At 71.1% G+C, this 57,671-nt stretch carries 47 protein-coding genes (2 of these 47 only partly in view); 31 read left to right on the top strand and 16 right to left on the bottom strand.

Annotation, left to right across the window (positions count from 1 at the left end):
• The 4 genes in view from fdh to ACGFIQ_RS07905 are tightly spaced (at most 50 nt apart) and all read left to right on the top strand, a layout consistent with a single transcriptional unit that may run on beyond the window.
• A protein-coding gene (fdh, locus tag ACGFIQ_RS07920) for a formate dehydrogenase (RefSeq protein ID WP_393240939.1) crosses the window boundary here: on the top strand, window positions 1-409 show its 3' end. 2,867 nt of this gene lie to the left of the window's left edge; only the last 409 of its 3,276 coding nucleotides appear in the window; its start codon lies off the left edge, out of view; its stop codon occupies window positions 407-409.
• A gap of 3 nt (window positions 410-412) precedes the next feature.
• Window positions 413-1,462 carry a 4Fe-4S dicluster domain-containing protein gene (locus tag ACGFIQ_RS07915; protein WP_393240936.1) on the top strand — a complete coding sequence of 350 codons (1,050 nt, stop codon included), beginning with the start codon at window positions 413-415 and terminating at the stop codon, window positions 1,460-1,462.
• Window positions 1,459-2,535, top strand: coding sequence for an NrfD/PsrC family molybdoenzyme membrane anchor subunit (gene nrfD / locus ACGFIQ_RS07910; RefSeq protein WP_393240933.1), 1,077 nt, complete (start codon window positions 1,459-1,461; stop codon window positions 2,533-2,535). Before ACGFIQ_RS07915 ends, nrfD begins: the two co-directional genes overlap by 4 nt.
• A gap of 50 nt (window positions 2,536-2,585) precedes the next feature.
• Window positions 2,586-3,854, top strand: coding sequence for an OFA family MFS transporter (locus tag ACGFIQ_RS07905; RefSeq protein ID WP_393240930.1), 1,269 nt, complete (start codon window positions 2,586-2,588; stop codon window positions 3,852-3,854).
• A 109-nt stretch (window positions 3,855-3,963) separates the two neighbouring features.
• Here ACGFIQ_RS07905 and ACGFIQ_RS07900 read toward each other — a convergent pair whose 3' ends face one another.
• Both ACGFIQ_RS07900 and ACGFIQ_RS07895 read right to left on the bottom strand, forming a co-directional pair.
• On the bottom strand, window positions 3,964-4,071 hold the full coding sequence (locus ACGFIQ_RS07900) for a VOC family protein (RefSeq protein ID WP_393240927.1): 108 nt from the start codon (window positions 4,069-4,071) through the stop codon (window positions 3,964-3,966).
• 68 nt (window positions 4,072-4,139) lie between these two features.
• Window positions 4,140-4,781, bottom strand: a complete 642-nt coding sequence (locus tag ACGFIQ_RS07895) for a winged helix-turn-helix domain-containing protein (RefSeq protein WP_393240924.1) — start codon at window positions 4,779-4,781, stop codon at window positions 4,140-4,142.
• Between the two features lie 282 nt (window positions 4,782-5,063).
• Between ACGFIQ_RS07895 and ACGFIQ_RS07890 the strand changes: the two genes are divergently transcribed.
• On the top strand, window positions 5,064-9,422 hold the full coding sequence (locus ACGFIQ_RS07890; RefSeq protein ID WP_393240921.1) for a S8 family serine peptidase: 4,359 nt from the start codon (window positions 5,064-5,066) through the stop codon (window positions 9,420-9,422).
• 71 nt (window positions 9,423-9,493) lie between these two features.
• Here the strand turns inward: ACGFIQ_RS07890 and ACGFIQ_RS07885 are convergent, their stop codons facing one another.
• The gene (locus tag ACGFIQ_RS07885; protein ID WP_393240918.1) at window positions 9,494-10,000 is read right to left on the bottom strand and encodes a winged helix-turn-helix domain-containing protein; all 507 of its coding nucleotides are present in this window, start codon (window positions 9,998-10,000) and stop codon (window positions 9,494-9,496) included.
• Window positions 10,001-10,253: 253 nt separating this feature from the next.
• On the opposite strand from ACGFIQ_RS07885, the gene ACGFIQ_RS07880 reads away from it, so the two are divergent.
• The 4 genes from ACGFIQ_RS07880 to ACGFIQ_RS07865 are packed head-to-tail and all read left to right on the top strand — an operon-like array spanning window position 10,254 to window position 13,885.
• Window positions 10,254-11,234 (top strand): phosphatase PAP2 family protein, encoded by a 981-nt coding sequence (locus ACGFIQ_RS07880; protein ID WP_393240916.1) that lies wholly within the window; start codon window positions 10,254-10,256, stop codon window positions 11,232-11,234.
• Between the two features lie 16 nt (window positions 11,235-11,250).
• A complete protein-coding gene (locus tag ACGFIQ_RS07875) occupies window positions 11,251-11,946 on the top strand; it encodes a response regulator (RefSeq protein WP_393240914.1) in 696 nt (231 codons plus the stop codon).
• The gene (locus ACGFIQ_RS07870) at window positions 11,943-13,397 is read left to right on the top strand and encodes an ATP-binding protein (RefSeq protein ID WP_393240911.1); all 1,455 of its coding nucleotides are present in this window, start codon (window positions 11,943-11,945) and stop codon (window positions 13,395-13,397) included. Before ACGFIQ_RS07875 ends, ACGFIQ_RS07870 begins: the two co-directional genes overlap by 4 nt.
• Window positions 13,394-13,885 carry a hypothetical protein gene (locus tag ACGFIQ_RS07865; protein WP_393240908.1) on the top strand — a complete coding sequence of 164 codons (492 nt, stop codon included), beginning with the start codon at window positions 13,394-13,396 and terminating at the stop codon, window positions 13,883-13,885. The genes ACGFIQ_RS07870 and ACGFIQ_RS07865 overlap by 4 nt, the downstream gene beginning before the upstream one ends.
• On the opposite strand, the gene ACGFIQ_RS07860 is transcribed toward ACGFIQ_RS07865, so the two are convergent.
• The 5 genes from ACGFIQ_RS07860 to ACGFIQ_RS07840 all read right to left on the bottom strand — a co-directional run bounded on the left by ACGFIQ_RS07860 (window position 13,878) and on the right by ACGFIQ_RS07840 (window position 21,660).
• Window positions 13,878-14,927, bottom strand: a complete 1,050-nt coding sequence (locus tag ACGFIQ_RS07860; protein WP_393240905.1) for a D-alanine--D-alanine ligase family protein — start codon at window positions 14,925-14,927, stop codon at window positions 13,878-13,880. The two genes, ACGFIQ_RS07865 and ACGFIQ_RS07860, sit on opposite strands and share 8 nt — an antisense overlap.
• A complete protein-coding gene (alr, locus tag ACGFIQ_RS07855) occupies window positions 14,924-16,066 on the bottom strand; it encodes an alanine racemase (RefSeq protein ID WP_393240903.1) in 1,143 nt (380 codons plus the stop codon). The genes ACGFIQ_RS07860 and alr overlap by 4 nt, the downstream gene beginning before the upstream one ends.
• Window positions 16,063-17,211, bottom strand: a complete 1,149-nt coding sequence (locus ACGFIQ_RS07850; protein ID WP_393240900.1) for an acyltransferase family protein — start codon at window positions 17,209-17,211, stop codon at window positions 16,063-16,065. Before ACGFIQ_RS07850 ends, alr begins: the two co-directional genes overlap by 4 nt.
• Window positions 17,212-17,624: 413 nt before the next feature.
• Window positions 17,625-18,701: a trypsin-like serine peptidase gene (locus ACGFIQ_RS07845; RefSeq protein WP_393240897.1), complete on the bottom strand. Its 1,077-nt coding sequence runs from the start codon at window positions 18,699-18,701 to the stop codon at window positions 17,625-17,627.
• Between the two features lie 271 nt (window positions 18,702-18,972).
• Window positions 18,973-21,660: a CHAT domain-containing protein gene (locus tag ACGFIQ_RS07840; RefSeq protein ID WP_393240894.1), complete on the bottom strand. Its 2,688-nt coding sequence runs from the start codon at window positions 21,658-21,660 to the stop codon at window positions 18,973-18,975.
• A 63-nt stretch (window positions 21,661-21,723) separates the two neighbouring features.
• Here ACGFIQ_RS07840 and ACGFIQ_RS07835 point away from each other — a divergent pair, with 63 nt between their 5' ends.
• The 4 genes from ACGFIQ_RS07835 to ACGFIQ_RS07820 all read left to right on the top strand — a co-directional run bounded on the left by ACGFIQ_RS07835 (window position 21,724) and on the right by ACGFIQ_RS07820 (window position 25,343).
• Window positions 21,724-23,001, top strand: a complete 1,278-nt coding sequence (locus ACGFIQ_RS07835) for a S8 family serine peptidase (protein WP_393240891.1) — start codon at window positions 21,724-21,726, stop codon at window positions 22,999-23,001.
• Window positions 23,002-23,012: 11 nt separating this feature from the next.
• A complete protein-coding gene (locus tag ACGFIQ_RS07830) occupies window positions 23,013-23,597 on the top strand; it encodes an RNA polymerase sigma factor (RefSeq protein WP_393240888.1) in 585 nt (194 codons plus the stop codon).
• The gene (locus ACGFIQ_RS07825) at window positions 23,594-24,097 is read left to right on the top strand and encodes a hypothetical protein (RefSeq protein ID WP_393240885.1); all 504 of its coding nucleotides are present in this window, start codon (window positions 23,594-23,596) and stop codon (window positions 24,095-24,097) included. Before ACGFIQ_RS07830 ends, ACGFIQ_RS07825 begins: the two co-directional genes overlap by 4 nt.
• 373 nt (window positions 24,098-24,470) lie before the next feature.
• On the top strand, window positions 24,471-25,343 hold the full coding sequence (locus tag ACGFIQ_RS07820; protein WP_393240882.1) for an LLM class F420-dependent oxidoreductase: 873 nt from the start codon (window positions 24,471-24,473) through the stop codon (window positions 25,341-25,343).
• A gap of 379 nt (window positions 25,344-25,722) precedes the next feature.
• Here ACGFIQ_RS07820 and ACGFIQ_RS07815 read toward each other — a convergent pair whose 3' ends face one another.
• Entirely contained in the window at window positions 25,723-26,115 is a 393-nt protein-coding gene (locus ACGFIQ_RS07815; protein WP_393240879.1) for a hypothetical protein, read from the bottom strand.
• Between the two features lie 382 nt (window positions 26,116-26,497).
• Window positions 26,498-28,759, bottom strand: a complete 2,262-nt coding sequence (locus ACGFIQ_RS07810) for a catalase (protein WP_393240876.1) — start codon at window positions 28,757-28,759, stop codon at window positions 26,498-26,500.
• Window positions 28,760-28,942: 183 nt separating this feature from the next.
• On the opposite strand from ACGFIQ_RS07810, the gene ACGFIQ_RS07805 reads away from it, so the two are divergent.
• From ACGFIQ_RS07805 to ACGFIQ_RS07755, 11 genes are all read left to right on the top strand, one after another.
• On the top strand, window positions 28,943-29,833 hold the full coding sequence (locus tag ACGFIQ_RS07805; RefSeq protein ID WP_393240873.1) for an alpha/beta hydrolase family protein: 891 nt from the start codon (window positions 28,943-28,945) through the stop codon (window positions 29,831-29,833).
• A 136-nt stretch (window positions 29,834-29,969) separates the two neighbouring features.
• The gene (locus ACGFIQ_RS07800; protein ID WP_393240871.1) at window positions 29,970-30,755 is read left to right on the top strand and encodes an ABC transporter ATP-binding protein; all 786 of its coding nucleotides are present in this window, start codon (window positions 29,970-29,972) and stop codon (window positions 30,753-30,755) included.
• A gap of 116 nt (window positions 30,756-30,871) precedes the next feature.
• Window positions 30,872-31,594, top strand: a complete 723-nt coding sequence (locus ACGFIQ_RS07795; protein WP_393240869.1) for an ABC transporter ATP-binding protein — start codon at window positions 30,872-30,874, stop codon at window positions 31,592-31,594.
• A 30-nt stretch (window positions 31,595-31,624) separates the two neighbouring features.
• Window positions 31,625-32,503 (top strand): branched-chain amino acid ABC transporter permease, encoded by an 879-nt coding sequence (locus ACGFIQ_RS07790; RefSeq protein WP_393240866.1) that lies wholly within the window; start codon window positions 31,625-31,627, stop codon window positions 32,501-32,503.
• Window positions 32,500-33,597 carry a branched-chain amino acid ABC transporter permease gene (locus ACGFIQ_RS07785; protein WP_393240863.1) on the top strand — a complete coding sequence of 366 codons (1,098 nt, stop codon included), beginning with the start codon at window positions 32,500-32,502 and terminating at the stop codon, window positions 33,595-33,597. Before ACGFIQ_RS07790 ends, ACGFIQ_RS07785 begins: the two co-directional genes overlap by 4 nt.
• A gap of 84 nt (window positions 33,598-33,681) precedes the next feature.
• The gene (locus ACGFIQ_RS07780; protein WP_393240861.1) at window positions 33,682-34,968 is read left to right on the top strand and encodes an ABC transporter substrate-binding protein; all 1,287 of its coding nucleotides are present in this window, start codon (window positions 33,682-33,684) and stop codon (window positions 34,966-34,968) included.
• Window positions 34,969-35,238: 270 nt separating this feature from the next.
• Window positions 35,239-35,850 carry a TetR/AcrR family transcriptional regulator gene (locus tag ACGFIQ_RS07775; protein WP_393240859.1) on the top strand — a complete coding sequence of 204 codons (612 nt, stop codon included), beginning with the start codon at window positions 35,239-35,241 and terminating at the stop codon, window positions 35,848-35,850.
• Between the two features lie 64 nt (window positions 35,851-35,914).
• Window positions 35,915-38,701: an AAA family ATPase gene (locus ACGFIQ_RS07770; RefSeq protein WP_393240856.1), complete on the top strand. Its 2,787-nt coding sequence runs from the start codon at window positions 35,915-35,917 to the stop codon at window positions 38,699-38,701.
• Window positions 38,702-38,751: 50 nt separating this feature from the next.
• Complete coding sequence (locus ACGFIQ_RS07765; protein ID WP_393240853.1) at window positions 38,752-39,900, top strand: acyl-CoA dehydrogenase family protein; 1,149 nt, start codon at window positions 38,752-38,754, stop codon at window positions 39,898-39,900.
• A gap of 17 nt (window positions 39,901-39,917) precedes the next feature.
• Window positions 39,918-40,379, top strand: coding sequence for a MaoC family dehydratase (locus ACGFIQ_RS07760; protein ID WP_393240850.1), 462 nt, complete (start codon window positions 39,918-39,920; stop codon window positions 40,377-40,379).
• A gap of 355 nt (window positions 40,380-40,734) precedes the next feature.
• The gene (locus ACGFIQ_RS07755; protein WP_393240847.1) at window positions 40,735-42,147 is read left to right on the top strand and encodes an endo-1,4-beta-xylanase; all 1,413 of its coding nucleotides are present in this window, start codon (window positions 40,735-40,737) and stop codon (window positions 42,145-42,147) included.
• Window positions 42,148-42,232: 85 nt separating this feature from the next.
• Here ACGFIQ_RS07755 and ACGFIQ_RS07750 read toward each other — a convergent pair whose 3' ends face one another.
• From ACGFIQ_RS07750 to ACGFIQ_RS07730, 5 genes are all read right to left on the bottom strand, one after another.
• On the bottom strand, window positions 42,233-43,459 hold the full coding sequence (locus ACGFIQ_RS07750; RefSeq protein WP_393240844.1) for an RNA polymerase sigma factor: 1,227 nt from the start codon (window positions 43,457-43,459) through the stop codon (window positions 42,233-42,235).
• Window positions 43,459-43,845: a YciI family protein gene (locus ACGFIQ_RS07745; RefSeq protein WP_393240841.1), complete on the bottom strand. Its 387-nt coding sequence runs from the start codon at window positions 43,843-43,845 to the stop codon at window positions 43,459-43,461. Before ACGFIQ_RS07745 ends, ACGFIQ_RS07750 begins: the two co-directional genes overlap by 1 nt.
• A gap of 196 nt (window positions 43,846-44,041) precedes the next feature.
• Window positions 44,042-45,205: a cellulose binding domain-containing protein gene (locus tag ACGFIQ_RS07740; protein ID WP_393240838.1), complete on the bottom strand. Its 1,164-nt coding sequence runs from the start codon at window positions 45,203-45,205 to the stop codon at window positions 44,042-44,044.
• A gap of 282 nt (window positions 45,206-45,487) precedes the next feature.
• Window positions 45,488-46,495: an acetylxylan esterase gene (locus ACGFIQ_RS07735; RefSeq protein WP_393240835.1), complete on the bottom strand. Its 1,008-nt coding sequence runs from the start codon at window positions 46,493-46,495 to the stop codon at window positions 45,488-45,490.
• Between the two features lie 21 nt (window positions 46,496-46,516).
• Window positions 46,517-47,572 carry a LacI family DNA-binding transcriptional regulator gene (locus ACGFIQ_RS07730; protein WP_393240832.1) on the bottom strand — a complete coding sequence of 352 codons (1,056 nt, stop codon included), beginning with the start codon at window positions 47,570-47,572 and terminating at the stop codon, window positions 46,517-46,519.
• 318 nt (window positions 47,573-47,890) lie between these two features.
• On the opposite strand from ACGFIQ_RS07730, the gene ACGFIQ_RS07725 reads away from it, so the two are divergent.
• The 7 genes from ACGFIQ_RS07725 to ACGFIQ_RS07695 all read left to right on the top strand — a co-directional run bounded on the left by ACGFIQ_RS07725 (window position 47,891) and on the right by ACGFIQ_RS07695 (window position 57,017).
• The gene (locus ACGFIQ_RS07725; RefSeq protein WP_393240829.1) at window positions 47,891-50,266 is read left to right on the top strand and encodes a glycoside hydrolase family 3 N-terminal domain-containing protein; all 2,376 of its coding nucleotides are present in this window, start codon (window positions 47,891-47,893) and stop codon (window positions 50,264-50,266) included.
• Window positions 50,267-50,276: 10 nt separating this feature from the next.
• Entirely contained in the window at window positions 50,277-51,266 is a 990-nt protein-coding gene (locus ACGFIQ_RS07720) for an ABC transporter permease (protein ID WP_393240826.1), read from the top strand.
• Window positions 51,263-52,171: a carbohydrate ABC transporter permease gene (locus ACGFIQ_RS07715; RefSeq protein WP_393240823.1), complete on the top strand. Its 909-nt coding sequence runs from the start codon at window positions 51,263-51,265 to the stop codon at window positions 52,169-52,171. Before ACGFIQ_RS07720 ends, ACGFIQ_RS07715 begins: the two co-directional genes overlap by 4 nt.
• A 53-nt stretch (window positions 52,172-52,224) precedes the next feature.
• A complete protein-coding gene (locus tag ACGFIQ_RS07710) occupies window positions 52,225-53,862 on the top strand; it encodes an extracellular solute-binding protein (RefSeq protein WP_393240820.1) in 1,638 nt (545 codons plus the stop codon).
• Window positions 53,863-53,977: 115 nt separating this feature from the next.
• Window positions 53,978-54,664 (top strand): DUF624 domain-containing protein, encoded by a 687-nt coding sequence (locus tag ACGFIQ_RS07705; protein ID WP_393240817.1) that lies wholly within the window; start codon window positions 53,978-53,980, stop codon window positions 54,662-54,664.
• A complete protein-coding gene (locus ACGFIQ_RS07700) occupies window positions 54,661-54,882 on the top strand; it encodes a hypothetical protein (RefSeq protein ID WP_393240814.1) in 222 nt (73 codons plus the stop codon). The genes ACGFIQ_RS07705 and ACGFIQ_RS07700 overlap by 4 nt, the downstream gene beginning before the upstream one ends.
• On the top strand, window positions 54,879-57,017 hold the full coding sequence (locus tag ACGFIQ_RS07695; RefSeq protein WP_393240811.1) for an alpha-glucuronidase: 2,139 nt from the start codon (window positions 54,879-54,881) through the stop codon (window positions 57,015-57,017). Before ACGFIQ_RS07700 ends, ACGFIQ_RS07695 begins: the two co-directional genes overlap by 4 nt.
• Before the next feature lie 40 nt (window positions 57,018-57,057).
• Here the strand turns inward: ACGFIQ_RS07695 and manD are convergent, their stop codons facing one another.
• Window positions 57,058-57,671 carry the 3' portion of a D-mannonate dehydratase ManD gene (gene manD, locus ACGFIQ_RS07690; RefSeq protein WP_357063864.1) on the bottom strand. Its footprint extends 595 nt past the window's final position, so 614 of the gene's 1,209 nt are visible here — the last part of the coding sequence; its start codon lies off the right edge, out of view; it ends in the stop codon at window positions 57,058-57,060.

The following is a 57,671-nucleotide window of genomic DNA, read 5'->3' as shown; positions in this document are numbered from 1 at the left end:
GTCGCCGGAGTTGGCGGTCGAACGCGGGCTCACCCACCTGGGTTGGGCGCACCTGGTGACCGCCCGTGCGGCCATCGAGGCGAAGGTGCTGGTGACCGACCGGCTGACCCCGTTGCGGGTGGACGGTCGGATCATCCACCAGGTGTGGTTGCCGTACCACTTCGGTTTCGAGGGTCTGGTGACCGGCGACTCGGCCAACGACCTGTTCGGCATCAGCCTGGACCCGAACGTCCTGATCCAGGAGAGCAAGGTCGGCACCTGCGACGTCCAGCCGGGACGCCGTCCCCGCGGGCTGAAGCTGCAGGAACTCGTCATCGACTACCGCCGGCGGTCCGGGGATCTCAGCCCGCACTACCCACCGCAGGTCACGACCGACTCCGCCGACGGCGGCCCGGACCAGGAGGTCTGACCCATGCCCCACGCCAACGCCCTGTACGGGCCGCTGGACCCGGCGCCGGACGCCGGTTACGAGGACGCGCCGCCGCGGATGGGGTTCTTCACCGACACCAGCGTGTGCATCGGCTGCAAGGCCTGCGAGGTCGCCTGCAAGGAGTGGAACCTCGTCCCGGAGAGCGGCCTGGACCTGCTCGGCATGTCCTACGACAACACCGGCGCGTTGACCGCGAACTCGTGGCGGCACGTCGCGTTCGTCGAGCAGCCCCGCCGGGCCGGCCTGGCGACCCCGGCGTTCGCGCACACCCCGGACGGGCCGGCGGTCAGCCCGGCGACGGCGACGCTCGGTGCGCTGACGAGCGTCGACACCGGAACCAACCCGGGTCTGCCCACCGGCACGCCCGCGGCGGCGGCCCGCATGTCGGCCGGCGCCGCACCGGAGTTCCTGGGGATGCCGGGTGCGCAGCCGCCGGGTCGGGGCACCGGTGTGGAGGAGCGCACGGATTTCCGGTGGTTGATGATGTCGGATGTCTGTAAGCACTGCACGCATGCGGCGTGTCTGGATGTGTGTCCGACGGGTTCGTTGTTCCGGACCGAGTTCGGTTCGGTGGTGGTGCAGGAGGACATCTGCAACGGTTGTGGCTACTGCATTTCGGCGTGTCCGTACGGGGTGATCGACCAGCGTAGGGACGACGGTCGGGCGTGGAAGTGCACGTTGTGCTACGACCGGTTGGGTGCGGGGATGACGCCGGCGTGTGCGCAGGCGTGTCCGACGGAGTCGATCCAGTACGGGCCCCTGGACGAGTTGCGGGAGCGGGCCGCTGCCCGGGTGGCGACGCTGCACGACCGGGGCGTGCCGGAGGCCCGCCTGTACGGGCACGACGAGAACGACGGTGTGGGTGGTGACGGGGCGTTCTTCCTGCTGTTGGACGAGCCCGAGGTGTACGGGTTGCCACCGGACCCGGTGGTGACGACCCGGGACCTGCCGGCCATGTGGAAACGCGCCGGCCTCGCCGCGCTCGCCATGACAGCCGCCACCGTGTTCGCATTCGTCAGTGGTCGGCCATGACCGACAGGCCCCCGAACGAGCCGGCCGGCGCACGGTTCCGCGAGTTCCAGGACCGTCTCGACCAGGCCGTCGGGCAGCGCCCGCGCGGCCCGGGGCGCGGCCACGACGGTGAGCAACTGACCGTTCCGGTGGCCGACTTCGCCTCCTACTACGGCCGACCGATCCTCAAAGCGCCGGTGTGGAAGCACGACATCGCCGGTTACCTGTTCACCGGGGGCCTGGCCGCCGGCGGCGCGCTGATCGGCGCGGGCGCCCAACTGACCGGGCGCCCCGCCCTGCGTCGGGTGGGACGGTGGACGGCCCTCGGCGGCGTCACCGCCAGCGCGTACCTGCTGGTGCACGACCTCGGCCGGCCGGAGCGGTTCCACCACATGCTTCGGGTCGCCAAGCTGACCTCGCCGATGTCCGTCGGCACCTGGATCCTCACCGCGTTCGGCCCGGCCGCCGGTGTGGCCGCGATCGCCGAGCTGGCGCCCCGGCTCCCCGAGCATGGTCTTCTCGGACTCGCCCGCCGGCTGGCGCCCACCGTCGGCGACGTCGCCGGACTGGCCTCGGCGGTCACCGCCCCGGCGCTCGCCACGTACACCGGGGTGCTGCTGTCCGACACCGCCGTACCGGCCTGGCACGAGGCGTACCCCTCCATGCCGTTCGTCTTCGGTGGCAGCGCGCTCGCCGCCGCCACCGGGGTCGCACTGATCGCGGCACCCACGGCCCAGACCGCTCCGCTGCGACGACTCGCCGTCGTGGCGGCGACCATCAAGTATCTCGGCGGTCGCCGGATGGAGCGGATGGGCCTGGTCGGTGAGCCCTACCGGCAGGGTCGCAGCGGCCGGCTGGTCCGGGCGGGAGACGTGCTGCTGGGCGTGGGCACCGTCGCCGCGTTGTGCAGCCGGCGGAGCCGGATCCTGTCCGCGCTCTCCGGCGCCGCACTTGTCGCGTCGTCGGTCGCCACCCGGTTCGGCGTCTTCGAGGCGGGAATGGCGTCGGCGCGCGACCCGAAGTACACGGTCGTGCCGCAACGGGATCGACGCGACCGCAGGGAGGGCCGGTCGCCGGCCGAGAAGGGGACGTAACTCGACCAGCAGGCGCCAGCCAATGAGCCAGCAGACGGGGGACTCAGCTCATGGCACACACCGCAACCGACAGAGGAAGATCCGCGCCGACGCGGGGCCGCTGGGGCCTCGTCGTCGCCGCGGTGCTCGTCCAGCTCGCGCTCGGCGCGGTGTACGCGTGGAGCGTGTTCAACAAGCCGTTGCAGGACGAGTTCGGCTGGGCCAAGTGGGAGGCCGTGCTGCCGTTCGAGGTGGCGATCGGCACGATCTTCATCGGCAGCCTGATCGGCGGGCGCATCCAGGACCGGCGCGGCCCGCGACCTGTCGCGCTCGGCGGTGGCGTGCTCTACGCGGTCGGCAACATGCTTGCCTCGCTCACGTCGTCCGAGGACGACCTGTGGTTGCTGGTGCTCACCTACGGTGTGCTGGGCGGCATCGGCCTGGGGGCCGCGTACATCACCCCGATCGCGATGCTCGCCAAGTGGTTCCCGGACCGGCGTGGCCTGATCACCGGCATCGCGGTCGCCGGGTTCGGCTTCGGCGCGGTGATCGTCGCACCGGTGGCGAAGGGGCTGCTCAACGGCACCGACGACCCCACCCACGTGTTCTTCCCACTGGGCGTCGCGTACCTGATCGCGATCCTGCTCGGGGCGTCGTTCTTCCGTAACCCGCCGGCGGGCTACCAGGTGCCCGGGTTCACGCCGAAGACCGCTGGTCGCGCCCTCGCCGGCACCCGGGTCTACACCCTGCGCGAGGCCCTGCGCACCCGGCAGTGGTACCTGCTCACCGGCATCCTCGCGCTCAACGTCACCTGTGGCATCGCGCTGATCTCGCAGGCGTCCGATGCCGCCCAGGTGATCACCGGGGCCAGTGCGGCGGCCGCTGCCACCCTGGTCGGCGTGCTCGGTCTGTTCAACGGGGCTGGGCGGGTGGCCTGGGCGTGGTTGTCCGACCGCACCGGGCGGATGCCGGCGTTCCTCGGGATGCTCCTGCTCCAGGCGATCTGCTTCTTCATCCTGCCGCACGCCGCGTCGCTGGCGCTCTTCGCGGTCCTGGCCGCACTCGTCTACCTGGCGTACGGCGGCGGTTTCGGCACGATGCCCGCCACCGCGGCCGACTACTTCGGCACCCCCAACGGCGGCGCCATCTACGGCGCGATGATCGTGGCCTGGAGCATCGGAGGGGTGGTCGGCCCGCTCGTCACGTCGCTGCTCTACGAGGCGAGCGGCAAGAGCTACACCCTGCCGTTCACGGTCATCGCGATCGTCGCCCTGATCGCCCTGATCCTGCCACCGATCACCCGGATGCCCTCGGACCCAGAACCGTCCCGGTCGCGCTGACGCGGCGCGCCCGCCCGACCTCGTCGATCATGGAGTTGTGGTGGGGGACAAACTCCTCGTTGTCCGCCAAGTCAGGCACCACAACTCCATGATCGACCCCGCTGGGGGGTCAGCTGTTGCGGGCGAAGCCTCCCTTGGGGGCGATGATCTCCAGGTTGGTGCCGTCGGGGTCGTTGAAGTACGCGACCTCGGTGCCGACGGCGGCCGGCGGGTTCACCTCGCCCGCCGCGAAGGTGTACGGCTGCCCGAGGAACTCGCGCGGCGACTGCCCACATCAGGCAGGTGTCAGGCTCTTTCGACGCGCGGATGCCGACGATCGGTCAACCGCAGCCCGACGCCGCGGACCGCTTCGATGCTGGCTCCGGTGTCGAGCTCGTGCAGCTTGCGCCGCAGCCGTTTCACCAGGGACTGCACGTCCGCCCTGCGCTCTCGCCCCTCGTCGCGCCAGACCGACCGGTGCAGGTCGGCGTAGCTCCAGACCCGCACCGGCTCGGTGGTCAGGCAGATGAGCAGGTCGTGTTCCAGCCGGGTGAGGTCGACCTCGCGATCCCGGTGGCGGGCGACGGATCGGGTCGAGTCGATCACCAGGGCGGAGCTGGTCGTGGCGGGCGTCGGCGCGGACGCGGTGCCGGGCTGCCGCGGCACGGACGACGCGCTGCCCGGCTGTCGCGGTGCGGTCGACGTGCTGCCCGGCTGCCGCGGCGCGGCGATCAGTCGGCGTAGCTCGTCGAGGTCGGCCACCAGCAGCAGCGGCGCGATGCCGGCGAGGCGTTCGGCGAGCCGGATCCGCTCGGTCGGCGACGAGGTCACCGCGATCAGCAGCGGGAACGGCTCGTCGGCCGAATCGCCACTGCTCCACGTCGCCTCGTCGTCCTCGGCCACCGCACCGCCCGGGATCGAAGGGCATCCCTGCCCAGCTCTCGTCATGCTCGTGACAATGATTGGCAAGCGCGCCGCCAGCAGGGAAACTCTTAGCGACAAGTTGCTCACGGCAAGTTCTTGATCGTCCGTTCTTCTCGATCATAGTGTCCAGTCGGGCAACCAGCGTGACCCGCGCGGTGCATGGGGGGGCATGGAGGGTTCGATCGCTCGGTCCGCCGAGATGATGCTCCCGCACCCTCACCATGGCCCATTGACACCCTGGGTCGTTCTGAGGAGGCAGCACCGATGTTCAGACGTCCACAATGGCGGCGCACAGCCAGATCACTGGTGAGCGCCGGGGCGGCGACGATCCTCGCCGCGACCTGCTTGGCCACCATCGGTTCCGGCGCACAGGCCGCGCCGGGCACGACGGCGGCAGGGGACAAGATCCGACCGGAGCTCGCCAAGCAACTACAGGCCAAGAGTGAAGGGGACTTCTGGATCCGGTTCAAGGACCGGGCGGACCTGAGCAAGGCCAGCGCCATCAAGGACTGGTCCAAGCGCGGCACGGCGGTCGCGGACGCGTTGCGGCAGACCGCCGCGGCGAGCCAGGGCAAGATCCGGGCCGACCTCGACAGCTCCGGTGCGAAGTACCAGACCTTCTGGGCCACCAACGCGATCAAGGTGAGCAGCGGCTCGCTGGCGATGGCGCAGAAGTTCGCCGGTCACGCGGAGGTCGAGGGCCTCTACCCACCGGTTGCCTACAAGCTGCCTGAGACGATCAAGGGCACCGACGAGAAGACCGCGAACGCCCTGGAGTGGGGCGTCGCCAACATCAACGCCGACGACGTCTGGTCCGGGTACGGCGTCAAGGGCGAGGGCATCACCGTCGCGAGCATCGACAGTGGGGTGCAGTTCGACCACCCGGCCCTGGTGAACTCCTACCGGGGCAACAACGGCGACGGGACGTTCGACCACAACTACAACTGGTTCGACGCCGCCGGCACCTGCACGACCGGGCCCTGCGACGACGACGGCCACGGTACGCACACGATGGGCACGATGGCCGGCTCCGACGGCGCGAACCAGATCGGTGTCGCCCCCGGGGTCACCTGGATCGCGGCGAACGGTTGCTGCCCCACCGACGCCGCCCTGATCGAGTCCGGTCAGTGGATGCTCGAGCCGCTGGACCTCAACGGCCAGAACGCGGACGCGAGCAAGCGACCGAACATCATCAACAACTCGTGGGGCACCCGCACCCCGTCCAACGAGCCGTTCATGGAGGACGTGACGGACGCGTGGGCCGCGTCCGGGATCTTCGGCGTCTGGTCCAACGGCAACAGTGGGCCGGCCTGCCAGACCAGCGGCTCGCCGGGCAGCCTCGCCAGCAACTACTCGACCGGCGCGTACGACGTCAACAACAACATCGCCGGCTTCTCCGCCCGGGGCGCCGGGCAGAACGGCGAGATCAAGCCCAACATCTCCGCGCCGGGCGTGAACGTCCGGTCGAGCATCCCGGGCAACGGCTACGCCAGCAGCAGTGGCACCTCGATGGCCGCGCCGCACCTCGCCGGCGCGATCGCCCTGCTGTACTCGGCGGCCCCGTCGCTCGTCGGTGACGTCGAGGCGACACGTGCGCTGCTCAACGGTGCCGCGATCGACAAGGCCGACAGCCAGTGCGGTGGCACCGCCGCCGACAACAACGTCTACGGCGAAGGCCGGCTGGATGCCCTCGCGTTGCTCGACGCCGCCCCGACCGGCGACATCGGCACCCTGGCCGGCACGGTCACCGACGCGGCCACCGGCGCCCCGATCGCCGGGGCGACCCTGACGCTCACCGGCCCGACCGACCGTGCGGTGACCACCGGCGCCGACGGGACATACTCGACGCAGCTCCCCACCGGTGACTACCAGGTCGCCGTGGCGGCGTTCGGTTACGCCAGCACCACCAAGCCGGCGACTGTCACCAAGGCCGCGACCACGACGCTCGACGTCGCGTTGGCGCCGGTGGCGAGCGTGAACGTCACCGGAGCGGTCACCGACGGCTCCGGCCACGGCTGGCCGTTGTACGCGAAGGTGACAGTGACGGGCGTGTCCGGCGTCTACGACTACACCACGCCGTCGAACGGCCGCTACAGCCTGAAGCTGCCGGCCGGGCAGACATACACCCTGAAGTACGAGGTGCAGTACCCCGGTTACCAGACCGTCACCAAGCAGGTCGTGGTCGGCTCGGGCAACGCCACCGCCAACGTCGCCGTGCCGGTGGACACCACCACCTGCACCACCGCGCCCGGCTACACGTTCGGCTCCGACGGTGAGTACGAGTCCTTCGACGGCACGACCACGCCGGCCGGCTGGACGGTCGTGGACAACGCGGGCAGCGGTCAGGTCTGGAAGTTCACCGACGACGGCGCCCGGGGCAACCTGACCGGCGGCAGCGGCAACTTCGCGATGATCGACAGCGACGACTACGGCGCGGGCAACAGCCAGGACACCTCCCTGGTCAGCCCGGTGGTCGACCTGGCCGACGTCACCGCCCCGGTCATCCGGTTCAACCAGGACTTCAACCAGCTCAACGACGACACCGCCGACGTCGATCTGAGCATCGACGGCGGCGCCACCTGGACCAACGTGCTCCGCCAGGAGACCGACGTCCGGGGCCCGAAGGTCACCGAGATCCCGATCCCGCAGGCGGCCGGCCAGGCGCAGGTGCAGGTCCGGTTCCACTACTACGACGCCTCGTACGAGTGGTGGTGGGAGGTCGACAACGTCCTGATCGGCAGCCAGATCACCTGCGTGCCGCTCGACGGCGCTCTGGTCGTCGGCAACGTCCGCGACAAGAACGACAACAGCTACGTCAACGGCGCGACAGTCACCAGCAAGGACCGGCCCGCCGAGAAGGCCGTCACCGTGGCGACCCCGGACGACCCGGAGTTGGCCGACGGCTTCTACTGGATCTACTCGACGCTGACCGGCACGCACCCGTTCACCGCGACCGCCGGCAGCTACGTCAGCCAGACCAAGTCTGTCGACGTCGAGGCCGACTGGGCGACAGTCGCGAACTTCCAGCTCGCGGCCGGCCGGCTGTCGGTGACGCCCACGCAGCTGAGCGCCACGCTCCAGATGCCCGCCGGCAAGGCCAGCAAGACGTTCACGGTGACCAACACCGGTGGCGCGCCGGTCGAGGTCAAGTTCAGTGAGCGGGACAACGGATTCGAACTCCTCCGGGCGGACGGGTCCACGGTCACCAGGCAACAGGTGCTCGGTGGCGCCGGAGCGCCGGCGCAGCGGATCACCGCCGCGACGTCCTTCGCCGCGAAGGCGTCCGGCAAGGAGGCCAAGGCGACCACCGGCGCGGTCGCCCCGCAGGCGGCGCCGTGGACCGACATCGCCGACTTCCCGTCCAACATCATGGACAACCGGGTGGTGACCCTGGACGGCAAGGTCTACTCGCTCGGCGGTGGCGACGGCACCACCTCCACCGCGAAGAACTACGCCTACGACCCGGTCGCCCAGACCTGGACGGCGATCGCCGACCTCCCCGGTGCCCGCAACGCCGTGACGGCGGGCGTCGTGGAAGGCAAGATCATCGTCAGTGGTGGCTGGGGTGACGCCGGTCCGGACTCCGCCACCTGGTCGTACGACCCGGGGGCCAACACCTGGACCGAGCTGGCCGACAACCCGGCGCCGCGGTCGGCGGCCGGTCAGGCCGTCGTCGACGGCAAGCTGTACGCCATCGGCGGCTGCACCACCGCCGGCTGCACGCCGATGTCGAACAGTGTCGTCCGGTACGACCCGGCCAGCGGCACCTGGGCGACGCTCGCCAACTACCCGAAGTCGGTGGCCTTCGCCTCCTGTGGCGGAATCGACGGCACCGTCTACTGCACCGGCGGCAACGACGGGGCAGCCGCGCAGAAGTCCAGCTACGCCTACGACCCGGGTGCCAACACCTGGACGGCCGTCGCCGACGCGCCGGCCGACAGTTGGGCCAGCTCGTACGCCGTCGCCAACGGCAAGCTCCTCGTCGTCGGTGGCGCCCAGGGTGGGGCCATCAGCAACGCGGGCTTCGCCTTCGACCCGGCCACCGCTTCCTGGTCCAACCTGCCGAACGCCAACACGCCGCGTTACCGCGGCGGGGCGGCGTGCGGCTTCTACAAGATCGGCGGCTCGTCCGGCAACTTCAACGCGGCCCCGGACAGCGAGGTGCTGCCGGGCTTCGAGGGCTGCGCCGAGTCGGCGGCCGACGTCAGCTGGCTGGGCATCGACAAGTCGGCGGTCACCCTCGCACCTGGTGCGAAGGTCACGGTCACCGTCACGATGACGGCGAACGTGGACCAGCCGGGCACCTACTCCGGCTCGGTCGCGATCGCGGAGAACACGCCGTACTCGGTCGCGCCGGTCGCGGTGACCATGACCGCGAACCCCCCGAAGACGTGGGGCAAGCTCATGGGTACGGTCACCGGCACCAGTTGCCAGGGTGCGACCTCGCCGCTCACCGGCGCGGTCGTCCAGGTCGACTCGTGGGCGTCGTCGTTGACCTTCGCCACCGACGCCGAGGGCAAGTACGCCTACTGGGTGGACCGCCGCAACAACCCGCTCACGTTGATCGTCGCGAAGGACGGCTGGAAGCCGCAGACCCGTCAGACGAAGATCAACTCCACCACTCCCACCGTGGAGAACTTCGCGTTGACGCCGATCCGGTGCTGACACCTGAGCGGTAGCGAAAACGTCCGGCCCGTCTGGTCACCGACCAGGCGGGCCGGACCGTGTCCGCCGGATCAGACCGGGACGAGCCGGAAGCCGACCCCGCGGACCGAGTGGATCGTCGCCGCGGCGTTCAACCGGGCCAGCTTGCCGCGCACCCGGCGGACCACCGAGTGCATGTCGGAGTTGCGGCCGAGGTGCCGGTTGCCCCAGACCTCGAGGTGCAGGCGCTCGTAGGTCCAGATCTGGCCGGGTGCGTGCACCAGGCAGAGCAGGACGTCGTGTTCCAGACGGGTCAGGTCGATCTCCTGGTCGCGCCACCGCAGCACCCGGCGGTCGGAGTCGACGGCCAGGTCCGGTGGCGGCGGCTGTGGGCTCGGCGCGACCTCGGCGCGGATGGCCGTGGCCGGGGGAGTCGCCCCGGGAGGCGTGTCGACCACCCCGAGAAACTCCCGCGCCTGGTCGACGGTCGAGACGATCAGGAAGGCGTCGCTTCCGCCGAGCAGTCGGGCCAGCTGTCGGCGCTCGGCCGGTGACGACGCGATGCCGATGACCAGGCTGGCGACTGGAATTCCCTGCATTCCCCCCACCCCTTCCGGTTCCCCAACTCACTCCGGATGGATTTGTCGCACCGTCGAGGACAAACATCGATCGGCGTCCTGACCCTAGTGGTGGCTCATCTCGACCGGGTAAAACATTCCCGCATGCAAGCAGATGAATTTGACCACGTCGCGGGTCCCGCGGGGCCGGGCTGCGGCGGCGCGGGAGCGGTTGTGACAGAACCAAGACAATCCGTGTACGTCGTACGGACCTGGCGGGGCGAGCATGGGCGCCATGTCCATCGGATCGTCGTACCCCGTCGGGCGGTCGACGCCCGGCCCGCACCCGGCGCGACCGCTGCCGCACGCCCGCGCGGTCGTGCCGCTGAGCCTCCGGCTGCTCGCGGCGTCGCTGTGCGGCCTGCTCGCCCTGACGCTCACCGCCGTCGTCTTCGTGTGGACGTACCCCGGTCAGTGGTTGGACGGCGCGCTCCTGCCGCGCGCCGAGCGGGGCGGGGGGTACGAGCAGCGGACCGTTCTGGTGGGCCCGGCCAAGACCGTGCTGGCCGCGTTCGGCAGCCCGAGACTCCTCGCGGCCCTGCTCGGCGTGGTGCTGCTGGTGGGTGTGCTCCGTCGGCGGCTGGTGGCGGGCGTCGTCGGCGTGGGCCTGGTCCTGTGCGCGGTGGTGGTGGCCGGCGTGGTGAAGTCCGCGCTGCCCCGCCCGGATCTCCAGATCGAGAGTTCGACCACCCACAACAGTTTCCCCAGCGGCCACGTCGCGGCGGCGACGGCGCTGCTGCTGGCGTTCATGCTGGTCCTGCCCGGCTGGGCCCGGCGGTGGCTGGTGGTGCCGGGCGCGGCGGGTGTCTCGGTCATCGCCGCGGCCACGATGATCGCGGGCTGGCACCGGTTCAGTGACGCGCTCGGTGGCGTACTGCTGGGGGTGACGGTGTTCTGCCTGGCCGCGGCGGCGCTGGCGGCCTGGGGCGACCGGGACACGGACGGCCGGCCGGACGGCGGCAGCCGGTGGCGCGGCCTGGCCGGGGCGGCACTCGGCCTGGCCGTGCCGGCCTGGGCGCTGGTGGTGGCCGTGCCCGATCTGGCCACCTCGGTGCGGCGCGGGGCGCTCGTCGCCATCGTGGTGGCCGGCGCGTCGACGGTGTTCCTGGTGGGTTCGGTGGTGTTCCTGGTGCGGTCGACGGATTTCGCTGGTCCGCTTCCCGCTGGTCGCCGCACGTGGCCACGGTCATCGACCGGACCACAAAAGATCTCATGATGGGATACTTGACGACATGTCGCAGGTGCTGCTGATCGAAGACCACCAGACGGTGCGCGACGGGCTGCAGTTGGCGCTCACCCGACAGGGGCACACCGTGCACGCGGTGGAGACGGGTGAGCAGGGGCTGGAGCGGCTGCGCACGACCTCGTCCGACGTGGTGGTCCTCGACCTCATGCTGCCCGGGATGGACGGGTTCGAGGTCTGCCGCCGGATTCGGCAACTCGGCGACCTGCCGATCATCATGCTCACCGCCCGCAACGACGACATGGACGTGGTGGCGGGCCTGGAGGCCGGCGCCGACGACTACGTGGTCAAGCCCGTGCAGGCCCGGGTGCTCGAGGCGCGAATCCGCGCGGTGCTCCGACGCGCCGGTGGCGAGTCGCGGCGTCCCGCCGGCGAGCGGGCCGGTGTGGAACAGCACGGCCCGCTGACCATCGACCGGGCCGCGCTCGTGGTCAGCAGGGACGGGACGCCGGTCAGCCTGGCACCGACGGAGCTGCGCCTGCTGCTCGAACTCTCGCACACCCCGGGCCAGGTGCTCAGCCGCCAGCAACTGCTGGAGGCGGTGTGGGAGCACGGATATCTCGGTGACTCGCGACTCGTGGACGCGTGCGTCCAGCGGCTGCGCGCCAAGATCGAGGCTGACTCGGCGGCGCCGGTCCTCATCCAGACCGTGCGCGGTTTCGGCTACCGGTTCGGGCCGCTGTGACCCGCTGGGCCAGTGCCCGGGTCCTGGGCCTGCGGGTCCGGCTGCTCCTGACCTTCGGGTTGCTGGGGGTGACCACGACGGCGGTCGTGGCCAGCGGCAGCTACTTCCAGGCCCGGACCGTCATCCTGCAACAGGCGCAGGACGCCGCCGTGATGTCGCTGACCGAGCAACTCACCAAGGTCTACCCGATCGTCCAGCTTCCGCCGACGCAGGATGACCTCACTCTGCTGGCCCAGCGACTCTCCGACCGGGAGGGCTACGCGGTGGTCGTCTACCGGGACATGTGGGCACAGGGCGGCACGGAGATCGTCGATCCGCTCACCCCCGAGCTGCGCCGGGAGGTCGGCGACGGCCGGATCGCCTGGCAACGTGTCTCCCGCGACGGGCAGCCGTGGCTGCTCATCGGCACCCAGTTGCAGCTTGACCAGCCCGACGGCGCGTCCCGGTCCTCCGGGCTGGAGGTCTACGCGGTGCGCAGCCTCGTGCCCGAACAACAGAGCGTCGACCGGCTCGCCACCCGGGCGTGGCTGACCGGCGGGCTGTCCCTGATCCTCGCCGTCCTGCTGGCCCTGTTGGCCGCGCGGGGTGTGCTGCGACCCGTCCGCGACCTGGGCCGGGCGGCACGTCGCCTCGGCGAGGGCGACCTGAGCACCCGGCTGACGGTCCGGGGCACCGACGAGCTGGCCGATGTGGCGCGGACCTTCAACGACACCGCCGGGACGCTGGAACGACAGGTCGGTGAGCTGCGGCGGATGGAGTCCGACGCCCGGCGCTTCGTGGCCGACGTCTCGCACGAACTCCGGACGCCACTGGCGGCGATGACGGCGGTCACCGACGTCCTGGACGAGGAGGCGGAGCACCTGCCCGGTGACGCCGGCCGAGCCGCCCGGCTGGTCAGCAGGGAGACGCAGAACCTCACCCAACTGGTCAACGACCTCATCGAGGTCAGCAGGTTCGACTCCGGCACCGCGCGGCTCGCCCTGGACGACGTGGACGTGGCCGCGGCGGTGACCGCGAGCCTGCGGATCCGGGGTTGGGTCGACCGGGTACGCGCGGAGCTGCCGCCCGCAGTCGTGGCCCGGCTCGACCCCCGTCGCCTGGACGTCATCGTCGCCAACCTGGTTGCCAACGCCTTCCGGCACGGCGCCGAGCCGGTGTCCGTACGCCTGAGCGCCGACCCGGACTGGGTCACCATCGAGGTGGCCGACCAGGGGCCGGGACTGGACCCGCAGGTGCTGCCGCACGTCTTCGACCGCTTCTACAAGGCCGACACCGCGCGCACCCGCTCCGAGGGCAGTGGCCTCGGCCTGGCCATCTCCTGGGAGAACGCACGCCTGCACCGCCACGGCGACCGGCGGGGGAGTCTCGTCGCGGACAACGCACCAGGTGGCGGCGCGGTGTTCACGCTCCGCCTGCCGCGCGACACGGCGGACACCGGAGGTGCCCGGTGACCAGACGTGCCCTCCTCGCCGGTGGCCTCCTGCTCACCCTGCTCGCGACCGGCTGCGGGGTACGACCCAGCGAGGTCATCAGGGGCCGGCAGGCGGTCAGCGGCCCGTACCAGGGCACCGGGCTCTACCTGCTCGCGCAGGGCGACCTCGTGCTGGTCCTGCGCCCGGCCAGTGCGGACGCGTCGCCCGCCGACGCGCTCGCCCTGCTCGCGGCCGGTCCACAGGAGAACGAACGCGAGCAGGGCCTCACAAGTGCGGTGCCGACCGGGTTCGACCCGGTCACGGTGACCGCGGAGGCCGACCGCTCCGCCGGCCTCCGGGTGCGCACGACAATCGCGGCGCGGTCGTTGTCGTCGACAGCGGCCGACCAGATCATCTGCACGGCGGCCGACGCCGCGGCCCGGTTCGGCCTGGCGGAGAATTCCGCCCCGGTCACCATCGTCGGGTCCGACGGTGCCCGGCCGCCCCGGCGGTGTCCGCTCAGGTGATCGAGCGCCGACCACCGCTGCCCGCCAGGTCGGCCGTCGGTGCCGGCCGGGGCAGCCCGCCGTGGCGGACGCCGTCCTGGTCCACGAGCGCGCCGGCGATCAGGATGTCGATCAGCTCGGCGAACCCGAGACCGGCCTTCGCCCAGATCTGCGGGAACTGCGACGCGGCGGTGAAACCGGGGAACGTGTTGACCTCGTTCACGATGGGCTCGGGAGACCCCTCGGCGGGCAGGAAGAAGTCGACCCGGAGCAGCCCACGGCAGTCGAGGGCGCGGAAGGCGCGGATCGCCCGGTCCTGGAGCACCTCGGTGGTCGCCGCGTCGAGCGGGGCGGGGATCTGGAAGGCGGCTCCGCCGTCGTACTTCGCGTCGTAGTCGAAGAAGCCGGCACCGGTCACCCGGATCTCCAGCGGCGGGCCGGCCTGCACCCGCCCGTCCGGGTGCTGCAGGACGGCCACGTCGATCTCCCGCCCGCGCGCCCCCTGCTCAACGAGCACCTTCGGATCGACCTGGCGGGCCTGCTCCAGCGCGGCGGGCACCCCCGCCCAGTCGTCCACCTTGACCACGCCCAGGCTGGACCCGGCCCGAGCCGGCTTGACGAAGATCGGCAGGTCCAACCGTTGCCGGTCGGTGGGCGACAACTCCTCGCCGGGACGCAGGGTCACCCCCGGGCTGACCCGCAGGCCCTCCGCGGCGAGAAGCCGCTTGGTGACACCCTTGTCCATGCCGGCGGCGCTGGCGAAGACACCGTTGCCGACGTACGGCACGCCGAGCCACTCCAGCAGCGACGACACGGTGCCGTCCTCGCCGTACGGGCCGTGCAGGGCCGGGAAGACCACGTCCTGGGCGCGCAGGACACGCAGCGCCTGGGGCAGCGTCGTCGGGCGACCGCCGACGTGCCACCCGCCGTCGCGGTCGATGAGCACCTCGGTGACCTGGTACCGCTCCCGGTCCAGGTTGGCGAGGATGCTCGCCGCCGAGCGGCGGGACACCTCGTGTTCGCCGCTCTGTCCGCCATACAGCACTGCCAGTCGGGTCGTCATGAAGTCCGTGCCCTTTCGTGGAGGTGGTCGCGGGCCACCCGGGGCCCGATCCCGGTGAGGATCTCGTGCGGGTTGGTGCCGGCCCAGCGGGCCCACTCGACGACAGTCGGTGGGCTCTGGTCACCCTCGGCCGGTCCGAACACCACGACCGGGTCGCCGATCGCCACCGGAAGGTCCCCGGCGTCGACCACGCACTGGTCCATGGCAACGCGCCCGACGATCGGGCACCGCCGACCGCCGAGCCACACCTCGGCGCGACCGCCGGTGGCACGGGGCAGCCCGTCGGCGTAGCCGAGCGGCAACAGCGCCAGCGTGGTCGGCGCGGCGGTGACGTGTTCGGGGCCGTAGGAGACGCTCGTACCGGCGGGCACCCGCTTGACGTTGACCACACTCGTGCGCAACGTCATCGCGGCCCGCAGCCCGAACTCGCCCGGACCGCGCGCCCCGAACGGGTCCACGCCGTACAGCGCGATCCCGATCCGGCAGAGGTCGAAGCGTGTCCGGGGTGCGGCCAGCGCGGCCGCCGAGTTGGCCAGGTGAACCAGCTCCGGGTCGAGGCCGGCGCTGCGGGCGACCCGCAACGCCTCCTCGAAGGTCGCCACCTGCCGGTGCAGTTCGGGGGCGCCCGGCAGGTCCGCGTCGATGAGGTGGGACCACACCCCGCGCACCCGGATCGCGTCCTCCCGCTCGTACTTGCGGGCCCAACCGACCAACTCCGGCCAGTCGTCCCCGGCCGCCCCGTTGCGGGACAGACCGGTGTCCGCCTTCAACTGCACCATCGCCGGTACGCCGAGCAGGTGGGCCGCGTCGACGACGGCGTGCAGGTGCGTGGTCGTCGACACGCCGACGTCGACGCCGGCGTCGACCAACCCGCCGAAGTCGTCGTCCGGCCGGTGCAGCCAGCTCAACGTGGGTGCGGTCACCCCCGCGTCGCGCAGGGCCAGCGCCTCGGCCACCGAGGTCACCCCCAGCCAGCGGGCGCCGGCACCCAGCGCGGCACGGGCCACCTGCACGGCGCCGTGGCCGAACCCGTCCGCCTTCACCACGGCCATCAGGTCGGTGCCGGTGACCGACGCGATGGCCCGCACGTTGTCGGCGATCGCCCCGAGGTCGACCATCGCCTCGGCCAGGGCGCTCATCCGGACGCCCCCGCCCGGCGTGGGCCGGGGAGCGCGAACAGCCAGCCGGCGCGAACCGCCAGCAGCCCGCGGTGCACGGCCAGGCTCAGTCCGATCACCGAGCCGGTGAGCAGAATCGGATAACCGAGCACGATCAGGCCCTGAGCGGACCGATCCAGCCCGGAAACACCTACGAGCAACAGCCGGTGCAGCAGGGCCAGGACCGGCATGTGGATGACGTAGATCGGCAGCGTGATGCGGCCGAGCCTAGCCAGCGGTTCGCTGAGCGCCGACCAGTGGGCCAGCCGGGCAGCGGCGGTTATGCCGAAGATCACTGCCAGGACCGAGACCAGCGTCCACACGCCGAACCACTGCTGGGCGCCGGCCGCCGCCATCGCGGCGAGGGCGAGCACGTAGGCGCCCGCGGTCACCACGAGGCGGCCTGGGCTGGCGGTGGCCGTCCAACGCTCGATCCGCGACCGCAGGTACAGGCCGGCGAGGAAGAAGAACAGGTTCTGGTAGAGGCCGGCACGGTTGCCCGGTGTGGCGAGCAGGCCGGCGGCGGCGATCGCGGACAGCGCTGCGGCGGGCACCAGGACCAGCGCCCGGTGCACCCGACGGGTCGCCTTGGCGATGGTGAAGTACAGCGCCAGCGCGTACAGGTACCAGAGGTTCGACGGCGTGATGGTGAGCTGCTCCAGCAGGCCGCGGGCGGTGGTGGCGCGGTCGGTCGGCAACTGCGGAACGGCGGCGAGGATCGCGGTGTGGATCAGCAGCCAGACGGCGTACAGGTAGAGGAAGCCGGCGATCCGGCCGCGGGCGACGACCCGCCAGGGCCGCTGCGCGGCGTTCGCGGCGAAGACGCCGGAGATGGTGAAGAACAGCGGCATCCGCAGCGGCAGGAACTGCTCACCCAGCGTTCCCCACAGGCCGGGCACCGGTACGCCCACGTGCCAGTCGATCTGCAGGTAGTCCTTCACGACGACGTGCCACAGCACGACGAGGATGATGCAGACGCCCTTCGCCGCGTCGGCCCACCGCGCCCGGTGCGACTGTCGGCCGGCGGGCGCGGTCCCGGTCCGGTACCGGTGGCGAAACCGGACGCGCGTCGTTTCGTGCCGCGTGTCGACGGGCCGGGGCTCGGTGGGAGACAACTGTTGGATCACTCAGCAGAAGCTGCCAGCCGGATATCCGCGCGTGATCCACGAATTGTCATGATCTGGTAATGGACCCGGCCAGCCCTCGACACGTCCCTGGTACGGCAGCCGTCATTTGCTAGTTGACCAGGAAATACTCTCGGGTGCGTTGGTGGAACCAGCGTGCTCGGGCTTGGTGGCGGCGTCGCCAGTTGCGCCAGTGGGTGTCGTGGTCGGCGGGTTTTGGCTGGCTACGCGATCACCCTGCACCACACCGATTCCCCGCCACAGAGAACGACCGCACCACGCTTTGCGAGTAGCTCGTCCGACACACCGCGGGCCGGCTCCAATGGCGATCAGTCGCTCGATCACTCGCCATTGGAGCCGGCCCGCTCAGGTCAAGGGCGCATTACCGGGACGAGACATCCGTTACCGGACATCGGTCAGTGAGTGGCGGTGAAGTCGTACAACTCCGACGCGGTGTCGTCGAAATAGGGTGACCACCACAGGGTCGGTGCCGCGTACGAGTTGAGCGTGCTGTTGACCCCGTTGAGGTAGCCCCAGTTCCCATCCCAGTTGATCAACCACGGGCCGCCGCTGGCGCCTGCGGTCAGGTCGCAGTTGATGCGGATCCGCGCCCCGGACTGGGTCGAGTTGCCGCTGCACCTCAACAGGTTGCCGCCGTCGAACGGCGCGCCGCTCGGGTAGCCGAAGTTGTTGATGCCGACCGTGAAGCCCTGGTGCGTACGGAAGCCGTGGCCCCCGAACTGGTTCACGATGTGGACGCCGTTGCGGGTGTTCATGATGGCCACGGCCATGTCGGCCTCCCAGTTGGAGTTGTCGATCCAACTGCTCCAGGTCCACAGCTCGCGGGCCGTCCAGGTGCCGTGCGGCCGAGGGTTGGCCAGGTCATCGTCGTACGCCGGGACGAACGACCAGTTGGTGGCGAGACTGCTGCCGGGGCCGCCGTGGATGCAGTGGCCAGCCGTCCACACGGTGTTGAAGCCAACCGAGTTGATGACCGCGCCGGAGCAGACCCACGATCCGCCGTCCATGTTGAAGAAGACCTTGCCGTTGGACCGGGCGGTCGGGTGGTTGGAGCCGAGGTTCGGGTTGATGGCCTGCGTGGACATGTCCGGGGTACCCATCAGGCCCGCCACCGGAGGCACATCCACCGGCCTGGACCGGCTGGTCGGCGCGGCAGACGAGGTCCCTCCACTCTGGGCAAGACGCCGTGCCGCGGCCTTGTACGAGGGAGACTCCTCGACGGGCCTGGCATTGCGCATCCGCTCGGGCGTCCAGTACGCCTCGATCGCCGCGTCGGCAGTCACCTGCGCGCCGTACCGCTGCCTGCCGGCCGCCCACGCCTCGGCGCTGACGGCTGTGCCCACCTGACGGATGCTGTCACCGTCGGCGTGCGGAGCCGCCTGCGCCGGCTGGCCGACGGTCAGCAGCGGCAGGGCCAAGGCCAGGGCCAGGATGAGGTACCTCAGGCGCCGCCCGATATTCCTGGGTTGCATGTAGACCACTCCCTTGTCGGGGTCGAGTTGCCGGACCTGAATTCGAGTGGAGCCCTCGATTCCGATCCGGCGATTTGCTTCACAATGAGCGCGGCGCCTACGTTTTTCAATGGGAATCGGTCAGTAACTGTTGTGGACGATCCCACACCGCAGCGAGGTATCTGCTGAGGTCCGCACCATTCAGAGGCGACTCGTCGCTGTTTGATACAAACCGGTTTCTGGGCTCATCATCGGCCCGTAGGCCTGCCGTTCAATTGGCGCGCACGGGCGCTTATCCGGCGCCAAGGCACACGAAAGCGGCAGCCGTGGCGAGGTCCACCGGGTCGCCGGTGGCGCGCAACACCTGCTGTGCCTCGGCGAGGGCGGGCGCGGCAGGTGTGCCCGCCCGCAGTCGACGGTGCAGCTCGGTCATCAGTGCCACGGTGCGGTCCGCGGGCACCGGCAGCAGCGCCGCGACGAGCGTGCGGGTGCCGCTCGCCAGCAGTGCCGAGACGAAGCCCATGAGTTCATCACCGAGGGTGGCTTCGGCCCGTCCGCTCTCGCAGGCGGAGGCGATCACGCATCCCGGAGCCGTGCTCAGCCGCTCCAGTTCGTACGCGAACAGCGGGCCGTCGGCGAGCTCCAGGGTCGAGAAGAGCGGGTTGTCGGCACGGAACGTTCCGTGCGTCGCGATGTGAGCCAGGCGCGCACCGGACAGGGCTGCGGTGACGGTGTCCACCGTAGCCTGCTCCCCTACCAGCGCAGTCGCCTCGGGCCACAGCGCCGCGAGTGCCGCGACCTCACTGAGCGCATCCGGCAGGCGCGGACCGGCGACCAGGACCGGCCGCCCGCCGGGTGCGGACCGTTGGGTGGCGGCGAGCCAGGTCGCGGCCGATGGTGCGATCGTGACCGGACGCCCCACGCAGGACGGCAGTGCTGCCCATGGCAGCGCGTACAACGCCTGGCCGGGCACGATGACCAATGGCAGGTCGCCGAGCCTGCGCCGGATCGGGCCGAACAGGTCTGCGTCGACCAGGCCGGTGGAGTGCTCGAGTGCCGCCGACGCCCCGGCCGAGGCGCCCAGCGTGACCAGTCGCCGCAGGGCGAACCGGATGCGTCCCTGGTGCTTGAGCACGGCAGGCAGCGCGCAGAGATCGTGCAGGCTGGCCCGCCCGTCACGCACCAGGACCGCCCAGATCCGGTCGCCGTGGCTAAGCAGCTCGACGAGAACGGCCGGACCGAGCTGAGCGGTGACCGCCGCGATGTCAGGCACGCAGACCGGCGTCCCGTCTCCGGTGCCGGCGCCCTGGCTCCGTCGGGCCAGGTCGCGTACGTTGGCCTCGAGTGCGGACTGCTGGCGCAGCATCGCCGCGAGCTGCGAGCCGCCGGCCAGCGCGGCGTCCTCGGCGTCGCGGGCCGCGACCCGCAGGCGGGCCAGTGCCGCGGTCAGCTCCGGGTCGGTCGACGGACTCACGGGCTGGATCCGCAGGGTACTCGCGCGCCACCGTTCCGCCCAGGCCAGGACCCGTGCGGGTGCTCCGGTGGCGATGGCGAGTTCCAGACCTTCCCGGGCCAGCTCCTGCCCGTGAGCGCTGCTGCGCGCCCGGAGCTCGGACGTGCCCAGGGTCACGCGATATTCGTCGAGAACGGACAGTCCGCGTTGAAGCGTGGACATGGCGGCTCGGTCGTCGCCGTCCAGGCGGTGCAGTCGCGCCTGGGCGTGCCAGCCCTGGGCCCGTTCTGCCGCCAGTCCGCCGCGCCTGTGTCTGGCCGCCAGCGCCAGCAGTGCTCGGGCCTGGCTTGGCCGGTTCACCGCGAAGGCGACCGTCGCCGCCTCGTGCCAGGCCGTCAGAGCGAGACCGGTCAGGCCGGCCGAGGCCAGCGTGGCGGCGCTGTCGCTCAGGGCGCGCAGCTGGGCCGGGGTCCTTGTACCCTGTGCGAACCGGGCACGCAGCTCGATGTGGCGGGCGAATGCGTACCACACTGGGCGATGCTGTCGCCGGAACCTCCGGTATGCCGCCGCCGCGGAGCCTGCGGCCCGCTGCGGGTCACCGGCGAGCAGTTCAGCACGCGCCCTGGCCAGCAACGCCTCGGCGAGATCGGAGTCAAGCCCTCGGCGGTGCAGTTCCGCCACGGCGAACTCCGCCATCGCCGCCGCCTCCCCGATCAGCGGTACGGCGGCGAGCAGCTCGAACCGGTCGAGCAGCAGGCCGGGGCGCGGCACGTCGAGGCGGCGGTACTGGCGTTCGGTGTCGGCGAAGATCTCCAGCGCCCGGGCCAGGTCGCCGCGGCGAGCCGCGAGATGCCCGACGTTCCAACGGCAATCGGCTGCAGCAAGATCCAGGCCGAGTTCGCCGAAGAGTTCGGCGGCCCGTTCCAGATCTGCTTCACCCGACAGGACGTGATCGCCGATCGGCAGCACCGCCCGATTGTTGCGGGCCCGGGCCTCCACCAGCCGATCGCCTTCCCTTCGGGCGACATCGATGGCTGCGCCGTAGTCGACGGCCGCCTCTGCGTACCGGCCGCGGAAATGTTGCACGACGCCGCGCTGCATCAGCGCCTGCCCGGCCTCGGCGCCGCCGAGCTGCGGCAGCGCGGCACTCACGGCGTGGTACGCGGCGGCGGTTCTCCCCGCGGCTGCAAGCACATAGCCGAGGCTCATCTGGGCCATGGCCAAGATCTGCGACGACCCGCTGCGGCGACCCGCGGCCACCGCACGACGTAGGTGCCGCTCTGCCGCCACGAGGTCGTTCATCTCCTTGTGAGCCAGGCCGAGGGCCCGCTCGGCGACGGATCGCTCCTGAGCGAAGCCAGTACGCCCGCAGCCGACAAGGACCTGTTCAGCCAGGACGATCGCCTCGCGCGGCTGGTGCTGCCGTAACGCCAGCGCACGCGCGGCGAGGTCGGCCAGCTCCTGCCGGCCGGCAGCCGACGAGGCGGCTGAGCCCGCCTTGATACGGTCGGCTTTATGGATGACCATCGCGAAAAGACATCCTAGCCTTGGCAACGATGCATCGGCACCCACAAGGATGGGAGGCACGCCATGCGTATCGAGCCTGGAAGGCTGCGTCGGCGGACCGTGTTTGCGGCGGGAGGGGCCGCCGCACTGGGAGCACTGCTGCGCCCTGGGCGGGCGATCGCCGCTCCCGGATGGTACGAGCAGGCATTCCAGTCTGTCGTGGCCGCCGACCCCAACATCCGCGCCCACCTGACGCCCGGCCAGGAGTTCTGGTATCGGCCCCGGCAGCTCCTGGTCGCTCCCGCCGACCTTGGCCGCGTCATGGCGCGCCTGACCAACCTCGGGTACGTCGTCGCGACCGGCGCCCCGTTCGCAGGTGTCGCCCGGGTCATGTTCAGGGTGAATGTCGACATCAAGGCGATCGTGGATGACCTGCGCAATCGGGCGAACTGGACCGCGTCCGTCCCGGTGGTGCAGCCGCACCACGTCGTTGTCGGGTACCCCAACATCATGGGCAACCCGGGCGATGCGCCCGCGTCGCTCGCGGTGTCCGTCGCACCGGCGACGGGCTCTACGGGCTCCGGCCAGCTCGTAGGCATCTGCGACACCGGGATCTGGGCCGACGCGACCAAGAGGCACCCGCTCTGGTTCGCCGGCAGCTACGCTGCCGCACCGGCCGACATCGATGAGCTTTACCAGGGGAACTCCACGCTGGCGTTGCAGGCAGGCCACGGGACCTTCATCGCCGGAGTCCTGCGCCGGACGGCTCCGTCGATCATGTTCGATCCGGCCGTCGCGCTCACCCCCCACGGGATCGGCGACGAGGCCTCGGTCGCGGCAGCCCTGGCGTCGCTGAACCCGACCGTGTCGTATGTCAACCTCTCGCTGGGCTGCTACACCATGGGCAACGTGCCCTCGTTGCCGCTGGCCAACGCGATCGCCAGCCTCGCCCCCACGCCGAGCGCGGCGCCGGTGGTGGTGGCCGCGGCGGGCAATGCCGGATCGGCCCGGCCCACCTGGCCGGCGGCGCTACCGGGTGTCGTCGCGGTCGCGGCGCTGCGCACGGACGCCCTGCTCGGCCAGGTGCCGACCGAATACAGCAACTTCGGACCCTGGGTCGACCTGTGTGCCATCGGCGGACATCAAGGACCGTACGTCACCGGTCTGCTCGCCCCGCCCGACCAGAGACCATTGTCCTTCGACGGTTTCGCAACCTGGCACGGAACCTCGTTCGCGGTTCCGTACGCCATCGGCCGGATGGCCAAGCTGGTCACCAACCTCGGCATCAGCCCGCAGGCCGCCGCCGCCTCGCTGTGCGTCGGACCCAAGCCGTACGCCGGATACGGCGCCGTAGTGCCGTGAGCGGTAAACAGGTGACGCACGTCGATCTGGACGCCACCGTCCGGGCGGCCGCCGGCGGGGACCGGCGGGCATGGGAGGAGCTGGTGACCCACCTGATGCCCATGATCGTCGCGACCATCGAGGAGTGCGGGCTGACCGGCCCGGACGCCGCCGAGGTCAACCAGACAGTGTGGCTGCGCGTGGTGGAGTGGCTGGAGCATCTGCGTCACCCGGCAGCGCTGCCGAAGTGGATCGACACCACCACCCGACGCGAGTGCCTGCGCGTGCAACGCACCGCGGGCCAGCACGCGCACCTCGTCGGCAGCGAAGACGAGCTGATGAGCCGGGAGTCCGAGCCCTTGGACCCAATGGAGGCTGCGCTGCGCGAGGAGCAGTACCACGCGCTGCGTACCGGCTTCGCCCAACTGCCGGACCGATGCCGTGAGCTGTTGGGCATGCTGCTCGGCGAGCCGCCGATGAGCTACCGCGACATCGTGACAAGGACCGGCATGCGTATCGGCAGCATCGGGCCCACCCAACGCCGGTGCCTTGACAAGCTCCGCGCGAGCCCGACGGTGGCCGCGCAACTCGAGCGTGGGCGGACGGTGACGAGGTGAACGGGCGGCGGTGGGATGACGACAGTTGGTTGGTCACCGATCTGCACACGGCCCTGTCTCCCGGCGGGCTGTCATCCGAACTGCTCCGGCAGCAGGCGTTTTCCGCATTCGACATCGGCCGCACCCACGGCCAGGCCATCCTCGCGGAGCTGGTGTTCGACTCAGCCTGCGATCCCGAGCCAGCCGGTCCGATCCGGGCGGTCGGTTCCGCGCGCCTCCTGGCGTTCCGCACCGACCGACTCGCGATCGACATCGAAGTCACCGAATCCGGCTTGGTCGGACAGGTTTACACCATCGACGGCACCGACCCGGCTGCCCCCGACGAGCCTCTCCTCGAGGTGGTCGGCGAGACCCCCCAAGGCGTCTTCGGCCACTCCCCACTCGCCGAGTTGGGCGGGTTTGAGTTGCCACTGCCTGCGCCAGGGCCGGTGCGGCTGCGGGCGATACTCGCCGAAGGAACCATGGTGACGAGCTGGCTTGTCCTGCGTTATCCGCGCTGACTGACCTGACCTCCCCCCCCCCTCGACGATCGTCGCGGTCGGCGTGGGGATCTTCCCAGCAGGTCTGGGGCACCCAGACCACCGCCCGAGCACGCCGCACGACCACCTTTCGCACCTGGTCACCGCTGTGGCCTGACGCCCGCTCACCGCCGTACCCAACACCGCCGTCACCGCCGACCAGGTCGCCGCCTGCCCACCGGCCGTCGCCGACGTCATCACCGCCGCAGTCGCTGGCTCACACCCCCGCCACCGGAGTAATCGTTCAACACTTGGCGTTGTACTGATCCCGGCGATGGGGCACCACCCCGCCGCATCCCAGCAGGTCAGACTACTAATGGCGGCTGCCCTACTAGGCTCGTTGCGGAGGTGCCACATGAAGCTTGGGCTGCACTACTGGAACTACTCGACCCCGACCGACCCGGCCGCGATCGCACCGACCCTGGCGCAGACGGCGACCACCGCCGAGCAGGCCGGCGTCGCGTCGTTCACGGTGATGGACCACTTCTTCCAGATGGACGCGGTGTTCGCCGCCGAGGAGCCGATGCTGGAGGCGTACACCACGCTGGGCTACGTCGCGGCGAAGACCCAGCGGATGACGTTGGGCGTGCTGGTCACCGGTGTGATGTACCGGTACCCGGGGTTGCTGGCCAAGACCGTGACGACCCTCGACGTGCTCTCCGGCGGCCGGGCCCGCCTCGGCATCGGCGCCTCCTGGTACGAGCGTGAGCAGCTCGGGCTGGGCGTGCCGGTGGTGCCGGTGGCCGAGCGGTTCGAGCGGCTGGAGGAGACGCTGCGCATCTGCCTGCAGATGTGGAGTGCCGACGACGGCCCGTTCGACGGACAGCACTACCAGCTCGCCGAGACCATCAACTCACCGCAGCCGTTGCGCCGCCCGCACCCGCCCATCATGATCGGTGGCGGGGGCGAGAAGAAGACCCTCCTGCTGGTGGCACGCTATGCCGACGCCTGCAACCTGTTCGGCCGTGCCGGCATCGACGACGTGGCGCGCAAGCTGGACGTGCTGCGCGGGCACTGCGCCGCCGAGAGCCGCGACTACGACACCATCGAGAAGACGGTGGTCGCCGACCGGTCGCCACTTGACGACACCGACGGGTTCCTCGCCGAGGTCACCGACTACGCGGCGCTCGGGGTGACCGAGGTGCAGGTGACGCCGGATCGGCACCCGGTGGAGTTCGCCCAGCGGCTCGGCGACGAGGTGCTGCCCCGGTTGGCCGACGTCGGCTGATCCCGCTGCGCGGACCGCGTTGTGGCCTTGTTGAACTGCTGCTGTACGTCGGTGCAGGCATGGTTGCGTGGCTTCTTGAACGCCACCGTGATGGTGTCGGCCTCGGCTTCGCGGCCAGCAACACCGAGTGCAGGCCGGGCGCTTGGGCGGCGTGCAGGAGGCCGGACAGAAACGACACGGTCGCCTCGCGTACGGGCAGGATGGCGGCATACGTGTCGCTCGTTGCGACGCAGAACCTCGATGACGGTGATTCCGGGAAGGATCACCTTCATGCCGGGGTTCTGCGTCTTCTCGGTGCACCGCAACGGATCCGGGCGCGTCCGGACCGCCGATCGAGCCAGCTACTCCAAGTCCCTACTCGGAAAGGCCCAGTGGAGGATCAGCAGGGGGTCAGCTGCCAGGTCACCTTCGTCACGTTGACCGGTATATACAGGTCGCCCCCGGTCCCGCCGGCAGGAGCGCAGTTCTTGAAGGGAATCGACGAGCCGAAAGTGAACCCGGATATTACGGCGTCGCGGCCTGTGCCGTTGTAGAAGTTGAATCCCTGGATGCTGCCGGTCCACTCGCTGTTGGTCGTCAGAGACGGCGTCTCCACGGGACCCTGCGGCGGGTGGTTCCAGTTGGGCCAGATGCAGAGCATGCCCTGCGGGCAGTTCCCGGACCCCCAGCTTTGTATCGACACTCCGGGTGCTGCCGCCGAGGCGGTGGGGGCGGCGGCCAGCACGCCTGCGACGGACGCGGCGATGGCGATGGCGATGGATTTCAACAGCACGGTTCACCTGCTTTAGATAGATTGTTGTAGATGCAAATTTAAACTACCGGCGGAAAATTGACACGTCAAGCACCTGAAACGACGTAGTCCGGCGGGTCAATCGGAAGCCGGCGTCCACCTGTGTCTGATGACGATTGAGGTAGTTTCAGGGTGGTATCTGCCGGATGGCACCACGGCCTGCCAGCATCCGACCACCGCCCACGGTGGTGCGGTCGGCCAGCCCACCGCGAGCGGGGCGCTGATCGAGCAGCGGAGCTGTGGCGCCGGCACGGACCACCTGCGGTGGACCCGGAGATGACAGCCTGAGCACGGACGAGGGCTGTCCTCCCGTACTGCGGAGGACAGCCCTCGCCGGTGATCGGTCAGGCGACTCGGTGGCGGGTCAGGCGACCGAGGCCGGGAACCGTTCCCACACCCGGTGTGCGGCCATCAGCTGCTGCACCGCCGTCAGGGCCTCGGCGCCGGAGCCCGCCGTCACGATGCCGGGGGTGCCGGCGACGCCGGCCTGCTCCAGCACGGTGACGCCGGCGCCCCAGGCGCCGATCGCCTTGGCGTGCCGCCAGCACTCCTCGACGAGCAGCAGCACGCGGGGGTCCACGGCCGCCGGGCCCGGCCTGCCCGCCTTGGCGTCGCGGGCCGGGACGGCATCCGGTGCGGGCGCCGGCGCCCCGGCGAGCAGGACCGCGTCGAACTCGACGGACCGGCCGGTGGCGAAGGTGCGCTGCACCGGCATACCGCCCACCACGCCACCGTGCGGGGCGATCAGCAGCGGCACCATGCCGGCCGCGAACACGGCCCGCCGGACCTCGTCGACGCCGTCCAGGTCGCCGTCGGGGTCGACGACGATGCCGACCATCCGACCGTCACTCGGCCACTCCCGGCCGACCTGCGACAGCGCCGGGCTGGGCGTGACGTCGGCTAGTGGCACCGTCGGCTGCGGGGCGGGCAGGCCCAGACCGGTGGCGACCTGCTCGCAGAGCACCGGGTCGATGTTGGCGAGGCTCTGCAGCTGGCGTTCCTTGATCGCCTGGTGGTAGCACTTGCCGAGCTCGAAGGTGTACGCCCGGATGATGTGCTCCTTCTCGACCGGCGACATGCTCAGCCAGAACAGGCGTACCTGGCTGTAGTGGTCGTCGAACGAGGCCGGGTTGGCGCGTACCTTCGGGGCCTGCGCCACGGTGACCGGCACGTCGACGAACGCGTGCTCGGCGTCACCGGCGGGGAAGGGGTTGCCGCCGTCGAGCGAGTTCGGCCGGTACGGCGCCACGCCCGCGTGCACGGCGTGCTGGTGGAAGCCGTCGCGCAGCATGTCGTTGACGGCCGCGTGCGGGCGGTTGATCGGGATCTGTGCGAAGTTGGGCCCGCCCAGTCGGGTGAGCTGCGTGTCGACGTACGAGAAGAGTCGGCCCTGCAACAGCGGGTCGTTCGTGACGTCGATGCCCGGCGGCAGGTGGCCCAGGTGGAAGGCGACCTGCTCGGTCTCGGCGAAGAAGTTCGTCGGCGTCCGGTTGAGCACCAGCCGGCCGACCGGCTGCACCTCGGCCAACTCCTCCGGCACGATCTTCGTCGGGTCCAGCAGGTCGATGCCGGCGAAGGTCTCCTCCGGGGTGTCCGGGAAGACCTGGATGCCCAGCTCCCATTCGGGGTACGCGCCGGCCTCGATGGCGTCGTAGAGGTCACGCCTGTGGAAGTCCGGGTCGAGGCCGCCGAGTAGCTGCGCCTCCTCCCAGGTCAGGGAGTGCACGCCGAGCTTCGGCTTCCAGTGGAACTTGGCCAGCACCGTCTCCCCGGCCTCGTTGACGAGGCGGAAGGTGTGCACGCCGAAACCCTCCATCGTCCGGTACGAGCGCGGGATGCCGCGGTCGGACATGTTCCAGATGGTGTGGTGCTGTGCCTCGGTGTGCAGCGACACGAAGTCCCAGAAGGTGTCGTGCGCGCTCTGCGCCTGCGGGATCTCCCGGTCCGGGTGCGGCTTGCCGGCGTGGATGATGTCGGGAAACTTGATCGCGTCCTGGATGAAGAAGACCGGCATGTTGTTGCCGACCAGATCGAAGGTGCCCTCGTCGGTGTAGAACTTCGTCGCGAAGCCGCGGGTGTCGCGGACCGTGTCGGCCGAGCCGCGCGAGCCGAGCACCGTGGAGAACCGCACGAAGACGTCGGTCTCGCGCCCCTTCTTGAGGAAGCCGGCCCGGGTGACCGCCTCGGCGGTGCCGTACGCGGTGAACACGCCGTGCGCGCCGGCACCGCGGGCGTGCACCACGCGCTCCGGGATGCGTTCGTGGTCGAAGTGCGTGATCTTCTCGCGCAGGTGGTGGTCCTGGAGCAGCACCGGGCCGCGTGGGCCGGCCTTGAGGGAGTGGTCCGTGTCGCGCAGCCGCGTGCCGTTCGCGGTCGTGAGGTAGGCGCCCTGCTGACCGTTCGCGGTGGCCGGTGCGCCGGTCTCGGCTCCGGTCGGCGTCCGCGTCTGCGGTGCGCCCTGTTCCGGCTTCGGTGGCAGCGGGTCGTGCGGCGTCGTCGGTTCCTCGACGCTGGGTGGCGCGCTACCCGGTGCGCCGGGGACATCCGGGGTCAGGGCGTCGGCGATCTTGTCGGAGGCCGTCTTCACGGCGTTCTTGACCGCCTCGGCGGGCTTGCTCTTTTCCACTGAACGAACCTCTCGATGGAGCTGTACGGGCAGGCGAGTGCCCTGCTACCCCTGGTCAGGGCGTCGAAACACGACAGGTGTCGGCAACCTGCGGCGGGACTGGTGATTTCGCCGATGCGCGGATCGGTGGAGAGGAAAAAACTTACTTACGTCGATATCCCTCGACCCTAGGGAGTGCCCGACGTGTCCTCACCAACCACCACCCGTCCCCGTTCCGTGGTAGCCCGTCTCGCGGTGGCCGCCGTCCTGGTCGCCGGTGGCGTCCTCTCCGGCCCGACCGGTGCCGCGCAGGCCGCGGGCCCGTACGAGCGGGGTCCCGCCCCGACCACCGCGATCCTGGAGGCCAGTCGCGGCCCGTTCACCACCGCGTCGCAGAGCGTGTCGTCACTGAGCGTCACCGGCTTCGGCGGTGGCGTCATCTACTACCCGACAAGCACCAGCGAGGGCACCTTCGGCGCCATCGCCGTCTCGCCCGGCTACACCGCCGCCTGGTCCAGCATCAGCTGGCTGGGGCCCCGGATCGCCTCGCACGGTTTCGTGGTGATCGGCATCGAGACCAACAGCCGGCTGGACCAACCCGACAGCCGGGGTCGGCAACTGCTCGCCGCGCTCGACTACCTCACCCAGCGCAGCTCGGTTCGCACCCGGATCGACAGCAGTCGACTCGCGGTGGCCGGGCACTCGATGGGTGGCGGTGGCAGTCTGGAGGCGGCCTCGTCGCGGCCGTCGTTGCAGGCCGCGGTGCCGCTCGCGCCGTGGAACCTGGACAAGAGCTGGTCCGAGCTGCGGGTGCCCACGCTGATCATCGGTGGCGAGAGCGACACCGTCGCGCCCGTCGGGTCGCACTCGGTGCCGTTCTACAACAGCATCCCGGCCTCCGCCGAGAAGGCGTACCTGGAGTTGAACGGGGCGAGCCACTTCTTCCCGCAGACGACGAACACGCCCACCGGCCGGCAGATGGTGGCCTGGTTGAAGCGGTTCGTCGACGACGACACCCGCTACGAGCAGTTCCTCTGCCCCGGCCCGAGCGGTTCGCAGATCGAGGAGTACCGCAACACCTGTCCCAGCGCCTGACGGCGGTCCCGGGGCGGTCGCCGCTGGCGGCCGCCCCGTCCACGTGTGCGCACCAGCACTGAAGGTCTTGACGCCAAACCCGAGAAACGTACACTGCGAGTGTAAATAAACACCCGCCACGACAGAGGGATGGGTGATGGAGCGCGGCCTCGAACTGCACCACATCGGCGTCCGTTTCGGCGGCCTCACCGCCCTCGACGACGTCTCACTGCGGGTGCCGCCCAACCGGGTGGTGGGCGTGATCGGGCCCAACGGCGCCGGCAAGACCACGCTGTTCAACGTGATCTGCGGGTTCGTCGCGCCGGAGACGGGTTCCCTCACCCTCGACGGCCGACCGCTGCGGCCCCGGCCGCACCGGCTGACCCGGCTGGGCATCGCCCGGACCCTGCAGGGCACCGGGCTCTTCGCCGGTCTCACCGTGCTGGAGAACGTGCTGACCGGCGCCTCGCACACCGCCCGTGCGGGTTTCGTCCCGGCCCTGCTCGGGCTGCCGGCCAGCGACCGCGACGAGCGCCGGCTGCGCCGCGACGCCCTGGACCTCCTCGACGACCTGGGGATCGCCGACCACGCCGAGGCCGCACCCACCACACTGCCCTTCGCCGTACGCCAGCGGGTCGCCCTGGCCCGCGCGCTCGCCGCCCGGCCCCGGCTGCTGCTGCTCGACGAGCCCGCCGGTGGTCTCGGCGCCGACGACATCGCCGAGCTGGCCGAGCTGATCCGGCACCTGCCCCGGCGCGACGACGACCCCTGCGCGGTGCTGCTCGTCGAGCACCACATGGACCTGGTGATGGCCGTCTGCGATGAACTCGTGGTGCTCGACTTCGGCCGGGTGATCGCCGCCGGCACCCCGGACGAGATCCGCGACGACCCGGCGGTCACCGACGCCTACCTCGGTGCAGCCGTCGAGGAGGTCTCCCCGTGAGCGCGAGGAGTGAGCCGGGTTTGCGAGCCCCGCAGTCGCGAACGAGAGGTGACTCCGTGAGCGCGAGGAGTGAGCCGGGTTTGCGAGCCCCGCAGTCGCGAACGAACGATGGCACCGTGAGCGCGCCCGACCTGCTCGTGGTGCGCGGGTTGGTGGCCGGTTACGGTGCCGCGCCCGTGTTGCGGGCCATCGACCTCACCGTCCCGGCCGGCACGATCGCCGCGGTCGTCGGCGCCAACGGCGCCGGCAAGACCACCCTGCTGCGTGCGCTGTCCGGCATGATCCGCCCGGCCGCCGGCCAGGTGCTCCTCGCCGGGGAGGACCTGCGGGGTACGCCGGTGGAGCAGCTCGTCCGGCGCGGCATGGCACACGTGCCGGAGGGGCGGGGCGTGATCAGCGAGTTGACAGTCGACGAGAACCTGCGGCTCGGCGGGTTGTGGCGGCGCGACCGGGCCGACGCCGGCCGGGCCCTCGACGAGGTCTACCAGCTCTTCGAGCCGCTGGCCCGCCGCCGCCGGCACCTCGGCCACCAGCTCTCCGGCGGTGAGCGGCAGATGCTCGCACTCGGCCGGGCCCTGGTCGGCCGACCACGACTGCTGCTGCTCGACGAGCCGTCGCTGGGCCTGGCGCCGCGGGTGGTCGCCCGGACCATGGCCCTGCTGCGCCAACTGCGTGACCGTACCGGCCTGACCGTCCTGCTGGTCGAGCAGAACGTGCGCAGCGCACTCGCCGTCGCCGACCAGGGCGTCGTGATGTCCCTCGGTCGGGTGGTGATCGCCGCGCCGGCCGCGAAGCTGCGCGACGACGTCGACCTGCGCCACGCGTACCTCGGTTTCTGACCACCACCTCGTCCCCCGGAGGGAGGACTGTTGGACCGCTTCGTCTTCCTCACCGTCGACGGCCTGTCGCGGGGCGCGGTGTACGCCGCGTTCGCGCTGGCCCTGGTGCTCATCTGGCGGGCGGCGCGGGTCGTCAACTTCGCCCAGGGGGCGATGGCCGTCGCCGCCGCGTACGTCGCCTACACCGTCTCGACCGCGACCGGTTCCTACTGGCTGGGCTTCGTGGTCGCGATCGTCGCCGGCCTGCTGCTCGGCGCGCTTGTGGACCGGGTCGTGATGCGCCACGTCGACCACGCCTCGCCGCTCAACCCCGTGATCGTCGCGCTCGGCCTGGTGCTGTTGGTCCAGGCCGTGCTGGGCATGCTGTACGGCAACGAGTTCCGCCCCGCCGAGGCGCCGTTCAGCCGGTCCGCTCTGACCGTGGGCGGGGTGGCCGTGCTGTCGCCGTACGACCTGTTCGTCTTCGCCACGATCGGGGTGGTGGTCAGCGGCCTGGCCTGGATGTTCGCGCGTACCCCGGTGGGGTTGCGGATGCGCGCGGCGGCGTTCGCTCCCGAGGTGTCCCGGCTGCTCGGGGTCAACGTCGGTGGCATGTTGACCCTCGGCTGGGCACTCGCGTCCGGGGTGGGCGCGCTGGCCGCCATGCTGGTCCTGCCGACCGAGTTGGGCCTGCACCCGCACGCGATGGACCTGGTGTTCGTGTCGGCGTTCACCGCGGCGGTGGTGGGTGGGCTGGACAGTCCACCGGGGGCGGTGGTCGGTGGCCTGGTGGTGGGTCTGCTGCTCTCCTACGTGAGCGGGTACGCCGGCAGTGACCTCACGCCGCTCGCGGTGCTGGTCCTGCTGCTGGCGGTGCTGCTGGTCCGGCCGGGTGGGCTGTTCGCCCCGGTCGCGGCGAGGCGGGTGTGAGCGCCACGAGGGCGGCGGTGCCGCCGAAACAGCGGCTCGTCGACGTGGGCCGCCCTGTCGACCGGCGACGCGGCTCGACCCTGCTGCGCCACCTCGCGATCGTGCTCGTCGTCGGGCTCCTGCTGGTCGGGGTCAGCTACGCCGTCGAGCCGTTCCGTAACTTCCAGCTCGCCACCGTGGCCGCCTACCTCTGCGCGACCGCCGGGCTGACCGTCCTCACCGGGCTCAACGGTCAACTGTCGCTCGGGCACGGCGCCTTGATGGCCACCGGGGCGTACACGGTGGCGTTGTGCCAGAACGCGTTCGCCGACCGGGGGATGACCGGCGGCTGGCTGCTGCCGCTCTCGCTGGGCGCGGCGATCGTCGGCACGGTCGCGGTCGGCGCGGTGGTCGGTGTGGCGGCGGCTCGGCTGCGCGGCCCCTACCTCGCCGGGGTCACCCTCGCGGTGGCCGTCGTCGTGCCGGCGTTGGCCGTCACCTTCGACGGTGTGTTCAACGGCGAGCAGGGGCTGTCGGTGCCGGTGGAGCCGCCGCCGCTGTCGCTCGGCCCGTCCTTCCCCTACGAGCGGTGGCAGCTCTGGCTCACCGGCGCGGCCACCCTGCTCGCGATGCTGCTGCTGGCGAACCTGATCCGCAGCCGGTACGGGCGCACCTTCCGGGCGGTCCGCGACGACGAGGTGGCGGCCCGTCTGGCCGGCATCCACGTGGCCCGTACCCAGGTTCTCGCGTTCGTGGTCAGCGCCGCCACCGCCGGGCTCGGCGGGGCGTTGCTGGCGGTGCTCGCGCAGAGCGTCTCACCGGGGGCGTTCTCGCTGACCCTGTCGCTGTTCCTGCTGATGGCCGTGGTGATCGGCGGTCTCGGTCGGCTCACCGGAGCGCTGTGGGGGGCCGTCCTGCTGGTCGCCCTGCCCGACCTCACCCACTCCGCGACCGAGTTGCTCACGCTCTCGCCCGCGGTGGCGCAGCGGCTGGAGGGAAACCTGCCGCTGGCGATCTTCGGCCTCACCCTGATCGTCGTCATGATCGCCGCACCCGGTGGCATCCAGGGGCTGTTGTCCCGTCTTGGTCGGCGCCTGCGGGCCCGGCGTTCCTGAGCTGCTGCGCGCCCGGCCCTCGGCCGGGCGTACCACCACCCACACCGTTCCCCCGAACCGGACCGAGAAAGGTCGGTGTTCTCCATGCACCGTTTGGCACAACGTGGTCTCGCGATCGCCAGCACCATCGCCCTGTTGGCCGCCGCCGCTGGCTGCGGCGGTGACGACGGCTCCGGTTCCGGCGGCGCGTCGGTGCCGGGCGTCACCGACACCGAGATCGTCGTCGGCACCCACATGCCGCTCACCGGGCCGGCCTCGGCCGGCTACTCGAAGATCGCCCCGGCGACGAAGGCGTACTTCGACTACGTCAACGCCAACGGCGGTGTGCACGGTCGGAAGATCACCTACAAGATCATGGACGACGGCTACAACCCGGCGAACACCCAGCAGGTGGTCCGCCAGCTCGTCCTGCAGGACAAGGTCTTCGCCGTCCTCAACGGTCTGGGCACGCCGACGCACAGTGGGGTGCTCGACTTCCTGAAGAGCAACCGGGTGCCGGACCTGTTCGTCGCCTCCGGCAGCCGCACCTGGGACCAGCCGGACAAGTATCCCGGCACGTTCGGGTTCAACCCGGACTACACGGTCGAGGGCAAGATCCTGGCCAACTACGCCAAGACGAACCTGGCCGGCCAGAAGGTCTGCTTCCTCGGCCAGGACGACGACTTCGGCCGGGACAGCCTGGCCGGGGTGGAGAAGGTGCTCGGTGCCGGGGCCGTGGCGGCCAAGCAGACCTACGTCACCAGCAACACCAACGTGGCGCCGCAGATCGGCGCGTTCAAGGCGGCCGGTTGCCAGGTCGTCGTGCTCGCCACCGTGCCCGGCTTCACCGCGCTGTCCGTCGGCACCGCCGCGCGGCTGGGTTTCAAGCCGCAGTGGCTGGTCTCCAACGTCGGCGCCGACCACCCGACCCTGGCCAAGCAGCTCGACAAGGCCGCCCCGTTGCTCGAGGGCATGGTCGGCACCAACTACCTGCCGATGCAGAACGACACCGCGAACCCGTGGATCCAGCTCTTCACGAAGGTCAACAAGGAGCACAACGGCGACGCGCCGTTCGACGGCAACACCGTCTACGGCATGTCGGTCGGCTACCTCTTCGTCCAGACGTTGCTCGCCGCCGGCAAGGGCCTCACTCGGGAGAAGGTGCTGGAGGCGGTGCAGAAGGGCGGCTTCCAGGGGCCCGGTCTGGTGCCGCTGCGCTTCTCCGCGAAGGACCACTCCGGCTACGGCGGGCAACGGCTGAGCCGGGTGACCGGGGGAGTGCAGACCTACTTCGGTCCGGCGTACGAGACCGACGAGGCGGACGGCCCGGTCAACGAGTACACCGCCGCCCCGCCCGCGCCCCCGGCGAACGGAGTACCAACCGCCCCCTGAGCGGTCCCCGCCCCCTCCGCCGATCCTGCACTTTCTGTCCTCACACAGGTGTGCATTCCGGGGCATCGTGGCGACAGAAAGTGCAGGATCGGTGCAAACCTGAGCTGGGCGCCTGTTCGTTGACCGACGCACATTGGTCTTCTACTATCTGCATCGTGAGTGCAGATTATGGATGACCGCGCCGGTGGCCGGTCCGGGGCCGCTGATCACCCTCTGTCTAGACTCGGCGGTGCGTCGGGGGACGCCACGGGAGCGAAGGGGCGGGGGCGGATGGACGGGGTCGACGTCGTGGGCCGGGTCGACGGGCGCACGGCCCGGGCCGAGCGCACCCGCGCTGCCATCGTCGAGGCGCACCTCGCGCTCATCAACGAGGGTGACCTGCGCCCGACCGGGGAGCGCATCGCCGAGCGGGCCGGCATCTCGCTGCGGACGCTCTGGACCAACTTCAAGGACATGGAGACGCTCTTCGAGGCCAGCGGCGCGGAGGTGCTCCGGCAGCAGGATGCCGCCCACCGGCGCATCTCTCCCGGGCTGCCGCTGGCCAAGCGGGTCGACGCGTACTGCCGGCAGCGGGCCCGGTTGCTCCAGCTCATCGCGGCGTCGGCGCGGGCCGCCCAGATGCGCGAGCCGGTCTCCGAGCAGCTGCACCGCAACCGTCTCAAGCACATCGAGCGGGTCTGCGACGAGGTCGAGGAGCTCTTCGCCGTCGAGCTGGCCGCGGCCGGGCCGGGGCGGGAGCAGTTGCTCCACGCCCTGGTGGCGGCGAGCACGTGGCAGGCCTGGTCGATGCTGCGCTACGGCCTCGGGCTGGGCGTGGACCAGGCCCGCGCCGTGATGACCCGGACGGTGGGCGCGCTGCTGGCCGAGGTCGCGGCCGACTGATTCCCGGCTCGGCACGATATCGCCCCCTCTTTCCATTCGGTTACCAATGGGTGACACTTCATGCATGGTTGCTGCATCGAGAGTGCAACTAACCGTGCTGCGTGGCCGGGACGACGAATGCCACGCCGTCCGGGGCCTGCTCGACGGCGTGGCCAACGGTGGCGGTGCCCTGCTGCTGCACGGCGAACCGGGCTCGGGCCGTACCGCGCTGCTGACCCACGCCCACCGCTACGCCACGGGCTGCACCGTGCTCGCCGCGAGCGGCCTGGCCGAGGAGGCCGCGCTGCCGTACGCGGGTCTGCAGCGACTGCTCGACCCGGTGCCGCACCACGCCGCGGCCCTGCCCACCCAACAGCGCGACCTGCTGCGGCGGGCGCTGGGTGGAAACGGTTGCCCGGCCCACCGTCGGCTCGCCCTGTCGATGGCCGTGCTCGGCCTGCTCGCCGACGCGGCACGGGACCGCCCGCTGCTCGTCACCATGGACGACGTCGACCGCGGTGACCCCCTGACCGCGCAGGTGCTGGCCGTCGTGGCGCGCCGGCTGCGCAACCTACCGGTCGTCGTCCTGCTCACCGCGGACGTCGCGGTCACTGTCGACGGGATACCGGCACACCGCCTCCGGCCGCTCGACCAGGGCGCCAGCGTCGCCGTCCTCACCGACCGGCTACCCGAACGGCCCGCCGCGTCGGTCGTGACCGCGCTGGCGGCGGTCGGAGGCGGCAATCCACAGGCCCTGGTGGACCTCGCCGAGGTGCTCAGCCCCGCCCAGTGGCGCGGCGAGGAGGCGCTGCCCTCCGCGCCACCGGCGGACGGCGCGCTGGGCCGCGCGTACCGGGCCCGTCTGGACCGGTTGTCGCCGGACACCCGGCGGATGCTGCTGCTCGCCGCGCTCGACGCCGACGGTACGCCGGCCACGCTGATCCGCGCCGCCGCAGCCGCCGGCACCGAGGTCGAGGCGCTCGCCCCGGCGGAGGTCGCCGGTCTGGTCCGCGTCGAGCCGCAGGGCGTCACCTTCCCCCAGCCACTGGTGCGCACGATGATCGCGGCCAGCGCGCCACTCGCCGAGCGCCGCGCCGCACACCGTCTTCTCGCCGAGGTGCTTGTCGCGCAGGGGCAGCGGCTGCGCCGGGCGATGCACCTCGCCGCCGCCACGGCGGGTGCCGATCCGGCCCTGGCCGCGGAGTTGGAGGAGGCGGCCTCGGGTGGAGCCGGCGGCTGGCCCGTGGCCTCGGCGGCGCTGCGCCGGGCTGCCGAACTCAGCGATCATCCGGCCCAGACGGCCGCCCGGCTGCTGAGCGCCGCCGACTACGCCTGGGTCGGCGGGCAACCCGAGGTGGTCCGGCCGTTGCTCGACCGCCTGCGCACCGTGTCCACGGACCCGGTCGTGCGGGGCCGCGCCGACCTGCTGCGCGGTGAGGTGGAGCTGCGGTGCGGTGGGGCGTCGGACGCGTCGGCGAGGCTGCTGAGCGCCGCCGAAGCGGTGGCCGACAGTGATCGGGCGCTGGCGTTGTCCGGGTTGGTCCGCGCCGGCGAGGCCGTCTGCTTCGCCGGCGACCAGTACCGGTACGCCGAGGTCGCCCGGCGGGCGCTGGCCCTGCGGCGGCCGGCCGACCCGCCGGCGATGGAGCTGATGGGCAGTCTGGTCGCCGGGGTGGCGGCGACCCTGCGCGGCGACCACGAGCGCGCCGGTCCCACGCTGCGCCGCGCCGTCGTGCTGGGGGGCCGGTTGAGCGGGTCGGCGGTGACCCCCACCGCGCTCACCTGCGCCGCGGCGGCCGGTCTGGTGGTGGCCGTGGACGGCGCGGCGCACCGGCTCGCCGAGCGTGCCGTCGCGTTGGCCCGGGACCGGGGCGAGGTGTCCATGCTGCCCCGGGCCCTGGAGTTGCGGGCGATCGCCGAGTACTGGCAGGGCCGGCACGAGGCGGCGGCGGAGACCTCCCGCGACGGGTTACGGGTCGCCCGTGCCACGGGTCAGGTCAACTACGCCAACGTCCACCTGGGCCTGCTCGCCGTGCTCGCCGCGATCCGGGCCGACCGCGACACCAGCCTGCGGCAGATCCGGGAGATCGGCGAGTCGCCGACGCCGGGCAGCCGTCCGTACGCGCTCGCCGGGTGGGCGCTGGCGGTGCTCGACCTCTTCGAGGGTCGGCACGCCGAGGCCGCGGACCGGCTGACGTCGCTGGCTCGCCTCGGGACGGGCCGAGGCCAGGTCCTCGTGCAGGTGATGGCGACGCCGTACCTGGTGGAGGCGGCGGCGCACCTGGCACACCGACCGGCGGCCGCGGCCGCGCTCGCCGTGTTCGACAGGTGGGCCAGCGGCACGGCGAGCCCGTTGCGCCGGGCCCTGTCCGCCCGGTGTCACGCGCTCCTCGCACCTCGGGGCAGTGCCGAGGCGGAACGGCACTTCCAGGCGGCGCTGCGGCTGCACCCGATGGAGGCCGGCACGTTCGAGCTGGCCCGTACCGAGCTGCTCTTCGGTCAGGAGCTGCGGCGCAGCCGACGCCCGCGCGACGCGCGTACGCACCTGCACCAGGCCCGGGAGATGTTCAGCCTGCTCGGGGTGGCGTGCTGGGCCGAGCAGGCCACCACCGAGCTGCGGGCAGCGGGGGAGTCGGTCGGTCCCCCGGACCTGCCGGCGGCACGGTTGCTGACCGGCCAGCAACTGCGGATCGCCGAGCTGGTCGCGGAGGGCGCCACCAACCGGGAGATCGCCGTCCGGATGTTCCTCTCGATCCGTACTGTCGACCACCACCTGCGCAACGTGTTCCACCGTCTCGGCATCCGCTCGCGGACCGAGCTGGTCCGTGCCTTCGCGGGCGAGCGGCACGTCGGGCTGGCCTCCGACAGGTGACCCGGGGGCCGCTCTGGACGACTTAAACTATCACCGCTAGTTTGATGGCCATGGACCTCACCCTCTCCGCCGAGCAGGCCGCGGTCCGCCAGCTGGCCGCCGAGTTCGCCGACCGTGAGCTGGTGCCGCACGCCGCCGCCTGGGATCGGCGCGAGTCGGTCGACCCGGCCATCGTCGGCCTGCTCGGCGACCTGGGTTTCCTGGGGCTGACCATCGCCGAGGCCGACGGCGGTTCCGGCGGCGACCACCTCGCGTACTGCCTGGTCCTGGAGGAGCTGGGCCGGGGCGACTCGGCGGTGCGCGGCATCGTCTCGGTCTCCCTCGGCCTGGTCGCGAAGTCGATCGCCGCCCACGGCACGGCCGAGCAGCGGGCCGAGTGGCTGCCCCGGCTCTGCGCCGGCACCGCCCTCGGCTGTTTCGCGCTGACCGAGCCGGACAGCGGCTCGGACGCGGCCGCGCTGCGGACCCGCGCGGTCCGCGACGGCACCGACTGGTTGCTCACCGGCACGAAGACGTTCATCACCAACGGCACCACCGCCGACGTCGTGCTGGTCTTCGCCCGCACCGGCGGCCCGGGGCACCGCGGCATCACCGCCTTCCTGGTGCCCACCGACAGCCCGGGGCTGGCCCGCCGGGAGATCCACGGCAAGCTGGGCCTGCGCGGCCAGGCCACCGGCGAGTTGCGCTTCGACGGGGTACGCGTGCCCGACGCGGCCCGCCTCGGCGCCGAGGGTGGCGGGTTCCGCCTGGCCCTGGCCACCCTCGCCAAGGGCCGGATGTCGGTGGCCGCCGGCTGTGTCGGCATCGCCCAGGGCTGCCTGGACGCGGCGGTCGGTTACGCCGGGCAGCGGACCCAGTTCGGCAAGCCCATCGCGGGGCACCAACTCGTCCAACAACTGCTCGCCGCCATCGCCGTGGACACCGCCGCCGCCCGGCTGCTGGTGTGGCAGGTGGCCGACCTGATCGACCGGGACCAGCCGTACGCCACCGAGGCGTCGATGGCCAAGCTCTTCGCCAGCGAGGCCGCCGTCCGCGCGGCCAACAACGCGGTCCAGGTCTTCGGCGGGTACGGCTATGTCGACGAGTATCCGGTCGGCAAGTACCTGCGGGACGCACGGGTCGCCACCCTCTACGAGGGCACCAGCCAGATCCAGCAGCTTCTCATCGGACGCGCGCTCACCGGCGTCAACGCCTTCTAGTGTCAAGGAGACCTGCCGTGCGAGTCTTCACCTCGTTCGACGAGTTGGCCGCCGCCGTCGGCGAGACCCTCGGGCCCGGTCCGTGGGAACGGATCGAGCAGAGCCGCGTCGACCTCTTCGCCGACGCCACCGACGACCACCAGTGGATCCACGTCGATCCGGTCCGGGCCGCGTCGGGGCCGTACGGCGGGACCATCGCCCACGGGTACCTGACGTTGTCGCTGCTGCCGGCGTTGGCCGGCCGGCTCTACCGGGTGCAGGGGGTGGCGATGGGGGTCAACTACGGGCTGAACCGGGTGCGCTTCCCCGCCCCGGTGTCGGTCGGTACCGCCGTCCGGGCCACGGCCACCCTCGCCGAGGTGTCCCCGGTGGCCGGCGGCGTGCAGGTGGTCGCGACGGTCACCGTGGAGAGCGACAGCGGCGGCAAGCCCGTCTGTGTGGCCGAGACCGTCAGCCGGCTCTACCTCGCGACGAGTTGACGGCGGTCCAGCTCGGCTCCGCCTTGCGGAGAAGTTCCGGAATTTGCGGCCCTTGTGCCTCCGCTGCTCCGCCCCGCCCGTCGGCTCCCGACACCGTGCACCTGTCGACTGGCCGCCCACCTGGACGGCTGTCACCTCGGTTGTTGAACGGCGCCCCGCGGGTCTCGTAAAACTTCCGGAAATTGTTGCTCGTCGATCAGCGGCGCTGACATACTCCACATCCATCGGAGTCGATGATCGAGGGCTCGTGCCCCTTCCCGGGCGCCCCTGTGTGCGTGGTCCCGACCCGATACCCCACCACCCACCGGGGTGCCGCGTCAGACACCCCGTCCGGGTCCACCGGAAGGAAGAAGACATGACCGAGAGGTGCCACGGGGACACCCGCCCACCGACGGGCCCACGAGCGCGCACGGCTGTCGTCCTCGCCGCCGCGGCTCTGCTCGCCGCGACAGGTGCCGCGTTCCTGCCGAGCACGGCGAGCGCCGGAACCACCCTGGGCGCGTCCGCCGCCGAGAAGGGTCGCTACTTTGGCACCGCGGTGGCCGCGAGCCGGTTGAGCGACAACGCGTACACCACGATCCTGAACCGTGAGTTCAACATGGTGACGGCCGAGAACGAGATGAAGATGAACGCCACCGAGCCGCAGCAGGGTCGGTTCAGTTACGGGGCGGCGGAGCAGATCGTCAACCACGCGCGCAGCCGGGGGATGAGCGTGCGGGGCCACACCCTGGCGTGGCACTCGCAGCAGCCGGGCTGGATGGAGAGCATGAGTGGCAGTGCGCTGCGACAGGCGATGCTCAACCACGTGACGCAGGTGGCCACCCATTTCCGGGGCCAGGTCGTGGCGTGGGACGTGGTGAACGAGGCGTTCGCCGACGGCGGCTCCGGAGGTCGTCGCGACTCGAACCTGCAGCGCACCGGCAACGACTGGATCGAGGCGGCGTTCCGGGCGGCGGACGCGGCGGATCCGAACGCGAAGCTCTGCTACAACGACTACAACACCGACAACTGGACGCACGCGAAGACCCAGGGTGTCTACAACATGGTGCGGGACTTCAAGGCCCGTGGCGTGCCTATCGACTGCGTCGGCTTCCAGTCGCACTTCAACAACAACTCGCCGTACGTGAGCAACTACCGCACCACGTTGTCGAGCTTCGCGGCGCTGGGCGTGGACGTGCAGATCACCGAATTGGACATCCAGGGCGCTCCGGCGAACACCTACCGCAGCGTGGTGGAGGACTGCATGGCCGTGCCCCGCTGCAACGGCATCACGGTCTGGGGCATCCGCGACAGCGACTCGTGGCTGGCCTCGCAGACGCCGCTGCTGTTCAACAGCAACGGTTCCAAGAAGCCGGCGTACGACGCGGTGCTCGCCGCACTCAACAACGGCACCCCGGTCCCGACGACGGCGCCGCCGACAAGCGTCCCGCCGACCTCCGTGCCGCCCACCTCCACGCCGCCGACCACCGCTCCGCCCACCACCCCGCCGCCCGGCGGCGGTTGCACCGCGACCCTGCAGGACAGCACCCGGTGGGGCGACCGGTTCAACAGTCAGGTGACAGTCAGCGGGGCGAGCAACTGGAGTGTCGTGGTGGCCGTCACCCCGCCACAGAAGGTGTCCGCCACCTGGAACGGCAGCCCCAGCTGGGACAGCAGCGGAAACGTCATGACGATGCGGTCCAACGGCAGCGGCAACGTCTTCGGCTTCACCACCATGGCCAACGGCAACTGGACCCGCCCACAGGTGCTCTCCTGCACCGCCTCCTGAGCACCATCGCACGCTGACGGGGCGGCGACGGGATCCCGTCGCCGCCCCTCCTCCCTGACCAGGTCGGGTCCACGGCTGGCAGACGTCAGCTCAGCGCCGCCGCCTTGCCCAGGAGCACCGCGCGTTCGCGCTGGTTGGCGCAGAGCCGGGCGGCCAGCTCCAGTTCGGTGCGCGCCTCCGTTCGCCGACCGAGGCGGGTCAGTAGCTCACCGCGTACGGTCGGGACCAGATGCGAGCCGGCGAGCCGGTTCGCGGCGATCAGCTCGTCCACGATGGCCAGGGCCCGCGCCGGACCCGAGGCCATGGCCACGGCGACGGCCCGGTTGAGTTCGACCACCGGTGCGGGCGTGGCCCGGCCGAGTGCCTCGTAGAGCACCACGATCCGGTCCCAGTCGGTCTCCGTGACCGACGGGGCCGACGCGTGGGTGGCGGCGATCGCGGCCTGCAGGCCGTACGGGCCGAGGCCGCGAGTCGATGCCCGGGCCAGCGCGGCCAGCCCACGGCGGATCGCCGAGGAGTCCCACAGCCGGCGGTCCTGATCCGCGAGCAGGACCGGCGCACCGTCCGGGCCGGTCCGGGCCGGGAAGCGCGCGGCCGTCAGCTCACACAACGCGAGGAGGCCGTGCACCTCCGGTTCGTCCGGCTGCAACGCGGCAAGCGTGCGGGTCAGCCGGACCGCCTCGTACGCCACGTCGGGGCGCAACAGCCGGTCGCCCGAGGTGGCCGTCGACCCTTCGGTGAAGATCACATAGAGAACGCTGAGCACACCGGCCAGACGATCCCGGCGCTCGCCGGCCGGCGGCAGCTCGAACGGCACCCCGGCCGCCGCGATCGTCTTCTTGGCCCGGGTGATGCGGGCCTGCACGGTCGGCACCGGGACCAGGAACGCGCGGGCGACCTCCTCGCTGGACAGGCCGCCGACCACGCGCAGGGTCAACGCCACCCGGCTCTGCGGGGAGAGCACCGGGTGACAGCTGACGAACATCAGCGCCAGGACGTCGTCGTCGATCCGGTCGAGATCGACCTCCGTGTCGAGCACCGGGTTGACCGCCGGGTCGGCCGCCAGCAGGGCGTACCGGTCGTGCAGGGCGACCCGGCGGCGAATCGCGTCGATCGCCCGCCGCCGGGCGGTGGCCATCAGCCAGCCGGCCGGATTGGCCGGAGAAGCACGCGGCCACGACACCAGCGCCTCAGCCACCGCCTCCTGGGCCGCGTCCTCGGCCAGCCCGAAATCGCCGGTGAACCGGGTCAGCGCGGCGACGATCCGGGCCGACTCGACCCGCCAGACGGCCTCGACGTCGGCTGTACCCATCAGATCTGGCCGTTGTTCTCGCTGCCGTGCGGAACCTCGTCGGCCTCGGCCACCCGCCGGACCTCGATCTTGGACCCGCGGACCGCCGGGAACCGGGTGGCCCACTCGACCGCCTCCTGTCTCGTGGCGACATCGAGCAGGAAGTAGCCACCGAACAGTTCCCTGGTCTCGCCGTACGGACCGTCGGTGACCACCGGGGCCTCGCCGCTGAAGTCGACCACGACGCCTCGGCCCGGATCGTCCAGCCCCTCGGCCGCGACGAGCACACCGGCCCCCATCATCTCCTCGATGAACCGGCCGGTCGCGGCCATCGCCTCGTCGATGGTGGCCATCATGGCCGCATTCGTCTCGTCGGTGCCCCGCATGATCAGCATGTACTTCGACATCGCGTTCTCCTCGTCCGGCGGGGCCGCCTCCGGGCCCGCACACCCCCATGTCGAACGAGTGGCGCGCGGATCGACACGGCCGGTCAATAATCTCCCGCCGAGACGCGGGCCTCTGCTCCGGAGGTGGTGCGAGGGGCGGGGGGGGGGGGGGGGGGGGGGCCCCCCCCCCCCCCCCCCCCCCCCCGCGCCCGAATCGTCAGGCGAGGGCGCAGGCGGTGCCGTTGAGGGTGAACGCGGACGGTCGGCCGGCGTTCCCGGTGTGGGTGGCCTGGAAGCCGATGTCGACCGAGGTGCTCGGCGCGATCGTCGAGTTGTAGGAGACGTTACGAGCGGTCACCGCCCCGCTCGACGGGGAGTAGTCGGCGTTCCAGCCGCCGGTGATGGTCTGCCCGCCCGGCAGCGTGAACGCCAGTGCCCAACCGTTGACCGGCGTGCTGCCCGTGTTGGCCACCGAGACCGCCGCGGTGAGCCCGTTGCCCCAGGCGTTGACCGTGTACGTGACGCGGCACCCGCCGGACGGCGGCGGCGTGGTCGGTGGCGGCGTGGTCGGTGGCGGCGTGGTGGGCGGGGGCGTGGTGGGCGGGGGAGTGGTCGGTGGCGTGTCGCCGCCGATGCTGCCGGGCACCGTCCGGAGGGCGTCGTACCAGGCCACGGCCATCTTCCGATAGCCGGTGGCGTTGGGATGCACCCCGTCGGCCAGGTCGCTGAGGGTCAGGGCGCGGTACATGTCGACCAGGTGGACGCGTTTGCCGGCGGCGGCCCTGGTCTGCACGATCCCGGGGATCGCCGCGTTGTATCCCCGGACCTGGTTGTCCGCGCCCGACTTCGGGATGATCGTCGCGACGAACACGTCCGCGTTCGGGACGGTGTTGGTGATCCGGTCGACAAGGGTGGCCAGTCGGCCCGGTGCGCCGGAGGTGTCGCCGTACATGTCGTTGGTGCCGATGTGCAGCAGCACGGTCCGGGGATTCGTGGCCCGCAACCAGTTGACCACGTTGGCGTCGATCTGGGCGATGGTCCATCCGGAGTGACCCTGGTGGTCGTGGTCACCGAGGCTGGCCGGGCCGTTGAACTGGGAGCCGACGAAGTCGATCCGGTAGCCGCCGGCGACGAACCGCTGCCAGAGCTCGATCCGGTAGCCGCCCGCGACGTTGAACCCGTCGGTGATCGAGTCACCGAGGGGCATCACGCGTACGCCGCCGTTGGATTCGGCGTTCGCCGGCGTGGTCGCGATGGGGACGGCCGCGGCCATGGCCGCGGCTGCGGCCAGCGCCGCCCACCACCGGCGGGCTCGCCGGGGCCTCGGCGTCGACGCGGTGGGTGTCGGAGGGACGGGGTGGCCGAGCGGTGCACTGCTCATGGGACTTCCTCTGGTGGTGAGGGCGCGCGACAACGGCGACCACCAGGAGACGGCCGCCGCCGGACGCGGTAGGCGGGCTGCGCGCAACGACCAGGAACCCGGACGTCTGCACTGGTGGCCGTGGCGCTGCGGCTGGCACGGGTCATCGAGGGTCGGAGCCGAAAGGCCGATGATCCGTGGCGGAAGTGTGCCCTGCACCTCGCCTGACGCACCCTAACGTGTTATCGCTAACATCGGCAATAGATCGGCGCCCGGCTATGCGTCATGCCCCGGACGGCGCGCCTACCTGGGGGAGGGGGTAGCCGGGTGCAGCATCGAGTCGAGCCAGCGCAGCTGACGCCGGACGTGCACGGCCTCGCCGCCCTCGTGACCGTTGAACGGGTAGACGTGCATCTCGCGTGCGGGCGGCACCGGGAGCCGGGCCGACGCCCCGTACTGGTTGTAGGCGGCGAAGCCGGTGCTCGGTGGGCACACGGTGTCCCGCAGCCCGATTCCGAAGTGTGCCGGCGCGGTCGCCCGCCGGGCGAAGCTCACGCCGTCGACGTAGGACAGGGTGCGCCAGACCGCGTCCTCCGCCTCCCGGTGCACGGCCAGGTAGCGGGCGATCTCGCCGTACGGCGCGGGTTCGCTGACCTGGACGGCCCGCCGCATGTCGCACAGGAACGGGGCGGTGCTCAACACCGCGCGAAGGTCGCCGACCAGGCCGGCCACCGCCAGGGCCAGGCCGCCGCCCTGGCTGTTGCCGACCACGGCGACCCGGTCGCCGTCGACCCCCGGCAGGGCGCGGACCGCCTCGACCGCCCGGACCGCGTCGGTGATCAGACGCCGGTAGTGGTAGTCGCGGGGGTCGAGGATTCCCCAGGTGACCGGCCAGGGCCCGCCGGGTGCGCCGTGCGGGTCGGGGGTGTCCCCGGCGCCGTGCTGACCCGCCTGGCCCCGGTTGTCCATCAGCAGGTGGGCGTACCCGGCCGTGGGCCAGGTCAGTCGCTCGTGGGGCAGGCCGCGACCACGGCCGTAGCCGGCGTACTCGACGACGGCGGGCAGTGGCTCCGCCACCCCGGCGGGGCGGGTGTACCAGGCCCGGACCGGGTCGCCGCCGAAGCCCGCGAACGTGACGTCCCAGGAGTCGAGCAGGCGCAAATCGGTCGGCTCTGGACGGACGTCGACGAGCACCGGTCGGCTGGCCGCCTCGGTGCGGGTGTCGCGCCAGAACTCGTCGAAGTCGTCGGGTTCGACGATCTCGGGCGCGTACCGCTGGAGGTCGTCGAGCAGGGCGGCGGAGTGGGGCACGGGTCCTCGCAGGGGCTCGGGTCAGTGCGGGCTGGCGGGGGGTGCGGTGCTGGCGGGGGGTGCGGTGCTCTCCCGGACGACCAACTCGGTCACCAGGTCGATCCGGCTGGTCGCCGGCTCGTTGCCCCTGGTCAGGTCGAGCAGCATCTGGGTGGCGATGCCCGCCATGTCACGCAGTGGCTGGTTGATCGTGGTGAGGGCCGGGTCGGTCCAGGTGGAGACCGGGAGGTTGTCGTACCCGATCACCGACAGGTCCTCGGGCACCCGCAGGCCACACTGGCGGGCGGCCCGGAGCACCCCCATGGCCTGGATGTCGGAACCGGCGAAGATCGCCGTGGGGCGAGAACGCCGGCGGAGCAGTTCCAGCCCGTGGGCGTGCCCGGCGCCCGCGGAGAAGCTGCCGTAGCGGATCAGTTCGCGGTCGACGGTGAGCCCGGCCTCGTCGTGGGCCGACTGGAAGCCGGCGGCGCGGGCACGACTGCAGAGCACGTCGGGCGGCCCGGAGATGATGGCGATGCGTCGATGCCCCAACTCCAGGAGGTGTCGGGCGGCGAGCAGTCCACCGTTCCAGTTGTTCGAACCGACTGTGGGTACGGAGGCGGAGGTCGCGCTGTCGGTGTCGACGACGACGAACGGAATGCCCTGACGCCGCAGGTGCTGTTGTTGGGCCTCGGCCGGGTGGGAGAGGACGAACACCACACCCAACGGGCGGTCGGCGAGAATCGTGTCCAGCCATCGTGCCGGGGGGCGGTGCGCGCCGTCGAGCTGGGCGACCGACATCCCGATGCCGGCCGCGGTGGTCACCGCCTCGACGCCGCGCAGGATCTCCATGGCCCACCCGGTGTCGAACTCGTGGAACACGAGATGGATCCGCCCCCCGCCGGTCGAGGGTCGCCGGACGCGGCGCTGGTACTGGTGGCGGTCGAGACTCGCCTCCACCCGCGCTCTGGTGCCCGGGGCGACATCGCCACGTCCGTTGAGGACCTTGGAGACCGTGGCGACCGAGACGCCGACATCGTGGGCGATTGTCGCGATGGTGGTGGAGGCGGGTGGGTCGAGCGGGCGGTGCTCTGTCATCGCGGCCCCATACGACATCCGAAAATTTCGGGAGACCCTAACACGTTTGGCCGATCGCGCCAGCCGTTGCGGCAGTCGACCCGTCCGTTTCGCGGGCCATTCTGCCCCTGGTTCGCGACAGAGTGCCGATGGTGGAGTCACCGTGTGCGCCGAGTGGCCGCCGGAGTCCAGTTGAGACTCTTGACACCCATCGATGGGGCACTTAGGTTGCCGAAAAGGTCGCGCAGGCTTCCGGAAAGTTTCGGATCGTGTAAACGTCCGCCACAGAACTGGTTCCACCAGGGCACGGGGATGTGGCCGGAGCTAAGGGGTCATGGCATGAGAAGTCAGTCGCCCGTGGACAGCGATGCCGCGCCGTGGCGCGATCCCCAGCTGTCGCCGACCGAACGGGCCGAGGCGCTCCTGCCGTTGATGACACTCGAAGAGAAGATCGCGCAACTCGTCGGAGTCTGGGTCGGCGCGGACGCCTCCGGCGAGGGTGTCGCCCCACACCAGTCGGACATGATCAGCGAACTCCCGCCGTGGAGCACCGTCATCCAGTACGGGTTGGGCCAGCTCACCCGGCCGTTCGGCACCGCGCCCGTCGACCCGGTGCTCGGCGCCCGGTCGCTCGCCGCCTCCCAGGCGCAGATCGTCGCCGCCAGCCGGTTCGGCATTCCGGCGCAGGTGCACGAGGAGTGCCTCACCGGGTTCGCGGCCTGGCGGGCCACCGTCTACCCGACCCCGCTCAGCTGGGGCGCGTCCTTCGACCCGGAGCTGGTCGAGGTGATGGCCGACCGGATCGGGCGCTCCATGCGCGCGGCGGGCGTGCACCAGGGGCTCGCGCCGGTCCTCGACGTCACCCGCGACTACCGGTGGGGCCGCACCGAGGAGACGATCGGTGAGGACCCCTACCTGGTGGGAACGACCGGCGCCGCGTACGTGCGGGGTCTGGAGGGCGCCGGTGTCGTGGCCACCCTCAAGCACTTCGCCGGCTACTCCGCCTCCCGGGGCGGGCGCAACCACGCGCCGGTGCCGATGGGTCGTCGGGAGCTGACCGACGTGATCCTGCCGCCGTTCGAGATGGCCCTGCGCCTCGGCGGCGCCCGCTCGGTGATGAACTCCTACGCCGAGATCGACGGCCTGCCCGCCGCCGCCGACGAGGCACTGCTGACCGGCCTGCTGCGCGACGAGTGGGGCTTCACCGGCATCGTGGTCGCCGACTACTTCGCCGTCCGGTTCCTGGAGACCCTGCACGGTGTCGCAGGCGACGCCGCAGACGCCGCCCGGCTCGCCCTGCGCGCCGGGATCGACGTCGAGCTGCCCACCGTGGACACCTTCGGCGCCCCGCTGGTCGAGGCCGTCCGCGGCGGCGACGTCGACGAGGCGCTGATCGACCGGGCACTGCGACGGGTGCTGATCCAGAAGATCGAGATCGGCCTGCTCGACGAGGACTGGCAGGTGCTGCCCGACGACGTGGCGAACCTGCGACTCGACGACGAGGTCAGCCAGGACGTGGCCGTCCGCCTGGCCCGGGAGTCCGTCGTCCTGCTGCGCAACAGCGGCGTCCTCCCACTCCCCGCCGGCAACCGGGTCGCCCTGGTCGGCCCGGTCGCCGACGACCCGATGGCCATGCTCGGCTGTTACTCGTTCCCCAACCACGTGGGCATCCACCACAGCGAGCACGGGCTCGGCCTGGAGATCCCCTCGCTGCGCGACGAGCTGGCCCGACGCGTCCCGCTGCTCACCCACGAGCCGGGTTGCGCCATCACCGGTGAGGACACCTCCGGCATCCCGGCCGCGGTCGCCGCGGCGGCCGCCGCCGACGTGTGCGTGCTCGCCGTCGGTGACCGCGCGGGCATGTTCGGCCGGGGCACCTCCGGTGAGGGCTGCGACGCCGTCGACCTGCGGCTGCCCGGTGTGCAGGCCGATCTCGTCCGGGCCGTCCTCGCCACCGGCACCCCGGTCGTCCTGGTGCTGATGACCGGCCGCCCGTACGCGCTCGGCCCGGAGTTCGACAGCGCGGCGGCAGTGGTGCAGGCGTTCTTCCTCGGGCAGCTCGGCGGGCAGGCCCTCGCCGAGGTGCTCACCGGCGCGGTGAACCCGTCCGGGCGGTTGCCGGTGAGCGTTCCCCGTGATGCCGGCGGGCTGCCGGGCACCTACCTGGCACCGCCGCTCGGTCGTCGCACCAAGGTCTCCTCGGTCGACCCGACCCCGGCGTACCCGTTCGGTCACGGGCTGAGCTACACCACCTTCGAGTGGTCCGACGCCACAGTTGTCGATCCGGCAGGCGAGACGCGGGACGGGCCGACGGCGTGGCCGGTCGACGGCGAGGTGCGGGTGCGGATCACCGTCGCCAACACCGGCGACCGGGCCGGCACCGAGGTGGTGCAGCTCTACCTGCACGACCCGGTCGCGCAGACCACCCGCCCGGTGGTCCGGCTGGTCGGCTACACCCGACTGCCGCTGGAGCCCGGCGAGAGGGCGCACGTGACGTTCGGTGTACCGGCCGACCTGGCCTCGTTCACCGGGTTGTCCGGCCGGCGGATCGTCGAGCCCGGCGAGGTCGAGCTGCGGTTCGGCAGGTCGAGCGGCGACGCGGTGGCGACCCTGCCACTGCGGCTGACCGGCGTCGAGCGCCAGGTCGGCCACCAGCGGGACCTGCTCACGTCGGTGCGGGTGGAGCCCCTCGTGGCCGTCCCGCATCCCGCCTAGGAGACCGAGGATGACATCGACCTTACGGCCACCGCCGCCGGCGCCACCCCAGTCTCCGACGGAGGCCTCCGGCCCCGCCCCGAGCGCACCGCGCCGGCGTCGGAGCTGGCGGCAGGCCCTGCGCCGGGACTGGCAGCTCTACTCGTTGGCCATCCTGCCGCTGCTGTTCTTCCTGGTCTTCCGGTACCTCCCGATGCTCGGGAACATCATCGCGTTCCGCCGGTTCAAGCCGGGCGGCAACATCTTCGGTGAGTACTGGGTCGGCCTGCGCTACTTCCGGATGTTCCTCACCGACCCGACGTTCTGGGAGGTCTTCACCAACACGCTCGTGCTCGGGACGCTGACCCTGCTGTTCTGCTTCCCGTTGCCGATCGTGCTGGCGCTGATGCTCAACGAGGTGCGCGCCCGCCGGTTCAAGCGGTTCGTCCAGTCGGTGTCCTACCTGCCGCACTTCCTGTCGATCGTGATCGTGGCGGCGATGGTCATGCAACTGACCTCGATCGAGGGCTCGGCCAACCAACTCGTCGGCCTGTTCGGCGGCGACCCGGTGGCGTTCCTGCAGAAACCGGAGTGGTTCCGCACCATCTACGTCTCGTCCGAGGTCTGGCAGACCGTCGGCTGGGGCACGATCCTCTACCTCGCGGCCCTCACCACGATCGACGAGGACCTGTACGAGGCGGCCCGGATCGACGGCGCCAACCGGTGGCGGCAGACCTGGCACGTGACGCTGCCGGGGATCCGGCCGACGATGATGACACTGCTGATCCTCAACATCGGCAGCTTCCTGGCGGTCGGGTTCGAGAAGATCCTGCTGCTCTACAACCCGCTGACGTACCCCACCGCGGACGTGGTCTCCACCTATCTGTTCCGGATGGGCTTCCAGTCCAGCAACTTCAGCTACGCCGCCGCCATCGGCCTCTTCGAGGCGGTGATCGGGTTGATCCTGGTCCTGACGGCGAACCTCATCTCCCGGCGCACGGTGGGGACGAGCCTGTGGTGATCCTCGGTACGAAGGGCGACGCCCCGAAGACGCGGGGCCCGGTGGACAGCCGGGGCTATCGCATCTTCCGGATCGTCAACACGATCCTCCTGATCGGCGTCGTGGTCGTGACGCTGTTTCCGTTCCTGAACATCGTGGCCCGCTCGCTCAGCGACGAGGCGTACATCCTCGCCGGAGAGGTGAGCATCGTCCCGCGCGGGTTCGACCTGACCGCGTACAAGCTCCTGATGTCCGACGGGTTGTTCTGGACGAACTACCGCAACACGGTGGTGTACACGGTGGTCGCCACGCTCATCTCGATCGTGCTGACCACCTGTTACGCGTACGTGCTGTCGAAGCCACAGCTCAAGGGACGCGGTGTCCTCGTCGGCATCGCGCTGTTCACCATGTTCTTCTCCGGCGGCCTGATCCCCAACTACGTGCTGGTCACCAGCCTGGGGATGAAGAACACCATCTGGGCCGTGGTGGTGCCCAACGCCATCAGCGTGTTCAACCTGCTGGTCATGAAGGCGTTCTTCGAGAGCCTGCCCACCGAGTTGGAGGAGGCCGCGGCCGTCGACGGGCTCAACACGTACGGCATCCTGCTGCGGATCGTGCTGCCGCTGTCGAAGGCGATCATCGCCACGATGGTGCTCTTCTACGCGGTGTCCTTCTGGAACTCGTGGTTCGCCGCGTTCCTCTACATGGACCGGCAGGACCTGCTGCCGGTCACCGTCTATCTGCGCAACCTCATCGCGGGCGCCACCAGCGCCGAGTCCGCCGCCGCCGACGCCGACAAGGTCCAGGCCGCGGCCACCCTCCAGGCCGTGACGATCGTGCTGACCACCCTGCCGATCCTGGCGGTCTACCCCTTCGTCCAACGGTACTTCGTCCGCGGCGTGATGCTCGGCGCGGTCAAGGGGTGACGCCGACGCCACACCGATCCACCTTCGAATCCCCACCACCGAAAGGACGAGCCATGCTCCACAAGACGTGGCGCCGGGTGGCGATAGCCACCGCGGGTCTGCTCGCGCTCACCCTCAGCACCGCCTGTTCCGAGGACCCCGGCGAGTCGACGGACCTCTCGGAGAACAAGGTCGGGGCGATGGCCACCTACGGCGTCGGCGACCAGTTCAAGGCCACCGAGGCGCTCTCCTTCTCCACCCTCTACAACAACCACACGTTCTATCCGCTCAAGGAAGACTGGGCGTTCTGGTCGGAGCTGACCAAGCGGACCAACGTCAAGATCGAGCCGGTGGCCGTGCCGCTCAGCGACTACGAGCAGAAGCGCAGCCTGCTGATCGGCGCCGGAGACGCCCCGCTGATCATCCCCAAGACGTACCATCCGCAGGAGGACGCGTTCGTGGCCTCCGGGGCGATCCTCCCGGTGAGCGACTACCTGGATCTGATGCCCAACCTCAAGGACAAGATCGCCAAGTGGAACCTCAAGCCGGAGATCGACAACCTGCGGCAGGCCGACGGTAAGTTCTACCTGCTGCCCGGCCTGCACGAGAAGCCCACGCAGGACTACACGGTGCTGGTGCGCACCGACATCATGCAGGAGCTCAACCTGCCCGTCCCGAAGACCTGGGACGAGCTGTACACGGTGCTCAAGGCGATGAAGGCGAAGTACCCGAACGTCTACCCGTACTCCGACCTCTTCAGCAAGCCCAACCCGACAGGCGCCCTGCTGAACCTCCTCGGCTCGGCCCACGGCACCTACGCGGGCTGGGACTTCCAGCACGCCACCTGGAACCCGGCGGAGAAGAAGTTCACCTACACCGGCTCGTCCGAGCAGTACAAGCAGATGGTCACGTTCCTGCACAAGCTCGTCGCCGAGGGCCTGCTCGACCCGGAGAGCTTCACCCAGACCGACGACCAGGCCCGCCAGAAGCTCGCCAACGGCAAGTCCTTCGTGGTCACCGGCAACGCGCAGACGCTCGTCAACAACCACCGGCCCGACCTGGCCAAGACCCTGCCGAACGCGAAGATGGCCAAGATCCCGCTGCCGATCGGCCCGGCCGGCGAGGTCAACCCGTTCCCCCGGCTGGAGAACGGCATCATGATCTCCACGAAGGCCCGGGAGAGCAAGAACTTCGTGGCCATGATGCAGTTCATCGACTGGTTGTGGTATTCGGACGCAGGTCTGGAGTTCGCCCGCTGGGGCGTCGAGGGCACCACCTTCACCAAGGACGCGTCCGGCAAGCGCACGCTCGTCCCGGACGTCAGTTTCCTGGGGCTCAACCCGAAGGCGACCAAGCACCTGCAGAAGGACTTCGGCTTCCAGAACGGCGTCTTCGCCTACGGCGGCAGCCCCGACCTCGTCCGTGGGTTCTTCTCCCCGGAGGAGTTGGAGTTCCAGAAGGTGATGGACGCCCGTAAGCCGCGGGAGGTCCCCCCGCCGCGCCCGTTCACCGACGAGGAACGCGAGCAGGTGTCGCTCTGGGAGACCCCGCTGAAGGACTTCGTCACCCAGAACACGCTCAAGTTCGCCCTCGGCCAGCGGCCCCTCAGCGAGTGGGACGCCTACGTGGCCGAGCTGAAGGCCAAGAACTCCGAGCAGTACATCGACCTGGTCAACAAGGCGTACGAGCGGTTCCAGAAGGACAACGGCTGATCAGCGGGGAGTCCGGGCGGGCGGTCCAGCGGGGCCCCCGACCGGACTCCCCGACGACCACCGACCCGGGGCGACGCTGCGTCAGCCCCGGCCGTCGTGATCGGAGGGGACAGCGGTGAGCGCCGCGCGCACCTGGCGACAGTTCGGCGACGGGCCGCTGTCGCGGATCACCTCGCGTGTCTACATCCTGCTCGTCGTCGAGTTGCTGCTCCTGCTCACCACCCTGCCCGGCCTGCTCCCGCTGCTGCTGCTGGGTCGCGACCCCAGCAACCTGCCACTGGCCGCCCTCTTCCTGGTGCCGCTCGGGCCGGCGCTCTCCGCTGCCCTGTACGCCCTGCACCACCAGCGCACCGACCTGACCGACCTGCGGCCCGCGCGCGTGTTCTGGCGCGGGTACCGGGCCAACCTGTCCGGCGTGCTGCGCGTCTGGGTGCCGACGCTGCTGTGGCTGACCGTGCTCGCCGTGAACCTCGCCTACCGGGGTGCGGTCGGCCTGCCGGGTTGGTGGGCGGTGCCGCTGGTCCTGCTCGGAGTGGGTGTGACGCTCTGCGCGGCGAACGCCCTGGTGATCACCTCACTGTTCGACTTCCGCACCCGCGACGTCCTTCGACTGGCCGTGCACTTCCTCGTGCGTACCCCCGGGGTCACCGTCGGCACCGCGCTGCTGGTGGCCGCGGCGGCCGGGATCACGGCGGTCCTCTCCGAGGCGGTGCTGGCGATGTTCGGTTCGGTCGCGGTCCTGGCGCTCCTGCGCGTCAGCGATCCGATGGTGCGGCTGACCCGGAAGGAGTTCACCGGATGAGCCTCCCCGTCGCCGTCGAGGTGCCCTCCCGGGGCGACCACAACCCGCATCGGCCGCCCGAAGATCCATTGAAGTGGGGCTATCCTCTCTTCGACACCGCCCGGATCGACCTGGTCGCCATCGGCGTCTTCGACCGGGCGCTGTCCCGCTACGACGTGGCCGGAGCTTCGCAACGACCGCCGTCGTACGGCGTCGTCGTGCTGAAGGAGGATCGGTGAACGCCGAAGAGTCGGTGGAGTTGGAGCAACTGATGTTCGTCGACGAGCTGCCGGATGGTGACGAGCCGCGCGTGCACGCGGCCTGGCTGCCACCGGAGGCGTTCCGGGCCCTCGGCGCACGGCGCGTTCTCGTCCACGGTGACGGGTTGCTCGTCGACACCGTCCTCGACGAGGTGTCGCGGGCCTGTGCGCGCTACGGCGGGCGGGTCTGGCATTCCCCCTCCTGGGACGTCGACGTCGACCTGGTGCTCGTCCTGCGGGGCGCGAGCGAGTTGCCCAGCCCGGCGGTGGAGGCGGCGCGGTCGGCGGCGGAGGCGGCACTCGTCGAGCTAGGCGACGGCGGGACGCTCGGCGACGAGGGGTTCCTGCTGGCCCGTGCCGACCAGGTCACCGTGGTGCTGGCCGACGCGCCGGCCGGGCTGCTGTACGGGCTCTTCCACGTGGTCCGGCTCTGCGCGGCGGCCTTCGACCCGGCCCGCCCGCCGGAGCGGCACCGGCCCGCGCTGCGCCGCCGGATGCTCAACCACTGGGACAACGTGGCCGTGCACCCGGTGATGGGCCAGGTCGAGCGGGGATACGCCGGCGGCTCGATCTTCTGGCAGGACGGCCGCCCACGCGGCGACCTGGCCCGGATCCGCGAGTACGGCCGACTGTTGGCCGCCAGCGGCGTCAACGCCATCTCGGTGAACAACGTCAACGTCGCACGTACCGAGGCGCTGCTGCTCACCGACCGGATCGGCGACGTGGCCGAGATCGCGGACGTGCTGCGCCCGTACGGCATCCGGGTGCACCTGTCGGTCAGCTTCGCCGCACCCGTGGTCCTGGGTGGCCAGCCGACCGCCGACCCCCTCGACGAGACCGTGCGGGCCTGGTGGGCCGCGACCACCCGGCGGGTGTACGAGCGCATCCCCGACTTCGGCGGCTATCTGGTCAAGGCCGACTCGGAGGGGCAACCCGGCCCGTTCACCTACGGGCGCGACCACGCCGACGGGGCGAACCTGCTCGCCGAGGCCCTCGCCCCGCACGGGGGAGTGGTGCACTGGCGGGCGTTCGTCTACAACCACCACCAGGACTGGCGGGACCGGTCCACCGACCGGGCCCGCGCCGCGTACGACCACTTCGCCCCGCTCGACGGGCGGTTCCGCACCAACGTCGTCGTGCAGGTGAAGCACGGCCCGGTGGACTTCCAGACGCGCGAGCCGGTGTCACCGGTGCTCGCGGCGATGCCGGCGACCCGGCTCGCGGTGGAGTTGCAGGTCACCCAGGAGTACACGGGCCAACAGCGACACGTCTGCCACCTCGGCCCGTGGTGGAGTGAGGTGCTGGGCTTCGCCCCCTGGGGGCCGGGTGGCCGGACGATCGCCGACGTGGTCACGGGGGAGTCGGGGGCGGGCGGTGGGCTGGTCGCCGTCGCCAACGTGGGCGACGACCTCTTCTGGACCGGGCATCCGTTGGCGCAGGCCAACCTGTACGCGTTCGGCCGGCTCGCCTGGGACCCCCGGGCGGACCCGACGACGGTCCTCGACGAGTGGATGACGCTGACCTTCCCGCCGTCGGCGACCGCCGATCCGGAGCTGGTGCGGCGGACACTGCACGAGATCATGGACGACTCGTGGCGCACCTACGAGCGGTACACCGCCCCGCTGGGCGTCGGCTTCATGGTCAACCCTGACGGCCACTACGGCCCCGGTGTCGACGGGTACGAGTACTCGCGGTGGGGCACCTACCACTTCGCCGACCGCGACGGCGTCGGCGTGGACCGCAGCCGCGCGTCGGGCACCGGCTTCGCCGGGCAGTACCCGCCGCACTGGGCCGAGGTGTACGAGTCGCCCGAGAGCTGCCCCGACGAGTTGCTGCTCTTCTTCCACCATGTGCCGTACCAGCACGTCCTGCACAGTGGGTCGACGGTCATCCAGCACATCTACGACACGCACTTCGCGGGTGTCGAGGAGGTGACGGCGATGCGCCGGCGGTGGCAGACCCTGAACGGGATGATCGACCCGGCCGTGTACGAGCGGGTGGCGGAACGTCTCGACGAGCAGGTGCGCTCCGCCACCGAGTGGCGCGACCAGATCAACACCTACTTCTACCGCAAGTCCGGGGTGCCGGACGAGCGCGGGCGGTGCATCTACTGACCCGGCCGGCCCGCTCGGCCCGGCCGGGTGCGCCACCCGGTCACCAGGGGTGCACCGTGCCGTCCTCCAGCCGGTTCACCGGCAGGTACGCCGGCGAGTACGGGTAGCGGGCCGCCGCCTCCTCGTCGATGTCCACCCCGAGACCGGGCGTCTCGGCGGGGTGCAGGTAGCCGTCGGCGAAGTGGTACCCGTGCGGGAACACCTCGTCGGTCTGCTCGGTGTGCCGCATGTATTCCTGAAGGCCGAAGTTGGGAATGGAGATGTCGAGCTGGAGCGCGGCGGCCATGCAGACGGGGGACAGGTCGGTGGCACCGTGTGATCCACTGCGGACGTGGTGCAACGCCGCGAGGTCGAAGATGCGGCGCAGGTGGGTGATCCCGCCGGCGTGCACCACGGTGGCCCGGATGTAGTCGATGAGCTGCTCCCGGATGAGCTGGGCGGCGTCGAAGATGCTGTTGAACACCTCACCGACGGCGATCGGGGTGGTGGTGTGCTGTCGGATCAGCCGGAAGCCCTCCTGGAGGTCGGCGGGGACCGGATCTTCCATCCAGGTCAGCGCGTAGGGCTCCAGGCTGCGGCCGAGCCGGGCCGCCTCGATCGGGGTGAGCCGGTGGTGCACGTCGTGCAGCAGCCGCAGGGTCGGGCCGAACTCGT

Origin of the sequence: Micromonospora sp. NPDC048898 (genome assembly GCF_043198035.1) — a bacterium.
Taxonomy (GTDB): Bacteria; Actinomycetota; Actinomycetes; order Mycobacteriales; family Micromonosporaceae; genus Micromonospora.
This window is presented reverse-complemented; position numbering and strand designations above follow the sequence as displayed.

Coding starts and splice junctions, on each gene's coding strand:
- ACGFIQ_RS07915 (WP_393240936.1), top strand. CDS start 413: ATGCCCCACGCCAACGCCCTGTACGGGCCGCTGGACCCGGCGCCGGAC.
- nrfD (WP_393240933.1), top strand. CDS start 1,459: ATGACCGACAGGCCCCCGAACGAGCCGGCCGGCGCACGGTTCCGCGAG.
- ACGFIQ_RS07905 (WP_393240930.1), top strand. CDS start 2,586: ATGGCACACACCGCAACCGACAGAGGAAGATCCGCGCCGACGCGGGGC.
- ACGFIQ_RS07895 (WP_393240924.1), bottom strand. CDS start 4,781: ATGACGAGAGCTGGGCAGGGATGCCCTTCGATCCCGGGCGGTGCGGTG.
- ACGFIQ_RS07885 (WP_393240918.1), bottom strand. CDS start 10,000: ATGCAGGGAATTCCAGTCGCCAGCCTGGTCATCGGCATCGCGTCGTCA.
- ACGFIQ_RS07880 (WP_393240916.1), top strand. CDS start 10,254: ATGTCCATCGGATCGTCGTACCCCGTCGGGCGGTCGACGCCCGGCCCG.
- ACGFIQ_RS07875 (WP_393240914.1), top strand. CDS start 11,251: ATGTCGCAGGTGCTGCTGATCGAAGACCACCAGACGGTGCGCGACGGG.
- ACGFIQ_RS07860 (WP_393240905.1), bottom strand. CDS start 14,927: ATGACGACCCGACTGGCAGTGCTGTATGGCGGACAGAGCGGCGAACAC.
- alr (WP_393240903.1), bottom strand. CDS start 16,066: ATGAGCGCCCTGGCCGAGGCGATGGTCGACCTCGGGGCGATCGCCGAC.
- ACGFIQ_RS07845 (WP_393240897.1), bottom strand. CDS start 18,701: ATGCAACCCAGGAATATCGGGCGGCGCCTGAGGTACCTCATCCTGGCC.
- ACGFIQ_RS07840 (WP_393240894.1), bottom strand. CDS start 21,660: ATGGTCATCCATAAAGCCGACCGTATCAAGGCGGGCTCAGCCGCCTCG.
- ACGFIQ_RS07835 (WP_393240891.1), top strand. CDS start 21,724: ATGCGTATCGAGCCTGGAAGGCTGCGTCGGCGGACCGTGTTTGCGGCG.
- ACGFIQ_RS07820 (WP_393240882.1), top strand. CDS start 24,471: ATGAAGCTTGGGCTGCACTACTGGAACTACTCGACCCCGACCGACCCG.
- ACGFIQ_RS07800 (WP_393240871.1), top strand. CDS start 29,970: ATGGAGCGCGGCCTCGAACTGCACCACATCGGCGTCCGTTTCGGCGGC.
- ACGFIQ_RS07780 (WP_393240861.1), top strand. CDS start 33,682: ATGCACCGTTTGGCACAACGTGGTCTCGCGATCGCCAGCACCATCGCC.
- ACGFIQ_RS07775 (WP_393240859.1), top strand. CDS start 35,239: ATGGACGGGGTCGACGTCGTGGGCCGGGTCGACGGGCGCACGGCCCGG.
- ACGFIQ_RS07770 (WP_393240856.1), top strand. CDS start 35,915: ATGGTTGCTGCATCGAGAGTGCAACTAACCGTGCTGCGTGGCCGGGAC.
- ACGFIQ_RS07765 (WP_393240853.1), top strand. CDS start 38,752: ATGGACCTCACCCTCTCCGCCGAGCAGGCCGCGGTCCGCCAGCTGGCC.
- ACGFIQ_RS07755 (WP_393240847.1), top strand. CDS start 40,735: ATGACCGAGAGGTGCCACGGGGACACCCGCCCACCGACGGGCCCACGA.
- ACGFIQ_RS07750 (WP_393240844.1), bottom strand. CDS start 43,459: ATGGGTACAGCCGACGTCGAGGCCGTCTGGCGGGTCGAGTCGGCCCGG.
- ACGFIQ_RS07745 (WP_393240841.1), bottom strand. CDS start 43,845: ATGTCGAAGTACATGCTGATCATGCGGGGCACCGACGAGACGAATGCG.
- ACGFIQ_RS07740 (WP_393240838.1), bottom strand. CDS start 45,205: ATGAGCAGTGCACCGCTCGGCCACCCCGTCCCTCCGACACCCACCGCG.
- ACGFIQ_RS07730 (WP_393240832.1), bottom strand. CDS start 47,572: ATGACAGAGCACCGCCCGCTCGACCCACCCGCCTCCACCACCATCGCG.
- ACGFIQ_RS07725 (WP_393240829.1), top strand. CDS start 47,891: ATGAGAAGTCAGTCGCCCGTGGACAGCGATGCCGCGCCGTGGCGCGAT.
- ACGFIQ_RS07720 (WP_393240826.1), top strand. CDS start 50,277: ATGACATCGACCTTACGGCCACCGCCGCCGGCGCCACCCCAGTCTCCG.
- ACGFIQ_RS07710 (WP_393240820.1), top strand. CDS start 52,225: ATGCTCCACAAGACGTGGCGCCGGGTGGCGATAGCCACCGCGGGTCTG.
- ACGFIQ_RS07700 (WP_393240814.1), top strand. CDS start 54,661: ATGAGCCTCCCCGTCGCCGTCGAGGTGCCCTCCCGGGGCGACCACAAC.